Source organism: Dysgonomonas sp. 37-18, from assembly GCF_001899125.1.
Lineage (GTDB): Bacteria > Bacteroidota > Bacteroidia > Bacteroidales > Dysgonomonadaceae > Dysgonomonas.
Genome location: NZ_MKVC01000036.1, coordinates 1 through 57,671, shown reverse-complemented (window position 1 = coordinate 57,671; position 57,671 = coordinate 1). Strand labels below are relative to the sequence as shown.

The window sequence follows — 57,671 nt, the reverse complement described above, 5'->3', positions numbered from 1 at the left end:
TGTTTACAAGCCAAGCTATGACACACAAGAAGATGTATTCAAAGGTATTCTAAACGAATTGAAAGAGGCAGATCAGTTCTTTGCGAACGGAACAAACTTCGATGGAGACCCAACTCCGTATAATGGAGATCCTGCTAAATGGCGCAGAGCATCAAATGCACTCGCACTAAAAGTCTTGATAACATTGAGCCAAAAAGAGAATGTGGCATCTTTGGAAGTAAAGAAACGTTTTGCTGAAATCGTTAATAGTGGCAACCTACTGGAAGCCTCAACAGGATTTTTCGGGCTTAATTATTCAAGTCTAAATAGACACCCACTATCAAGTACCAATGATTTGTTTACCAGTAAAACAATTGTAAGTTCTTTACTCGTCGACAATTTGAAATCTTTGGGAGACAGAAGATTATTCTACTTTGCAGAACCTGCAGGAGCAGTTATCGCTGCAGGTAAAACAGAATCGGACGAAGAAGCCTATATCGGTGTTGATGTTTCAATGGATTATTCTGCAATGAATGCAGGTCATAGCGCCAATAAATATTCGCTATTAAACAAGCGTTACTTAAAAGAAGATGCTAGTGAACCACGCATGGTATTAACTTATGCCGAGCAACAACTAATCATTGCAGAAGCAAGAGTAAGAGGCTGGATAACAACTGGTGATGCAAAATCTTATTACGAAAGCGGTGTAAAATCTGCTCTTGCCTCTATTATGGCTACTAAGGCTGAATATGCGCACGGTAAAGCCATTACTCAGAGTTATATTGACAATTACTTCACTGGTGACGCAGAATTCAAAGGCTCTACCAACGAGCAATTGAAACAGATATGGATGCAACGCTACATTCTTAACTTTATGCAAGAAGCTCAAAGTAGTTTCTTTGAATACAGACGTAATAACTATCCTGACTTCCCTATCAACCCTGAAACAAGTTTGAATGAGAATAATAAAAACGGATTACCTATGCGTTGGTTGTATCCAAGTTCAGAAACAAATTACAATCGTGATAATTTAAAAATAGCACTGGATAAACAGTACGAAGGCTATGACGAAATCAATAAATTGATGTGGTTGCTTAAATAACATGCAATTGTTATAAACTTTATCAATTATCCAGCTTGTTTTTGTATCTTCATCTATAATTATTATGTGCTCTATGGTTTTCTTATAGTTATCAAACGAGACTAAAGAAGATTGTGATAAAGGAAACCATAGAGATACATATATTCGCTAAAAAAAAGATTTAGTACGACGAGTAAAAAATCTTATAGTGGAGAAAGGAAGTATAACTAAAAAATTAAAGAAATGAATCATTATATCCAAAAAGGAATAATCTTAATCGCCTTAATTTTATTTATTTTACCCAAATCGTTATCCTCTCAAAGCGGTGACTGGAAATTAGTATGGTCTGATGAGTTTGAATATAGAGGTCTACCTGACTCTACAAAATGGAGTTTCGATACACATGGAAACTCATATGGCTGGGGAAACAACGAGTTACAATGGTATACCGACAGAAATATAAACAATGCTCGTGTATGTAACGGTGTATTAAGAATCACTGCCGTGAAAGAAGAGTCTAATGGTAAACAATATACTTCTGCAAGACTAAGGACAAAAGGGAAAGGAGATTGGCTATACGGAAAGGTAGAAGTAAGTGCAAAACTACCGACAGGTAAAGGTAGTTGGCCTGCAATATGGATGTTGCCTACAGAGAGTAAATACGGTGGTTGGCCCAGATGTGGTGAAATAGACATTATGGAACATGTAGGTTTTTCACCAGACAGTGTGTTTTCTACAGTTCATACCGAAACATATAACCATACGAAAGGTACACAGGTAGGAAAATCAATTCACGCTCCGCTAGTTACGGATAGGTTTCATGTTTATACTATGGAATGGAACGAGCATCAGATCAGATCGTATATCGATGGTATTCATTATTTTACATTCAACAAACAAGAGGGAATAGACGCATGGCCTTTCGATCAACCATTTCACTTATTGCTTAACCTTGCCATAGGCGGAGGATTAGGTGGTATAAAAGGTGTAGACAATACGTTGTTTCCGCATTACTTCGATATTGATTATGTACGTATTTATCAGAAAGAATAGTGACTCCTTCTACAAATAAGAATATAAGATATGCGTAGTTATATAGAGTCTGAGTTTGAGGAAATATTCAACACATATTATGAACCAGTATGTTATTTCCTAAATCTTTATACTAAAGATGAGCATGTTATCAAAGATATTGCCCAAGATGTATTTTGTAGCTTATGGGTAAATAGAGAATTGCTGCAAATAGATGATATAAAAGCATACCTTTATACCGCTGCCCGTAACCGTATATTAAACTATTTTAGAGATATAAAACTTCACGAAGAGTTGCTCGCCAAATGGATATCTGAAGAAAAAGAACTGGATGAAGCATACGATTGCGTAGACAGGACTGAATTTGAAAAAAGTATAGAAACAGCCATTGAAAGTCTAACTCCAAAATGCAAAACTGTATTTAAACTCAGTCGCTATAGCCGTATGAGCTACACTCAAATTGCAGAGCAAGAAGGTATATCCCAAAAGATGGTGGAAAAACATATTTCGGTAGCCCTGAAGAAGATAAAAGCGCATATACTCAAATCCATGTTCCTCTGGATTATCTTTTTCTCTTATGTGGAAAAAAACACTTAATAGGTATTAGACTGTGTATAAATATTAAAGTCTATTTTATTTCGAAAGTAATAAAAACTCCTTTGTGGTCAGTCGGCCAAACATCCTTGAATGGTTTAATAACCCGATCTTTTGTTTTATCCTCATTTCTCTTTCCCCTTACTATATAGCCTTTTGGTCCAAATAACGCTGCTCTTTTTACCGTCAACCGTTTATCTGGATAATAGTATACAAAATCAATACGTTCTCGCTCATCTGCATCTGGAGTCCAAGTAATAGCATTCGGGACAACATCTTTATTGTTAGCCGGAAATGTAAATCCCGGGTATTTTACTACATCGGGATATGTCTCTCGGTATGCATCTTTAAATCCATTCTCATATAATAAAGACGATACACCCCAATTTACCACGCATCCATTATGATCGAATAAATTAGCTGTTCCAGCTTGCCAATCGAGATGAGACGGTTCGTTGAAATCTCCGGCATAAATAACTAATCCACCTTTGCTCATTTCGGTTTTAGCATCATTTATAAAGTCTTGAGCAGACTCTATACGTCCCGAAAGGTTACATACTTTCAATATTGTAGCCACATCAGTAATAGGCGAGTTTAATTTATTCCAGTCTTTACTGCCATCGTTATAACCTCTCGGGTAGTAGCAAGTGTAGTATCTATACTCGGAATGGGCGGGATAAACCGCAACACGTTTACCGTCTACATTCAGCACAGCCTTAAACTGCCATTTGTTGATCCGCTGCTGTTCTACAATCGGATATTTGCTTATAATAGCTCTACCATCTATACGCGCACTATAATAATTAAGCCCTTGTTTTTTTAACGCGTCTATCAATTGAGGCATAACGGGATCATCTTCCTCCCCTTTATACAATTCACAGAATGTGGCGACATCGGGTTTCAATCCTGCTATCTGATCTATTAGTCCCTGAACCGCATTGGGCACTTTGGTACATTCTACCCAAATATTAAGCTGTAACAGAGTAAGCTCGATTGTTTTCCTTTTTTCTTCTTTACCGGTATCAGGTTTAATTGATTTTGAACAATAAGTATTCGATAAGAAAAAAAAGGGCAATAAAGAGATTAATAGCATTTTACATATTGAAGAGAACTTCTTATACATAGTAGTATTCTTTAATTAGAAATAAAAAGATAGTACCATCATGAATCATTATCAAATAACAATTATTCCGGTACTATCTTTTGCAATAAATATTAAGGCTTTATTTCAATCTTCATTAAAAGGCTAGAGCGAGGTTGATCTAACGTAATCTCGAAGCCTTTGGCAAGCTCACTTCCCTTTTTCACAAGGACAGCTCCTGTATCTTTATTTGTTAATGTATATTCTCTATCCAACTTTAACCCTTGCAACTTTACCTGATAAGTTTGGTCGGGAGAATTAGCTCTACGAAATCCAACGATATAACCGCTGTCATCGGACGGGCGATATAATTGGTATACCATCCATATATTATCGGCTGTAATATCCACATCACCCGATCCACTTAATGGATAATAATCTTCATAAAAGTAAGGACGTACTTCGTTAAACTCAGCCTGTTTGTTGCGCATATCAACTACATTGTAGTTTCCTTCTGTTACTTTCCAGTTATAAATAACAGATGTTCCCAATCCTGAGCGGAAGGTATAGGAGTCAGCCTGCTGAATACCTGTACCATGTAGAGGTAAATAGAGTTCGAGTCCGTAAGTATGACATTGAGATCCGTTAGGTTCGCCATAATTATAGTCTGTACGCCACAATGCGGCACTTCTGGATATACTTTCCAAGTCGATACGACGTCCGCCACTTGCACAATTATCAATTATTGTATTCGGAAACCTATTCAATAAATATTCCCAGAATTTATAAAGACCCTCGATGTAGCGTATCTCGCAAATACCACGTCGTCCTTCCTCATCATTATTATACCAGAAGCCGGCCGGTTCGATATTAAAATCCTGACGATAATAATCTATTCCGTTCGTTTCCATAAAATCACCTATAAATTTTCCAAGCCATTTACAAGCTTCCGCATTTCCCAAATTGAAAAGTACAGCATCATGATCACCATCTTTCTGCCATTCTTCTTGCTTCACTGATCCTTTTGCATCGAGCATCCATTGCGGGTATTGATTCGCCCAATCCGAATTCTTCATCACACGTTCGGGTTCAAACCATACCATAAATTTAGCCCCTTGTTTGTGTACCTCATCCGCTATAGGGCGAAATCCACGAGGAAATCTTTCAGGATCGATAGTCCAGTTACCGACAGTGTTAGCCCAGTTTTTTTTACCGGCAACATCTGCAGCTTTAATATACCACCCTGCATCAAGCCAGAAAACATCAGGTACCAGTTTATATTGTGCATAGCGCTTGATAAGAGCAATAGCATAATCCTCTGTCATGCATGTATATTCATTACATGGAGCAGGATCTCCGTAATTGAAGCTGGTAGATACGGGATATACCGTAGGCTTACCATTCTGTTTGCATGTATAATGTTCGAGAACAAGTCGCCGGAAGGCGTTGTGTCCTACAAAGCGGTTCTCACCGTTCCAAAACAATAAGCATACTTTTGGTGTGCGGATACTCTCTTTTGGATAAAGGTATGTTTTAAGATTTACCATACCCGATTTCAGATTTGTACTCTTGCTCGTCTCTGCCTTTACTTTGGCAAACCATGTTCCAGTCCATCCTATGGCTGCCAATACGCCTCCCTGCCCTTTGGGTGCTTGCATATTAAAGAACGGAAAAGCATTCTGAGAAGAACGCCCTCCGTATGGCTCCATATACAGGCTGTCGTGAGGCTGCATCACTTTTAGCCTTTGATGAAAGTCTTCTTTTGACACATGGCTACCATCCGCATAATGCATTTTCAAGGCTCCGCCCTCTTTATATGTGAATGTAATATCAGAGGCATTCACCGATGAGATCTCGGGAGTATTCTTATTTCCTGTATTCACAAAACGAAGCACCCATTCTACGGCGTTATAAGCATTGAAGCCTTTTACTTCGCATTCTACAGTGAGTCCCGACACCGGGTCTTTGTAAGAATAGATACGCTTAATAACGGAAGGGTCACTTTCCGCAATATTTTTCACACTATAGCTCCAATTCTTAATGAATGTGCCCGAATGTTTTCCGCCATATACAAACGAAAATGGAGGAGTAACTCCCTTTCTGAAATTAGCGGAAATCCATTTGCCGATATCATTTTTATTACCTGTTATTTGTACCGTCGACTGCCCTGCGACAGACAAAGATCCCAATAACAGTAGGATTAGATAAACTATGTTTTTTTTCATTATATATTTTTATCAATTTATTGATTATCAAAACATCATTGATAAAAGGTGACAAAAGTAACACCTTTTTACACTTTTTATTTCTGTCACTTTTTCTATACTATCAGTTAAAAGCTATTCTAGTATTATTATAGATAAAGTATTCTGCTTTTCATATATCTGCCCTACTCCACTGCCTTATATTTTATCAGCAGCGATTGATTTGGCTTATCCAAAGTCAAGACAAATCTATCGGCAAGCTCTCTTCCCGATATAATAATGGATTCGTTTTTATCCAGATCTGTTACTTTATATTTCTTTTCGGGTTTGATGCCGGAGAGTTTCACTTCAATAGTGTTTTTCTCTCAAGCCTTTCGACGGAAAGCAACTATAACCCCGCTGTTATCAGAAGGTCGGTTGAGTTGATATGCCAACCAGATATTATCGAGAGTTGTATCGTCTATCCCCGTTAATGGATAATAATCCTCGTAGTAATAAGGGCGAATATCTTGAAATTCATTTAATCGGGCTTGCATTTCATATATCGAAAAACTTTTGTCTGTTATTTTCCAGTTGCAGGTCAAACAGGTGCTCATGCTTGAACGGAACGCATACGGGTCGGTCTGTAAAATTCCGGTACCATGCAGAGTAAGGAAAAAGTTCAATCCATAAGTATGACATTGATAGCCATCAGGATCATCGTAATGATAGTAATCGCTTCGCCATAGAGGTGCACTCCTAGGAATAGTTTCCATATCGATCCGTTTTCCTCCACTGGCACAATTATCTATAAACAAATTAGGGAAACGCTTGAGCAGATAGTCCCAAAACTTATACAAATTTTCGATGTGGCGTATTTCTTTCATCCCTACTCGTCCTTCTTCTTCGTTCGCAGCCCAATAAATATCGGGATGCATATTAAAATCCTGACGATAATGATCTACTCCGTTTTCTTCTATCATGTCTCCGATATATTTACACAGCCAGTCGCAAGCGTCAGTGTTTCCGAGATCAAACATGAGATAGGTATCATCGTTATGTTCCGGGATATCCAGCATCCATTCGGGGTGCTCTACAGCCCATTGTGTACCTCTGATTACTCGTTCGGGTTCGAACCACACCATAAATTTTGCTCCTAGCTTATGCGCTTCTTCCGAGATCGGCTTTAATCCACGAGGAAATCGTGTTGTATCTACCGTCCAGTTACCAACTGTGTTAGCCCAACTTTTACCCTTTTCCCAGTCTGCAGCTCCGGTATTCCATCCGGCATCTAACCAGAATACTTCAGGCATAATGTTGAATTGCTTGTAACGTTTCATCATCGCAACTGCGTATTCTTCAGTCAAACCCGAATACTCAGTATAAGGAGCAGGGTCTTTATAATTGAAGCCTGTAGCTAATGGATAAGGAGCATTTTTTCCATTTATTTTATGTGTCTTATGATTCAGCACAAAGCGACGAAACTGATTGTGTCCCTCCATTCGGTCGTCGCCGTTCCAGTACATTAGTGTAATGCTTGGCGTGCGTATACTTTCTTTTCCATACAAGTAGAGATCCATCGTTTTCATTCCCGACTCTATGGATATTCTTTTTTGATTTTTACAGCTGATATCTGCATACCAGCTACCACTCCACCCGATGCCCACAAAAACACCTTGGGATGAAGCTGATTCGATATTGAATATTGGCAGATAATCGCCTTCGGATGAACGCCCGTTTATTGGCTCCATCAATTTACTTTCACCGGGCTTTAACGTAAGCGTACGAGGATGAAAGTCGTATTTGGATATATGATTACCATCTGCATAATGTAGATTAAAATTGCCTTCGACAGGATAATCCATCTCCATATCTATGGCTTTTACCTGTTTCAGATTTTTCGAATTGGCAGCAGCCATATTTGTGAAATGAATCGTCCATTCCAAAGCCTTGAAAGCCGGATATCCTTTTATTTCACATTCAACTTTCAGCCCTGTCTCGGCTTCGGTATAAGTAGCAAGATATCTGACAACTCCCGATTCTTCTGTCTTTTGTTTCTCAATAGTATGTTTCCATTTGCGAATAAATTCTTTTGAAGAAACACCACCGTATACAAACGAAAACGGAGGAGTTTTACCTTTGGCAAATAGTGTTGATATCTGATTTTCTACATTTACCGGTGTTTTGGTCATCTTAGTAACAGTTTGCCCGCGAGAACTCATTGTCGCACAGATGAAAATAAGAAACGTGATGATTGCTTTACTGCAAATATTTTTTATCATAGAACTTTTATTTTATTACAAGAAATCTGCAATGCTTTAATATAGGTTTCAATGTTTTTATTTACTTGTTTTTCTGACAATGCTTATTAGCCACAATAAGTAGCACCATATAGCAGCGATGAGAACAATGGCAGATATCTGCGTCTTGAAAATATCGGTAACAACGCCAAGCACAGGAGGCAGTATAGCACCACCCGAAACTCCGACAATCAGCAGAGCCGATATTTCGTTTGCTTTCTCAGGAATGCGTTTTAATGCCAACGAAAATATGATAGAAAATAAATTGGCATAACCTAAACCAAATATTGCAACACAAGCCAGCGTTATCCAAACATTCGTATTGAAGCACAGTAAAAGCAGTCCTACTAATCCTATCCACACACTGTAGGTAAAAAACTTCGACTCGGAGCTCTTCATCAACAATATACCCCCTAAGAATGCTCCCACGGTACGAGACAGAAAATATACACTGTTGCCCATACCTGCATCTTCTACTGAAAGCCCGGCCTTTTCCATCAATAACTTAGGAAATGTCATGTTCATTCCTACATCAACACCCACTAACACCAATATTCCGATAAAAAAGGCTACAATATACTTATCCTTGAAAAGTTCAAGAGTATTTTTAATTGAAATATTAGAATCGTCATTTCGCTTATCTTCGATCTTGGTTAAGCTCAACCAAATAAAAGCAAGAAGAGAAAGAGCCGCATATATCGGAAATATCATTCTCCATCCCAGTGTAGTACCGACTACCGACGCTGCGAGAATAGGTCCTACAAAGGAGCTTATCGCTTTCACAAATTGACCTAAAGTAAGAGTGCCTGTTAGTTTGCCCGAGCCTACTACGTCTGCCACGAGCGGGTTGAGCGATACTTGTAGCAATGTATTGCCAATCCCTATCAGCCCAAACATAATTAGAACAGTGGTGAAGTCATAGGTTGCCAGAGGCAAGCACATAGCTAATACATGGAATCCAAAACTAATTAACACTGTTTTTTTTCGGCCTATCTTATTCATCAGCATCCCCGTGGGGATAGATAAGATAAGAAACCACAAAAAACAGGATAGTGATACCAGATTTACCATGGAATCGGTAAGATGACTAAAGTCATTTTTTACGTAATTAGTAGAAATCCCTATGATATCTACAAATCCCATGATGAAAAAGCCAAACATCACTGATAATATCTTTATGGCGGAAGTATTATTTTTCATCCTTTACAAATTCGTTTGATTAAAGCTACCCCGAACCCTAATCCGGGATAGCTTACTGTGTTTAATAATCCTGTTTAGTTGACCGTTTTTAATAACTCTCCATAGTTGCCCGTAGCCGCATTTGTCCAGTTATAGTACTCTACACGAACACCTGCATCAATTGCTTTCTGAATCGGGTTTACACCTGAGTTCCAAACACTACTCCACCCTCCGTTTTCTGCGGTTTCTACTTTCAGCGTCCGTGATTTAGATGTATCGGCTGTAAAGTCGAATGCCAACTTATCACCACTTTGTCCCCATGTAGACCAAGCATAACCATTACGTAGATCAAGATACTCTATCGGACATCCTGTAGCAATGAAACGAATATTATAGTTACTAAGTAATGAAATACCCCGCATGTCAATATATTTCAATGAAGTATTGTTAATTAGATCTATATCTCTCAACCATGGTTGATCCTTCGTTTTGAAAGAAGTTAGTCCTGCATTTTTCGCTGATATCGTTGTTAGATTGTACCAGCCTGTCATATCAATCTCACTTATGTTATTGTTATCACATACCAGATACCAAACATCATCGAAGTATTTCAAACCATCTAAAGATGTAATATTTTTGTCCGAAAGATCGAGCTTATTAGCCAGATTGGTTGGTAACTTAGCATTTCTGGCTTCACTGATTATGATGTCATTCCCACTGAAAGCCTGAGGACAATAACCTTTCATTATGGCACGCAGATTTGCATCCGGCATGGATGCTGTACCTGCATTAGTCCAATTAATTTTATCAAATACAACTTCTTTGTCAAGACCTATTGTAGTTACCTTCACTCCCGAAAGACCTGCTGTTCTTACAGCACTCGATCTGTTGAACATATCCATGTGCCAGAACCAGATATTGCTCACTAGTAACTGACATTCCTGATTTGTATCGAAGTCGAACTTGAAATTATCGAACGAACCAAAACACATGCAGTTGCTGATATCTAATTTACGGAATTTGATATTATCCAATACAATGTTTAGTAATGCCGGACATTTGCTCAAGTCTAGTTCTGTGAGAGGATTATTGCCCATGTATAAAGTTTGCAATGTTTTAGACTGTATATTCATACTTGTAATATTGCTACTCCATGCAAAGATGCTGACAATACCATCCATTCCCACTAGTTCAATGTTGCCAAGATTATTATCTGTAGCCCAAAGAGTTTTCAATTTAGGGAATTTCTCTAAACCACTCAAATTAGTAATTCCTTTACCCGAAATATTCAACGTTCCATTTTCGAATTCGAAATCGGCTGCTACAGAAAGCTTCAAACTATCCTGAGCATCAAATAGCTGAGGCCCGATTACTTTAAGTGTATTACGCAAATTTATATCTGCGACCCATCCCTTAGGTAACCATTGCTGCATACTACCCAGTGATATCTCTTTGTCGCCTCTGACAAGAACTAAGGAATAGCCACTCTCTTTTGCATTGAGAGGAAACAAGAATGAGAGATAAGAAGATGTAACCTCTTTTATTTCAACATCTATATCAAAAGAACCGTCCAGAGGTTTCAGTAACGGACGTAAATGCAGGTGGTCGGTAGACTGAAAACCCCGTCCTTCTATTTTAACTTCCGTTCCTTGGATACCTTCTTCATATTTAGGTATAACAACGCCGGATATACCAAATGATAAATCATACTCAGTCACATCATCGCAACTCCAGAAGCAAGTTAGCGAAACCAATAATATTAATAATTTAAACTTATTCATTTTATTAGGCTTTAATTACTGTTTATTTTTGAACTAATATTAAGACACTAGAGCGCGCAATACTAAGCGAAGTTTTATCCTTAATATTTATAGTTTCTGTAGATTGAATGAGATTATCCCCGGTAGGAAGATTTCCTTCTACATATTTGTAAACCTCATATTCTCCATTTGCCTGAGACTTGTCATTGATAATTTCTACAGGTTTATTGTGCTCCGAGCCATTTGCAAAAATGTAAACCCATTTATTATTTTCATTCAGAATGGCTGTTCCGGCAACAAGATTTTCGTTTAAATCTAATGGAAATACTTCTGCATTTTTTTTGATGAAACGAGTCAACAGACTATATGCATAGTAATGAGGTCTGACCTCATAGTCTTCCTTTATTGCATTATAAATTTCCGGATCAGGCTCATATGCTTTTTTTACATATTTCCATAGGCCGAGCTGTTGCATTTCCGAATAACTTCCATTTCTGCTATAGTATTGATCTATCAACGACCAGTAACTTACACCTGCAGCACCTCCGTTAAGTAAGTTGATAGCAATACGAGTCAGGAGGACTCCTCGTTCGTACTTATCGATATCTAACTGACGTGAAGAACCCGAAGTTTGATTAGATCCAAACTCCCCTACAAAGTGTTTCTTCCCGCTCGATAGAGTCACATTATTTTTTTCCCAATTAACGATATCGGCATTCGAAGTAGTGTATCCAAACTTATAAGTATGAGTATTCAGTAAATTTGTTTCTGCTTGTAGAGCTTCTGCACATGATTTTAAATAGTTAGGGCTACCATCTGTATTGTCAGATAGATTGAACTCTACTTTATCCCTAAGTCCCATTGCCTTAAATTTTGCATCCAAAGCCTTTACCATAGGTGCATACTGATCGGGATGGCTGTCAGGCTCTCCTTGCCACATCGTTCTGCCGTAATTGGGGGTATGGCTATCAGGCTCGTTGAATGGAGTTACTGCTTTTACACATGTAAAACCTTTCGTTTCGATCAGATATTTGACTAATACCGAGAAGTTTTCGGCAAATTCTTCATACTTATCCGTTCCGCATACCCACGGAGCATTCGGTCTGCTATCGCAAAGAAAATGCTTCCCTGTTGGTGTTCCTGCTATCAAATCCATGTTTACAGGACATCCCCATAGCACAAGTGTTACTTCTCCATTATTTTCCTGTATTAATTCCAGTACTTTATATAATGATTGCATTTCCTGCGAATCGAAAGTAAACTTGCTCATATCCGCAACATTCGGGTCATCATTATCATTTAGCGGTTCCCACCAATGCGGTTGTACCATTACCCGGAAATTTTGGATACCCATTTTCTTTACACGCTCTTTTACAATGTTCCAATCTTCAGCCTTAGATCCGTCTTCTGGACGGGTTAAGTTTTGTGAGAAGAAATGAGGATCTAGTTCGACTCCTATCCCTACCAATTTCACACCTGTAGATTCTTTTACCTGAGTGGGGTAAAAATTGGATGGAATACGGTTATAACCTTCATCTATATTGGAACAGGCACTAGAAATAGTCATCATGCTAAAAAGAAGCACAATAACAAATATTTGTTTGAAATATTTCAGTGTTTTCATTGATTAACTTTTTTATAAAATCCAATTATTCAAAACCTAGTTGTTTTTCTATCGCTTGAATCAAAATATGTATTACTTGAATATGTATCTCTTGCACCCGGTCGGAAAAATCAACTTTCGGTGCAGCAATTACAATATCACTCAATGCAGAGAGACGATTATCGCCGGTAGAGGTTAGTGCTAAAACTTTCATTTTTTTTAGATGAGCACTTTCAACTGCCTTCACTATATTGCTAGAGTTACCACTTGTACTGATAGCCAATAATACATCCCCTTCGCATCCCACACCTTCAACATAGCGGGAATATATTTCGTCGAACGAAAAGTCATTTCCAACACATGTTATGTATGCCGGATCATTTATTGAAATGGCTGGTAAAGACGTTCTGTTTTTACGATAGCGTCCCGTCAATTCTTCTGCAAAATGCGTAGCATCGCAAAGAGATCCTCCATTACCACAGCTAATAATTTTATACCCCTTCTTCAATGAATCGGAGAGTAATATCGCAGCCCGTTCAATAACTTCTATTGTTTCAGGATTGCTCCAAAAACTATCGACCTCCTTTAATATTGCTTGCGAGCTTTCTCTTATCAAATTTTTCATAATATCGTTTTTAATCGATTAGATTGGCAGCTATAGAAAGAGCAGCATAATCTCCAATATTTTCGCCAAGAGCCGCAGGAACTATCTTGCAAACATCTCTTGCTCCTTCCAGAGCTTCTTTCGATACCTGATCCAAGACATAAGGTTCCATCATATCCTTGTTGCGGGCATATATACTGCCTATAGCGATAAGCTCCGGATTTAGAATATCGATTAGCATAGCAAGACCTTTCCCTAAATAAGTAGCTGATGTTTCGTACACCTTCAGGGCAAGTTTGTCTCCTGCTCCGGCAGCTTCTGCAATGAGCTTCGCATTTATATTTTCCATATCATCGAGAGATGGGCACCATGAAACATGGCCTCCTTTTTTTATCTCTTCTGCAGCTAAACTACGAGCCAATTGAGCTATTCCGCCACCACTGGCATATCCTTCAAAAGAGCCTTCTTTTCCGTACCCTATCGGTCCGTCATCTGTTAAACGAATATGCCCAACTTCTCCGGCATTGTCGTTCGTTCCCGAATATAAAGAACCATTAAGAATTATTCCCGCACCAAGTCCTGTTCCACATGTCAGAAAAATCATATTTTGAGTTCCCCTCCCGGCACCGAACTTCCACTCGGCTAATGCACACGCATTGGCGTCATTCTGTAATCCGGCTCTTACACCAAGCTCTTCCTCAATGATTTTCACGATAGGTATATTATCCCAGCCCGGCAAATTAGGTGGGGACATTACTGTTCCCGACTTACTGTCGAGCGGTCCGCCACAGCTAATACCTACAGCACGGACTGTTTGAGCGGTAAGATTGAAGCGTGCCATCATTCTTTTTGCTTCACTCATTATATTTCTGATCGTTTCTTCAACTGTAGTAGTCTCTATTTTTGTTTTATCAACTATCTGCAAATCAGAGCCTATTCTTTTTCCGTAAACGATGGCACATTTAGTGCCCCCTATATCAATTCCTAATAAATTATCTTTCATATTCCTATTTAATACTAGGATACAATCCTGTCTTTTTTAATAACTTTTTATATTCCTGCAAATTGAAAGGAGCTTCTCCATATAAATAATGATTGCTATATTCTTTTTGCCCCACTTTATATTTGATGAGAAGTACCCCTTGCCCTTTTTGCAGAGGTAATGAAGCTATCTTGTTCATACCATTTGCCGAAACCTCGAAATTTCCTTTGTATATTTCTTTATTAGATGCCATGTCAGACACAATCACCTGTCCCTTTTGCAGATTACGGGTGTCATTGGCAACAATCAAAGGATAGCCATTATCTACAGGATCATTTATGAGTACACAAAGGTCTGTTTGTGCATTTTTAATGAAATAATACGCCATTTTCTTTGAGTTGTAGTAATCTACGATAGCATCCGAAATTATTGGCCAGCCATCACGAAGATTCCACCACACTATTCCTGTTTTAGGACTAAATTTCTGCCCACGCCACAACTCTACAAAAAACTTCATAGCCTCGGCCTGCACTGCCTGTGATGCAAAAACAAAATCGTCAAGTTTGGTTGGTATTTCGCCAAAAAGCAAATTCACCTGATTCAACATTAGATTGTTGCGATCGAAAGTTTTTCCTTGAGAAGTGAACCGACGTGTCGACTTTGTAACCCACTCATCGTTCCATTCTTTGTCTTTAGTCCAAGGGTAAACACCTTCCTTAGTCATCATTTTGTTTAGACTTTCGACATTCGGACATCCATGATACCCTATTTCGCTAACAAAACAACAGGCTGCCTTTGTATAATATGGTTCTTTATAGTATCCTCGTGGCCCCCAGAGATGATTCTCGGGTAATAATTCGTCACCACCGCCATGTTCCCATACTGCTTGACTGTAATATGGAGAACTTGGTATATAAGGTCGTGTGGGATCAAATTCATAGAGTACTCTAGCAATAACTTCACGAGTTATCACATCCTTATTTGGATTGATATTCAGTGGTTGCAGCGTCCAACGCATAGCCAAATCGTTCTCATTATTGCCCGACCAGAGAATCAAAGAAGCATGATTTCGAAACTTAAGCACAACAGACGTAACCTCTTCTTCAATCATCCTTGCAAAATCATCACGCTGTGGATAGAATGTACACCCCATACCGAAATCTTGCCATACAAGAATTCCATTTTGATCACAAAGATCAAAAAAGTCGGTATCTTCATATACATTGCCACCCCAACAGCGAATCATGTTGCAATTGATGTCTACGGCCATATCAATCATCGTATTCAAGTGAGATTTATCTCTGCTATGCAATGCATCCATTGGTACCCAGTTAGTGCCATGAATAAAGATCGGTTCATTATTAACGATGAATCGAAATTGTCCGGGTTTTCCGGGAAGATTTATATCATCCATATCCAGCTTTACAGTGCGAACCCCAATTTTACAATTGTTGACATCCAGCTCTTTTCCATCCGAATCTATCAATTGCACACTTGCATCGTAGAGCACAGCTTCACCGTAGCCCCTAGGCCACCAGAAATCAACATTCTTAAGTTCGAATATATGACGAAAAGCCGGAGTGCTTACAATCTGCGAATTCTGATATACGATTTTCCCTTTACGGCGAAGGGTAAATTGAGCCTTCACTTTGTCAAACTTATCAAAGGGGATAACCATCTGTACATCTGTAAAAATACGTGCAGTATGAGCCGTTGTATCGATGTTGATGGTCATCCAATTTACATCTTTGAGACGAGTAGGATTGAGTACCCGAAGTTCAACATCTCTCCACAATCCGGCACTGACCAAACGCGGCATAATATCCCATCCATACATGTGCGGAGCCTTTCGAATATAAACAGCCTCCTCTGCCGGAAAATTACCAATACTAATCGTACCAAGTGTATGTTTCTGAGCTTCCATAACAGCCGAACGGATAATTACTTGCAAAGTATTTTCTCCTCTTTTCAGAAAATCTGTCACGTCATATTTATGCTCGATTAACATATTTGCAGCCTCTCCCACTTTCTCTCCGTTGAGCCAGATATCAGCAAGACAATCTATTCCTCCAAAAAACAATTCGACCCGTTGACCTTCTTGGACTAATGGAGCTTCGAATGTTTTTGTGTAACACCATTGATAGTTTTCATACTTTCGTAATGTATTCACATTACTACCTATCATAGGGTCGGGGATCAAGCACGCAGCCATCAAGTCTAATTCAACATTTCCGGGAACAGAAGCGTCTATTTTTTCCACTTGCATATCATTGATAGCTTGTGGAGTAACAACCGGCTTAGAAGGCTGTTTCCAGTACGAGAGCTGCCATTTCCCATTCAAAGAAATATTCCCGGACAAGGCCGTTATATTTCCCAGAAATAGGGCTGAAGTCAATAAGATTAATAATCGATATTTAATTATAGTCATAATTCTTCTCTTTCTTATTCACCCGGTTGCAACATAGCATCATTGGTATTCCAACCCGGTGTTTGAGTCAAGACTCCATTAGACAATGTTATTTCGGCTTCCGGAATAGGTAAGAATCCTCCGGTTTCGGCTCGGAATTTTATCTTATAGGTAGCATTCTGGCTATTATTCTTCAAGGTTATACCGTTCATTCCGTTAACAGTAGATTCAGCATCTCCCCATCTTAATACGTCGAGCCATCTTATACCTTCGAATGCTAGTTCGTATTTACGCTCATTCTTGATATTTTCCAATGTTGCCGGAACTGATGGTAGATCTACACGTTTACGTACCCGATCCATATATTCTTGAGCTTTAGAACCACCTAACTCCGCACCCATTAAAAGGAGGTCAGCAAAACGGATAAGCACTATATCCTGAGTGCTATTAAACTGAGGATCATTTGGCATATTCCATAAGATAGAACTGTATGATACAATATTTCCTTTGTCGTCATACACATTCACCGGCATATATTTCTTTGACCAATAACCCGTTTCATTCCATTGGTAAGCTTGCCCCCATTTATATTTTGAGGTAGAACCTTCGCCTTCGTGTGTTGCATCAGACACATCGAGAACCGAACCGCGTTTGCGTAGATCATTATTAGGCCATTCGTTATAGAATTTACTGTTGACAGGTCCTTTTCCCCAACCAGACCCGAAAGGCAATAAATCCTGATTACCTCTGAATCCGAAGTGCAAGTTTACAGTATTTCTACGATCATAGTTATTTCCTTGGGCAGCAGTGGAACATTTGATAGCAAACATGGTTTCGTTATTATCTCCATTTTCCCCTATCCATTTTAAATTGTTATCCGCTGCGTACTTGTAATCAGATTTTGTTTTTCCTGACATTACAATCGAATATGGCCACAAGTTTCTGAAGTCAGGAATCAAATCATGTCCACTGTTAGCTATACAGTCGTCAACCCATGCTACCACCTGCTCTTTTGTAATATCACCCATTTGGGCTTGCTTATAATAATCAGTATAGAATAAAAATATACGAGCCATTAAAGCCTGGGCAGCCCAACGTGTAGCCAATCCATTCTCACTTTTAGGAATATTCTGAAATTTAGTGGCGGGTAATATTTCAATTGCTCGCTTCAGATCGGCACCCATTTGTGCATATACATCCTCTGCCGAAGCACGAGGAAGGTTTACAGGTTCGGGAGTAGTAATCAGCTGTACGGGTCCAAACATAGAACACAGACGGAAATAGGTAAAAGCGCGTAAAAAAAGTACCTGACCCTCTATTTTGTTTCTTGACTCGGTAGTTGGCCACTTTATATTATCCAAAGAACCAAGCAGTAAGTTTGCCCGATAAACCGAACGCCATGTACATTCCCATAGATCGGTGTACATCGTTCTTGATGTAAGCTTGAACAAATCGATAGCATGAGCAGTGAGGTCGTCTTTCCCTCCACCTCCCAGCATATCATCTGCCATGAGGTTGAGAACAATAAAAGAATGTTCTGTTTCGCCCCCACCCACACGTGATCCAAAAGCATTATATACACCCATAAGAGACGTATATGCTTCTTCAGGAGTTTGAGGGTAATTTGATGAATCTTTCTGCGTTAATTGATCTGTATCCAAAAAATCGGAACAACTAACTGTAAAAACAGAAATTAATATTATAATTATCTTTTTCATTTTGCCTTAGATTTTTAAAATTTGAGATTAAGACCAAATAAGAATGTACGGGAGTTTGGATAAAATCCATAATCTATACCACTCATCCATCCTGTAGGCCCTGCTCCAATTTCGGGATCAAGCCCTTTGTATTTTGTCCAAGTAATTAGATTCTGTCCGGTAATATAAAGACGTACTTGAGAAAAGATATTTTGTTTCTTTAGCAAGGTTGCAAAATCATAACCAATAGTAAGGTCATTCAAGCGGATATAGTCACCATCTTGCAAGTATAGGTCGGAAACAATGTTGGTATAAGACGATTGTCCTAGTCTTGGCCATTTGTTAGATGTGCCTTCTCCGTGCCAACGATCCATCGGATCATGTTGTCCTCCGTATATCTGGTTACCATATACACCCGAGAACGAAGCGCGGAAATCAAAACCTCTCCATGCCCCACCGAATGAGAATGAAAATATTCCATCAGGGTTAGGGTCACCAATAAATACACGGTCTTGCTCGTTGATTTCACCATCGTCGTTCTGATTTACATATTTGATGTCGCCCGGTACTGCATTTGGCATAACGAGTTCTCCTTTCGAATTGCGATAAGCATCTATCTCATCCTGATTTTGGAATACGCCATCGGTTTTCAATCCCCAGAAGTAACCGATAGGATATCCTACCTGCGCTCTGTAAAACTCGGGACTCCATGTTCCTACAGTTCGAGCACTACCATGAATAATTCCTTCCTGGTTAGCGATACGAGTCACCCTGTTTTTATTATAAGCCCAGTTGACATTTATATCATAGCTGAAATCGCTTATCTGATCTCTCCATACTACAGCCAGTTCCACACCGGTATTTCTGATATCTCCTCCGTTTATATCGGGAGCATTAGCTCCGTATGAACCAAGAACTGGTGCTGCTACAAGCCAATCTTTGGTTGTTTTGCGATACCAGTCGAAGTTGAATGATAATCTGTTCTTGAGCAATAAAGCATCAAAACCCACATTTAACTGCTCTGAGGTTTCCCAAGTTATATTCGTATTGGGCAGATTAATCGGGTATGAAGCAATTGTATAACTGTTTTTATCTACTCCCGGATAATAATAGCTATATTCTACACTTGAATAATCTCCTGAGTTCTGACCTCCGACACGCATTTTTGCGAGATACTGGAATGGTGAAATCGCCTGATTTCCGTTCTGTCCCCAACTTGCTCTCAGTTTAAACATATTGAGATGACTCTTAAAAGATTCCATAAAGGACTCATTACTAATAACCCACCCGGCCGAAACAGAAGGGAAGAATCCCCAACGTTTTCCCGGAGCGAAGTTTGACGAGCCATCCGAACGCGCAATAAGAGATAACATATAGGTTTCTTTGAAGTCGTAATTGACACGACCAAAATATGAAAGTAATGCTGATCGACTCCATGGTGAGCCACCTAAGCGAGTGGATGTTTCACTCACTTTTGGAGTATTAATAAGGTAAGCATATTTAAACCCTTCGAAAATAGAATTGGTATTGAAACCCGAAATACTTGAACCTAAACCACCTTTTTCTGCACTCGTACCAGCCAACACATCAAAGTTATGCTTGTTTTCGTCTAATGAGAATTTATAATTCAACGTATTTTCGAATGTCAAACGACTAAATCCTAATGAAATATCCTGACTTACTTTTGTTTCTTGGCTTGTATATTCAGGTGCCAGATTATATTTAGGTATATAAGCCCTGCTTTCTTCGGCATCCATTGTTAATCCAAAATTTGAGCGAAATACTAAATTTTTAATAGGCTCGATTGTTATGAATGCATTTGTATTTAATTGGTAATTCTTTTTGTTGTTATTACTGTTATAGACAAGATATGCAATAGGATTGGGCGCATATGGAGCATACGCTATCGGCCCATGATAATCTCCATTGTCATCATATATAGGCATAAACGGGCTTCCCCCCATTATCATGCCCAATGCACCAAGTCCTTCGGTAGACCTTCCGCTTAAAGAACCATCTTTATTGGCATATATAAAATTGATTGTCTCCCCCATGCGTACAATGTCACGTCCTTTTGCCGAAAAGATCGTTTGATCGGCATTGAGACGAAAAGTATATCTATCTTGCTTCGTTTGAACGGGTTTCCCCAGAGTGCCTTCCTGAGATGAATAAGAAAAGCTGGTAAAATAAGATGATTTTTTGCTCCCTCCGGAAATGGTAACCGAATGGTTTTGTGTGGGTGCATTTTTATTCTTTATTTCTTTGTACCAATTTGTACCTTTCCATTCTCCTGAAAGAACTTTATCCCAATTAGGAACCATCTGAGAAAAATTAATTCCATATCCGTAAGTGTTTTTTGAGTATTCGTCATCCAACATCGCCTGTGTTGTTGCATCAACGTACCATTTGTAATCAGGTGCATTTGAAATCCCTATATATGTATCGTAAGCAACACGTACTTTATCTTCTCCTTCTCCACGATGTGTTGTTATCAGCACCACGCCGTTTGCAGCACGAGCTCCATAGATTGCAGCAGATGCAGCATCTTTTAATACATCTATAGATTTGATATCTGCAGGATTTATATTCGATATATTCCCGGGTACACCATCCACAATGTAAAGTGGATCTGCATTGCCGATTGTACCCATCCCTCGAATATAGACCTTGTATGATGATCCGGGTTCTCCTGATGTCTTTGTAATTTGCATACCCGGAGACATACTTTGCAAAGCAGTCAGTGGATTTGGAGTATGCAACTCCTTTATTCTGTTTCCGTCAACTTGTAATGTAGCACCTGTTACAAGTTTTTTCTTCTGTGTGGCATATCCGATAACAACGACTTCATCCAATAGCGAAGCGTTTTCTTCTATAATTATTTTATATTCTTTTTCAGTTCCTATCTGAATCGTCTTCGGTTTAAAACCCACGTAAGATACAACTAGCGTTGAACCGGGTTGTGCGGCAATAGTAAACAATCCATCAAGGTCTGTAACTGTACCAACCTTCGTCGTATTGTTCATTATTGTTGCACCAATAATTGGCTCTCCTTTCTGGTCAAAAACGGATCCTTTTATATTGCCATCTGTCAGTATGTTTTGAGCATGTACAATATTTATGAATAAAAGGGACATAAACATTATCAAAAATATCTTTTGATAATAATTAAGTTTGTTTTTCATTGATAAAGATTATTTAATTTATTTTCAGTGATGTAATTTGCCTTTAATATTTATGCATTTACAATGCTTATTCTGTCATGGTCGTTCCTCCTTTCATTGATTTATTTTAGGTTGTATTTAAAAGTTGAATTTATGCTTTCCTCCTTCAATAGAAATCGCCTTATCTCCTACTAGAACAGTAGCAGTTGTATTGATTGGAATTTCGACATCTAATTGAATGCTACCTCCTACCCGCTTCCATTCAGATCGTATAAGTCCTTTTACGGAGTTGTAATCCCCTTTCACCCAATCCAGACCTTCTACAAAATGAGGTTGTATGAGAATATGCTTGAACCCGGCATTGTTAGGATCAAAGTTTATACCGGCTAAAACATTATACATCCATGCATTGATATCACCCAAAAACATGTGATTGATAGAAGCATCTCTGAATTCGGGAGACAAAGTCCATGTTTCGGGCATTGTATTAAAACCTTTCTTTATCCATGCACCCCACGAAGGTTCATCTTCTTTAGATGCCATTTGATAAGCCATATCTGCATAGCCATATTTCGACAGCATTCTCAGTACTGTCTTGCTTCCCAATACTCCGAAATCGAGGTATCCGTTATTTTCTTTTACTAACCGATATAAATTGTCGGCTACTTTTTGTTCCATTCCTTCGGGAACAATTCCTAAATAAAGTGCTATGGCCAATGATGTTTGCGATCCGTTAGCATATATATTTTTTCGGTAGTCAAAGTATTTATTATTAATCAAATCCTTAAGGCTTTTTGCTTTTGCTTTATAAACTGACCCATCGTAACCTAGTATTTCAGAAAATTTAGCCATATAAAGATTATCCAGATAATAATAGCACGAAGTAGTATATTCGGTAGGCGTTTGAGTTTTGTAAGGTACCCAGTCTCCTATACCATAGGTTACACAGCCGTCAGTATCTTCTCTGGTTGCCAAATATGCAAGATATCTCTCGCATGTGCTATATATTCTGTTTATACTTTGTTTGTCTCCGTAGTAATCGTACAGAGCCATTGGGACAATAAACATCGCAGCATCCCATACAGGACCAATCCAGTCATCATATCCCCAACCCGAGCTTGGTATAATTCCGGAAATACGACCTTCTGAATTCTGGTTGTCAACCATATCTTCGATCCATTTTTCATAGAATCGGATACCATCGAAATTTAGTAATCCCAAATCCATTGTAATATGGGCATCCGCTGTCCATCCATTTTTTTCTCGTTGAGGACAATCGGTAGGTATACTCATCACATTCGATAAATATGACCGGTTTGCAGCCTTCCATATCTGATTCAGCAGGTCATTAGAACAGCTGAAATGACCTACTTCTTTTAAATCAGAATGAAAATTAAGTGCTGTTACATTTGTTTCATCAAGTTTTATCGGACGGCTTGAACGGATTTCTACATATTGGAATCCTTTGTATGAAAATCTAGGTGTAAAGACACACTCCTTGCCATCAAGGATAAGTACATCTGTTTGGAAAGCCAATCCCGGAAGAGGCTTATAATAGATGTCGAGATTTCGCATCTCTAATCGCCCATTTGGCTTCAGTAATTCACCATATTGTATCTCTACTCTTGTATTTTTCTCTCCCTTTATTCTTAGTTCACATCCACCTGTCATATTCACACCAAAATCATAGACAAAAACAGTATCGCCAAAAGACTTTAGTGATATCGGGTTTATATTTTTTATTTTCCTTATTACGGGCTCTGTTTCTGCAACCAGACGGTTAGACGGAGCATTCATTATTTTTGCATTAGCCCACATAGAGTCGTCAAAGGCTGGTTTATCCCATCCTTCAATTTCTTTATTCGCATCGTAAGTGTCCCCACTGTAAATATTGTTTTGCACATAAGAGCTCGACGAAGAAACTTTCCATGTGGAGTCTGATATTATAATATCCTTCGTATTATCTTTATAAGTGATATGTAATTCGCTGATCATAGAAGCGCGGTTGCGCCAACGGGCTTTTTCGAAGCTCCACGTTGCCACAGGTGCAAATGCATTGTAAAACCCATTTCCTAAGATAGATGTTATAACATTTTTACCGGATTGTACCAATGACGTTGCATCATAAATGTTATACAAATTCCGTTTATCATAATGGGTGTAGCCCGGAGCCAGAAAGGCGGAAGAATCAACAGACTTCCCATTAATAGAAACGTCATAATATCCGGCGGCGCTAATATATAACCTAGCCTTCGCTATTTGTTTACTACTATTTATTTCAAAAGATTTACGTAGCATGGGTGCTCTAGGACTGTCTATAGCCTCATTGTCTGATATCCATTTTCCTTGCCAGGCTGAAGGTTGCATAAAAGCTGTTTCGAAATGACTGACAGGTGATACAATCTTCTGCTTTTTATTATTGTCCCATACTATAACTTGCCAATAATATGTAGTGTGCGGTTCAAGCACACAACTGGAATCAGGGGTAATGAACATTTCGTTGGTAGAGATTATTCCCGAACGCCATATACCATTAGAAGTCTTTTCTGAAAGAGCTTCCTTATTACTTGAAAGTAGAAGTTGAACGCTTCCTTGTATAAAGTCATGTCCTGAAATTGCTTCATAATTCCATGTAAATCGAGGAGAAACAGCATCAATTCCAATAGGATTGTGCATATACTCACATCTTAAGTTGTTAATCTTGACTTTCTTTGTTTCACAAGATTGTGCTAGAATAATAAAGAGACTTGTCAATAATAAAATGGTTATGGTTAATCTATATTTATGCATGGTGATTATTATTTTATCACGAATAACTTTAACGGTTTAGTAAAATATTCAAAAAAATAGAAGAAGTTTTCGGTAAAGCTGTTTGCAAAAGTAGAAACTACATATTAACAAACTATTACATACGTATAAAATTATGGTTTCATTATATTTTCATGTATATTAATTTGGTTATTCCGTATTGATTAATCCAATAAGTTTATATTTAAATATCGTTTTTTTCATTATAATCATGCCTGCGCCTCTATCTTAAGAAAGGGAATTTGTTATTTAAATTAATCCAGGCATATAACAAAACCTCATTTAAAGATACTTAAACACAACTTAAACGGTTAAACAATACAAATTTAATTCTTATTTTAAAAACCACAATAAAAAGTTCAAATATCTTTCATAATTAACCATTGTTAAAAAATGGAACATTTAGAATACAGACATCAGAACAATACATAAATATATTATTAACAACAAATTAAAATTAATAAATAGAATCTAATATACATTAAACGAGGAAAAGAATAAGAGCGAAGATTCTTATATAAGATAAAAATAAAGTATTATTATTTTAACGAGAAAGTAAAATAATATACATTTGTAGAAATATAAATAGTATATTATATTTGAATGATAAAAAGGAATTGGTATCCTTATATATACTTTTAGAGACATAAACAGGTATTTATATGTATAGATGAAGCTAAATAATACTAAAACAATTATCTGTAGATATTCGAACCTAATCAGAGTTAAGATAATGTAGATGTAGTTGGCAATAATACTAAACCTACTATTGCACATATAAATATCTAATATACTTATATATCATTCAGATCAATTAAATATTTAACCGTTAAATATAGTAAATTACCAATTTGTGTATTATATATGAAAACAAGGGTTTCACTTAAAGATATTGCAGAAAAATTAAACTTGTCTAAAACCACAGTATCATGGGTACTGAACGGACAAGCAGAGAAAAAAGGTATAAGTAAAAATACACAAGAGATTGTACTGAATTGTGCAAAAGAATTGAACTATCAGCCAAATTTAATAGCTCGAAGTCTTAATATTGGGCAGACCAAAACCATTGGGCTTATCCTGCCTTCCATATCCGATTATTTTTATTCCTCAATAGCCAGAGAAATAGAAAATCAAGCCAATATGCATGGATATTCACTGATGATAGCAAGTTCCGAATCGGACTTCAATAAAGAAGATCTTGTAATACAGATGTTCAAATCGAAAGGTGTGGATGGTATAATTATAGCACCGACAAAGCGATCGAAAGTTGAAATAGAGCGGCTTATATCTGAAAAATTTCCTTTAGTAACATTCGACCGTTATTTTCCTGAACTGCAAACAAGTTATATAATTATCGACAACAAGGAAAGTAGCTACAAATTAACAAAACATCTCATAGGTATGGGGTGCAAAAACATTGCACTTATTACTACAAACTCTCATCTTACTACAATGGGTGAAAGAAATGAGGGTTATAAACAAGCATTGTCAGATTCTGGTATCAAATTTAATCCAGCGCTTGTGGGAAATATAGAATATGAAGATTATGATAATAAAATTGTAAAAGTACTAGATAATATATTTGAAAAAGTACCTGATGTAGATGGATTCTTCTTCACCACACATATTCTAGCAGTAGAAGCCTTCCTTTATTTTGATAACAAAGGAATTGACTTTAATCGACAATTTCAACTGGCATGTATACATGGCGTATCTTTATTCAAAATTTTAGCACCAAAAATTAATATTGCAAAAATGCCCGTTGCAGATATAGGTAAAAATGCTGTAGATATTTTACTCGGAGAGATTCAGGAAAAAAGCAAACAAGCTGGTGAAAAAGGACAATATAGAGTTATTTTACCATGTACTCTTTATTTAAATAATTAAGAGTACAACATAAATATAAACAGGATTAAAAAATAGTCTTGTTTTAACCTATATCTACTAAAAGATTGAATCTTGGATTCCTAACAAGACCTATCCTTAAACACAAACTACGTAAATAATAAAACAAAAACAACAGGATATACTACAATATTCTCCCTGTCTGCATTCATTTCAATAGATATAAAATAAAGATTCGAAGTTTTATTTTCCATCCTTTTTGAAAATAGATCAAATTAGACATAAGAACTCTTAATACATGTTTTAAAACATATCAAAAATAAGTGTATATTTTTACACTTATTATTAACATTGTACTCATAAGTGTACAGTGAACACTTATGATTTAAATAAGCTTTTAAACCATATATAATATCATGCTAGAATCATTAAAAAAAGAGGTGTTCGATGCTAATCTGGATCTGGTAAAACATGGATTAGTCATATTCACATGGGGAAATGTTAGTGCTATCGATAGAGAAAAAAATCTGGTAATAATCAAACCTTCAGGAGTATCATATGAAAAGATGAAAGCTGAAGATATGGTTGTACTCGATTTAGATGGAAAAATTGTAGAGGGGCAATTGAAACCCTCATCCGACACTGCAACTCATATAGCTTTATATAAAGCTTTTCCAAATATAGGGGGAATTGTACATACCCATTCTACTTACGCCACATCTTGGGCTCAGGCAGGCCGTGATATACCTAATATCGGCACTACTCATGCCGATTACTTTAAAAATGAGATACCATGTACAAGACAAATGACAAAAGAAGAGATTGAAGGCAAGTATGAACTCGAAACAGGCAATGTAATAATCGAGCGTTTTGCAGCGCTAAATCCGGATTATACACCGGGAGTTCTTGTCAATAATCATGGTCCTTTCTCGTGGGGAAAAGATGCGCATAATGCTGTTCACAATGCAGTAGTATTGGAACAAGTCGCTAAAATGGCTTATTTGGCATATAGCATCAACCCACAACTAAAGATGAATGATGAGCTTATAAAAAAACACTTTTTCAGAAAACATGGTCCTGATGCATATTACGGACAATAAAAGTATTACACACGTTTAAATATTATACCATGAAAAAAGTTATTCTTTCCATACTATTTCTAAGCGGTGTCGCTGTTATTTCAGTAGCCCAAAATAAATTGGTTATTAATGCCGATCAGGGGAAAGATGTTATCAGCAAACATGTTTATGGACATTTTTCTGAACATCTCGGACATTGTATTTACGGAGGCTATTGGGTAGGTGAGGACTCCTCCATTCCCAACACGCGTGGTATCCGCAACGATGTGGTAAAAGCTTTACGCGATATCAAAATTCCTAATTTGCGTTGGCCCGGAGGCTGTTTTGCCGACGAATATCATTGGATGGATGGGATTGGCCCTCGCGATAAACGTCCTAAAATGGTGAATACTCATTGGGGAGGAGTTGTCGAAGATAACAGTTTTGGCACGCACGAATTTCTCGATCTCTGCGAACAGTTGAACTGTGAGCCCTATATCTGTGGAAACGTAGGGAGTGGCACAGTGGAAGAAATGTCTAAATGGGTAGAATACATTACTTTCGATGGAGAAAGCCCAATGGCAAACCTGCGTCGTCAAAATGGTCGCGAGAAACCTTGGAAAGTATCTTTCTGGGGAATTGGAAACGAAAACTGGGGCTGCGGAGGTAATATGACTGCCGAATTTTATGCAGATCAGTACAAACGTTATTCCACTTATTGCCGAAACTATGGCGACAACAAACTCTATCTTATTGCCGGAGGCGCTAACTCAGACGACTATAATTGGACAGAGACTTTGATGAAAAATGCAGCACGTCAAATGCAGGGATTGTCTTTGCACCATTATACAATTCCTAAGAATTGGGAAGACAAAGGTTCCGCTACACAATTCGACGAAGCGGAATACTATGTGACTATAGAAAAAACGCTCCAAATGAATAATTTGTTAAAAAGACATTCAAACATTATGGACCGATACGATCCGCAAAAAAGAGTCGCCCTTATCCCCGACGAGTGGGGTACTTGGTATAACGTAGAATCTGGAACCAATCCCGGATTTCTCTACCAACAAAACACGATGCGCGACGCGATTATTGCTGCTATCAATTTGAATATATTCAATAGCTATTGCGATCGGGTAAAAATGACTAACATAGCGCAAACAATAAATGTATTACAAGCTGTAATATTAACCGACAAGGAAAAGATGTTGTTGACTCCTACTTATTGGGTCTATTATCTTTATAAAGTTCATCAAGATGCAACTTTGCTTCCTATTTCACTATCTTCTGCTAAATACGAGCTGAATGGGAAAAAAATTGATGCCATCAGTGTATCAGCATCAAAAGACGCTTCAGGAAAAGTTCATATTACATTGGTAAATATAGACCCCAACAAAGAACAAAGTATAGAAGCTGATTTGCGGGGAATAGAAGTTAAAAACGTTTCGGGACAAGTATTGACATCAGGCAAAATAAATGACTACAATTCCTTCGACACTCCCGATGTTGTTTCTGTGAAAGCATTTACAGGAGCGAAATTATCAAAAGACAAAATATCGATAACATTACCATCCAAATCGGTTGTAATGTTGGAACTTAATTAATAATTCATTAACAATAAATAATATCATGGATTTTAAAGATTTAGAAATTTGGTTTGTTACAGGAGCGCAATTACTATATGGAGGCGATGCTGTAGTTGCTGTGGATTCACACTCTACTCAAATGGTAAAAAGTTTGAACGACTCAGGCAAACTACCTATCAAAGTTGTTTATAAAGGAACTGTCAATTCATCTAAAGAAATAGCAAAGGCTTTTTCTGATGCCAATTCTGACAATAAATGTATTGGAGTAATAACATGGATGCACACTTTTTCTCCTGCAAAAATGTGGATACAGGGATTAAAGAATTACAAGAAACCTCTACTACATTTTCACACCCAATTCAACAAAGAAATTCCTTGGAATGAAATCGATATGGATTTCATGAATCTAAATCAGTCAGCACATGGCGACCGTGAATTTGGGCATATGGTAAGCCGTATGCGCAAAAACAGAAAAGTAATTGTCGGACATTGGTCTGATGAAAAGGTACAGGCTAAACTAGCTTCTTGGATGCGTGTATGTGCAGGATGGGCAGATGCTCAGGATATGCTTATCATTCGTTTCGGAGACAATATGAACAACGTCGCTGTAACAGATGGAGATAAGGTAGAAGCCGAAATGCGTTTGGGTTATCATGTCGACAATGCTCCTATCGCAACATTAGTTCCGTATATAGAAGCCGTAAAAGAAACTGAAATAGATGCATTAATTACTGAATACGAAAAAGTATATGACTTTGCTGCTGATTGCAAAAAAGGAGGAGAAAAACATCAATTTGTACGTGATGCAGCAGCTCAGGAAATAGGGCTTCGTCGTTTTCTTCAAGAAAAGGGAGCGAAGGGGTTCACGACCAGCTTTAATGAACTTGAAGGCATGAAACAATTGATGGGATTTGCATCTCAACGCCTCATGGCGGAAGGCTACGGATTCGGAGCCGAAGGCGACTGGAAAACGGCTGCCCTTGTCCGTACAATGTGGGTAATGGGAAAAGGATTGCCCGGCGGTCAATCGTTCCTTGAAGACTATACGCTCAATTTCGATGGAGAGAACAGTACTATTCTGCAATCGCATATGTTGGAAATCAATCCGGATATAACCGGAACAAAACCTCGCATCGAAGTTCATTTCCTTGGTATTGGCGATGCTCGCACTTGTTCGCGCCTCGTATTTCAAGCACACAAGGGTGAAGGTGTTGCAGCTACAATTGTAGACATGGGCAATCGCTTCCGTATGATTGTAAATGAAGTAGTAGTAGAAGAACCAAAACCACTACCTAAATTGCCTGTCGCATGTGCATTGTGGAAGCCAATGCCTAACCTAGAAATTGGTGCCGCTGCATGGATATTGGCAGGTGGGACTCATCACTCAAGCTTCTCATATTCTGTCACTACCGAAATGCTGGAAGACTATGCAGATATAGCTGGTATAGAACTGGTGACTATAGACAAGAATACAACCATAAATAACTTTAAGTTTGAGTTGAAAGTAAATGAAGTATACTACTTATTAAATACAGCGTTAAGCTGAGTTAGATTGTTTCAAGTATGGGGAGTAGTGATATTCCCTATACTTATTTTATTATTAAAAAGTTAACTACCTTATGAAAGGAACATATACTATAGTTACCAACTATAATGGAATGTGAATTTCATACTATTTATGAAAAATAAAATATATGAAATATACAATAGGGCTTGATTACGGTTCTGACTCTTGCCGAGCAGTAATCATAGAAGCTGAAACAGGAAAGGAAATTGCATCATCAGTCAAATATTATAAAAGATGGATACAGGGGAAATACTGTGATCCTCAAAAAAACCAATACAGACAACACCCTCTCGATTATATAGAAGCTTTAGAAGAATCCGTAAAGGAGGCTCTGAGTAAGTCTCCGGCAGGTACAGCAGAGCAAGTAGTAGGCATGTCATTTGATACTACAGGCTCTACTCCTGCCCTGATTGATAAAGACGGACAAGTGTTAGCATTACGACCTGATTTTGCAGAAAATCCAAATGCAATGTTTGTCCTTTGGAAAGATCATACAGCGATCAAAGAAGCAGCTAAAATAAATGAGGTAGCCAAACGCTGGCCTATCGACTATACTGCCTATGTAGGTGGTATATACTCCAGCGAATGGGTTTGGGCAAAAGTGGCACATGTTCTGAAAGAAGATAAAGCCGTAGCCGGAGAAGCTTACAGTTGGATAGAGCATTGTGATTGGATGCCCGCTCTAATTACAGGCACAACAAAGCCATCAGATATAGTAAGAGGACGTTGTGCTGCAGGACACAAAGCCATGTGGCTGAAAGAATGGGATGGCTTGCCAACAGAAGATTTTCTTGTAGAAATAGCACCCGAACTGAAAGGGTATAGAGAAAGACTATTTCACGATACATACACAAGCGAAGTTAAAGTAGGAAACCTAACAGAAGAATGGGCTGGCAGGCTTGGATTAACAACAAATGTAGCTGTTGGTGCAGGAGCGTTTGACTGTCATATGGGAGCTGTAGGTGCCGAAATAGAACCGAAGGCATTTGTTCGTGTTATCGGAACCTCTACTTGCGATATAATGATTGCTCCATATGAAGATATGCACGGAAAGTTAATTCCTGGTATTTGCGGACAAGTAGATGGGTCTGTTATTCCGGGAATGGTAGGTCTAGAAGCCGGACAATCTGGTTTTGGTGATATTTATGCATGGTTTAAATCTGTGTTGGCTTGGCCTTTGGAGAATATACTAAAAGAGTCTGCACTAATAGATCAGGAAACAAAGCAAAAACTAATAGACGAAACTCTTGACAAGATAATCCCTACCCTATCCAAAGAAGCTGAAAAAATTCCCGTATCAGAAAGTTCTATTTTAGCAATCGATTGGATGAACGGACGTCGTACGCCTGATGCCAATCAAATGGTAAAAGGAACAATAACAGGATTAAACTTAGCCAGTTCTGCTCCTCTAATTTTCAAAGCGTTGGTAGAGGCCACAGCTTTTGGGTCGAAAGCAATTGTAGATCGCTTTCTCGAAAACGGAATTGAAATCAATAGCGTAATTGGTATAGGGGGTATCTCCCTGAAATCGCCATTGGTTATGCAAACATTGGCAGACGTATTGGCAATGCCTATAAAAGTTGCTAAATCAGAACAGGCATGCGCCTTTGGTGCAGCAATGTTTGCTTCTGTTGCAGCTGGAGTCCATCCTGACATTAAAGCTGCTCAGAAAGCAATGGGACAAGGATTTGTACACGAATACAAACCTAATATGGAGAAACATGAGGTATATATGCATATATATGCAAAATATCAAAAACTAGGAAAATTTACTGAAACAGAATTATTCTCTTAAACATAATATCATACTATGAACTGGAATTCACACGAATTTATTTGGCTCGACTGGGTGATTATTGCAGTTGGGATACTGGCAGTAACATGGGCTGTCTGGCGTTCGATACAAAAAGACAAACGCCTGCAACAAGGTGCCAGTAGCGAAGACTATCTGTTCGGAAAAGGCGAACCATGGTACATAATAGGTGCTGCCATCTTTGCAGCAAACATCGGATCGGAGCATCTTGTAGGACTTGCCGGAACAGGTGCTAAAGCCGGAGTGGGTATGGCACACTGGGAGATGCAAGGCTGGATGATACTTATTCTAGGTTGGTTATTCGTACCATTCTATCAACTGATGAACAACAAGATGGGCAAAATCATTACAATGCCCGACTTCCTAAAATACCGTTATACACCTGCTACAGGTTCTTGGTTGTCTATCATCACACTTATAGCCTACGTACTTACCAAAGTGAGTGTAACCGCATTTACAGGAGGTATCTTTATGGAAAGCCTTCTAGGTCTGCCTTTCTGGTATGGGGCAATCGGCTTGATAGTACTAACGGGTATTTTTACTGTTTTCGGTGGTATGAAAGGAGTTATGACTCTATCTGCAATCCAAACACCGATACTTATTATAGGTTCATTCCTTGTGCTTTTCCTAGGATTATCTGCTCTTGGAGGAGGTAGCATCCCTGAGGGTTGGACAGCGATGATCGACTATGCAAAAACATTGAATGTAGGAGAAGATGGTGTTGCATACGGTACAAACCACATGTTTCACTTTAATACCGGAGATCCGTTATATGATGATTATCCCGGCTTTTGGGTATTTATCGGAGCTTCAATAATAGGTTTCTGGTATTGGTGCACCGACCAGCATATCGTTCAACGTGTACTTGGACAACGCAAGGGCGAAGACAACGATGTAGTGATGAAACGTGCGCGTAGAGGTACTATTGCTGCGGGTTATTTCAAATTGTTGCCTGTGTTCATGTTCCTAATACCGGGTATGGTAGCAGCGGCATTGGCTGCACGTCCCGATAGCGGATTTACATTGGATGATCCGGATACTGCGTTCGGTTCAATGGTTAAATTTGTATTGCCTGCAGGTGTGAAGGGAATTGTTACCATAGGTTTTATATCAGCTTTAATTGCTTCTTTGGCTGCATTCTTCAATTCTTGCGCAACATTGTTTACGGAAGACTTCTATAAACCTATGTTCAAAAATAAGAGTGAATCTACTTATGTTTTGGTAGGTCGTATTGCGACAATTGTAGTCGTTATCCTCGGTATTGTTTGGATACCTGTTATGATGAGCCTTGGTAGTCTTTACGACTATCTGCAAGGTATTCAATCATTACTCGCTCCTGCTATGGTAGCCGTATTTGCTCTTGGTATCTTTTCTAAAAGAATTACACCTAAGGCCGGAGAAGCTGGTATGATAGTAGGATTCGCCATTGGGATGGTACGCTTATTAACCAATATATTTACCAACACCGGTAAGGATGCAATGAGCGGCTGGTATTGGGAATATACAAGTTGGTTCTGGCAAACAAACTGGCTTATTTTTGAAATATGGCTACTAGTATTCATTATGTTGCTAATGGTAGTAGTGTCGTTCTTCACTCCGAAGCCAACAGCCCAACAGATAGATGCTATCACTTTCTCTAGCGATTACAAGAAACTTATTAGCAAGAGTTGGAATAAATGGGATGTTATCGCATCACTGGGAGTTGTAATTCTTTGTGTTGCATTTTACATATACTTTTGGTAAAACAATAACATACTTATATATAAATTTTTAACAACAGAATACTTTTATAAAGGAATAAAGCAAGAGGCTGTCTTATTGGACAGCCTCTTCTGTGTTTATGCAACTTTCTTTAATTATATTTATAAACAGACAAAGAGAACAATCATAAACAATTAAATATAAAAACTTTACAAAAAAGCTTTTATAAAAAGCTAAAAGCAGTTTCTTATACACAAGAGAACTAATCTTATTTAACCTAATAAAGATACAAAAGATACCTCATCTCCTACCCCTCTATATCTATCACAATATTGTGAAAAGATATGCATACATCTGCTCTGCCTATAAATGAAACTTCTAAGATCATTTGATAGTAAAGAGAAACAGCGAAATCCTTATACAAAGATTTCGCTGTCTCCTCAAAAAAGTACGAATCACCTAAAAGCCTATATGATATTATCTCATATCATTAAAAAACATTAGATTATTATTTACCAATCAAACCTTCTGCAAATCCAGCATAAACGGGCTTACGGTTATAGTTCAAGCTCCATAGCCCAATAGGCTGCCCTTTTCTCCAGCCGCTGTCGTCAGGACTGTCTGTCGGACTCCAATGAGTAATTCCATATTGTTGACTCACAGGAATAATTTCAAAGTATTTTTTCACAATAAACTTATAATACTCAGACATCAATAGCTGTTGCTCGAAAGTAAGGTTTGCTGTCTTAATTTCATTACCATTCTCATCTACTATACCCATATCCAACTCAGATATTTTTATGAGTTTTCCTGAAGCTTTTAATAGTTCAAACATCTTCACGACATGGTCTTCTTTGCTCTTTTGTGTTGCAGAGTTTAGATAATAAGAGACATGCATTTGAGTACCGATACCATCAATCTTAGTTCCGTCTTTCTCCCAACGTTCAATCCAATTTATCAAACTCTTCAGTTTCATGTTATCATCCCAGTCTGATTCCAGATTATAGTCGTTGATGAACAACTTCATATCTTCAGGTCCATATTTGCGGGTAAGTTGGATAGCTGTACGCACATAGTCATCACCCAAGTAATCTTGCCAATAGAAATTATTCTTAGCGTCTTCTGCCGATACATTATTTACAGATTGTAAATCATACCAACCATCGCCATCTTTATCAGCACCGGCCAGAGGCTCATTCACTACATCCCATGCTTTCACATATCCGCCACAAGCTTCCATCATACCTTTTACCCAATTTTCCATCGCATTGGTCAAAACTTCTTTCTTTTCTTCCGGAGTCAAAGGAATGGTATTGCCTGATTCTTCTATCTCAAATACGATATCATCAAAATAGAATGTAGTTGCCAGCTTGTTTTTTGCAAGATTAAAAGCTATAGTACTCATTCCTTCTTGTGATGAATTGATAGAACCTGAATTAGTATATTCCTGCCATTCTGTAGTTACATCAGGACTGCCCACCATAGCGTAATGCAAATAACCGCCCGGCTCTTTATGCGCCTGAGAATCAATACTAACATTTCTACTAGCCTTGACCTTCATACTGAAACGATATTTTTCACCTTCCTTAAATACGTGAGGAACCTTTACAAAGAATTGTGTGTCCCAATCCTGAGTAGCATTATCGCCTGACTGAACAATAATTGCCCGTCCCGTACCACCGGCACCTGTACCTGCAGCGCTAAATGTAGCCGCTTTAGGGCCATTAGATACTTCAGTAGCATAGAAACAGGATACATCATTGTCTTCACAATTACTATTGCTTACAAGATTTTTCCACCAACTAGCTGGACCTGCTGCAAGCGCTTCAATATTGAAGGAATAGGAATGCCAGCTTGGTTTTCCCCAGTTTGATAAATCTTTACTGTCAAAGGCGCCATTATTGATTACATTATCCGTAGAATTAGCTGCTGTCAAAGTAATATCGTCAAAATACAAATCGCCACCAAATTTACCAAAACAGAACTGAAGTTTGTTAAACGCATGACTTGGTGTAAACTGAATAGTAACATTACTCCATTCTTTACTTGCCGCAAGAGATAAACCATAAAGAACATTACTGCCATCTGTAGGCCAGAAGTCAACAGTAGCCGCGGCAGATGCCTTAATTCTCATGCTTAATGTATATGTCACACCAACCGTTAATGGACTTGCCGGTTCGTAATAAATTTGCCAATCCCATGTATTAGCCTTAGCTTCGGTTGTATTTATATGCAAGCAATTATTTGCATCGTTAGGGTCGACTTCAATCTCCTTATCAGCAATCAAATTATTCAGATATTTATTATTTTGTTGAGAATGCCACAATATTGTATGTCCATAAATACTAAGACCTGCACCTTTAGCAGCATCAACAAATTTTACTACCTGAGAAAAATCCATTGAACCATCGTCTTTTACAATCGAACCATATTTCATCGCATTACCCGCTGTTAATTCATCGAAATTGGAACAGGCAAGACTATAAACCATGTCTCTCTTCAAAAAATCGCTAACAGTAATGCCCGATCCTAATTTGAAATTTGGATTAGCCTTGCGGTCTACATACGATTTCAGAACATCATATTCATTCAGATATTCATATTTCTCGAGATCTGCCGGCTTATCAACATTAAAGTTGCTATCAAAATTATCGACACAAGAGACCATTGCCATCATAGCGACAATAATCAACAAGAATTTATTATAATACTTCATCATACTCATCTTTAGTAAAATTAAAAATGATTAGTTTTATAAGTTGGAACAAACAATTCAGAATCGATCCCTCGGGTTTGTACCACCAAAGTATCTTTAGTCACATATTGCTTTGATCCGAAGTTTATATTGTACTCCAAATACATAGCATTACGGTCTTTATTACCCCAACTATTTTTCTCTCCGTTTTTTACAAATTTACCTGAGCCACTAGCGGTATAGCCTTGCGTATCGGTAGAGATAGTACACTCATTATTATCATTAAAAGTTAGGAGTAAATCACATGTAAGAGTTTGTACACCTCCTAAACCATCAGAAACAGTAGTTTTAACCGGAAACTTAGTCACCTTTAAACTTGCAGTCGTTAAACTACAAAGTTCGTCATTTTCTACATGTGGTTTACGACGTACATTCGTTGCAGTTGCACCATTCTCGGTTACAAGATCTACTCCTCTGCGCAGATATTTTGCATGCCACGGATTGATAAATTTCAGTGCATATAAGACATAGTCTTGAGGCTGAATATCCCACGCTTCTGAATAAGTACGAGGTGCGTTCTGTATCAAGTGACGACCGCTCAAAATACTGTCTGCATTTTGTACTTTAGTCATTAATAATGGAATTACATACGTTTTTTTCAAAGCGTCGGGATCGGAAAAGAATGCATCTTGCAATTGGACTCCTACCGATCCTTGAATCTTCTTATCAAGAATAATCTTACTACCCGCTAAAGTGTAGTAATTGGATGGCATAGCTTGAACCGGACTACCGTCTTCGAAGAATAAGTTATCACATAATCCATTATCGACGGCAATATCTATGCTGATATTCTTTTGGTTTTTATATACACCTCCCATTGTTGCGTATATTTCGCAACGATGCTCATTATCTAAAGTCGTATCATAAGTATCATCTCCCAATACGATTGTACGCACGGGATATTGATAGGCAAAATAAACAGTTGTTCCGCCTTCATAGTTTGGGAATTCAACACCTTGATTTTCGCATGATGTCATTGATGCAATCAAAATTCCGGCAAACAATACAGGCAATAATTTGAATCGTTTCATATTTTTCAATATTTAGATATTTTTTGATTATTCATTTACCAGCCTTGATTCTGCTGTAGGTTGCTCCATTTTATAGTTTCACTATAAGGCACAGGTCCATGATACATATAATCTTTGTAGCTTCTTGCTTCTACAGGAATTACCTTATATACCAAAGCTCCATCGACTTTATCTATCTGTATACCTTTAGCACCCTCATTCAGGTTGGCTTTCCAGCGACGCAAATCCCAAAAACGTCGGTTTTCGAAACAAAGTTCAATACGACGTTCATTACGTATCAACTCTCGCATTTTATCTTTATCGTTTTTAATACTTTCAAGATAAGCATCTCCTCCATTAGTACCTACACCTGCACGGGCACGGATAGCCTTGATTACGTCGTAAGCGCTGTATGAATGTCCGTTGCCATTAGTTGGCCCCCAAGCTTCATTTGCTGCCTCAGCATAAGCTAAGAATATTTCAGTAAATCGTATGCGTACAGGATAATGGTATTGTGCCGTATTATATGTCGGATCTGGATTACAATCGTCACGCAATAGTTTTCTCAAATAATAGCCGGTACGTGTAGATGTGCTTTCTTTATTTAATGCATCTTCATTTGTACCGTATGTTCCGGTAACAATTTTCTTCGAATTTGTACCATACGTAGTTTCATTATACAATACATAAGCTGTCAAACGCGGATCTCTGTTGGTATACGGATCATTTGAAGAATATCCACTTGCAGGATCAGATATTGGATATCCGCTTGCCATAGGAAAAGCATCTACTAGATTTTGAGTTGGATTTATACGTCCACTTCCATAAAGCGATGGTGGATAATTACTCTTCTCTTGCGAAAGCCCCATTGCATAATCTTCGGTGCTATTATCTTTGTCCCCTCTCCATAGAATCTCTTTAGGAACAGCTCCTGATCCCAATGAGTTGATTTCAGTTTTGTTCATATACCATGTCCATCCTGTTGGATCTATTCCGCCTAAACCATTGATACGATCTAGTACGATAGCTGCGTTATCAGCAGCATTAGCCCATGTTACGGTTGTACCCGTGTTATATGCAGGACTTGCTGCAAGCAAAGCTGCCTGTGCCCTAATAGCTTCTGCGATACGAGCAGTAAGGCGACCTCGTATATGAGTACCATTTACGCGATTATAATCACTGGCATTGGTTACACCGATTGCTTTATATTTAGCAGGAATATTTGCATCACTGATATCATTATAATCAAGAGGTAAGTATTCGGTTGCTTTTTCTACATCACTAAATATTTGATCTATACAAGCCTGAAATGTATCTCTTGGAACATTGAAATCTGTACTCATATTATCTACAGTAGTTATATTAGGTATTCCCAATAGTTTTCCATCCTCAGTCCAACCACCATGAGCCATCAAGAGATAGTACATATTTAAAGCACGCAATCCATACGCTTCGCCTTTAAGGCGATCGCAATACATGATATGTACATTCGGATCTTTTGCCCATGCCACTTTGTCGGCATTTTCTAAAAAGATGTTGAGATATTGAATAGCAGCTCTACAGTTCTGCCACTTAGACATCGGGTCGTTACTAGCTGTCCACGATCCTGTTGCCATACTTAAATAGCTACTAGCTTTATCGTTAGTCACTGCATCATCTGTCGCAATGTCTGTTTCAGATTTAGTCTGATAGGGAAGCATGGAATAAGCGTATCCTAATATCCCTTGTGCATATCCCGGTTCATTATACATATCATCTAACTCTCTATTGTTCTCTAAAGCAGGAGAAAACAGATCATCACAGGATGTTAAGAAGAGCAAGATAATGACCAGAAATTTTGTTATATTATTTATTGCTTTCATACTGTTGTTATTTATTAAAATGCAGCTTTTATACCTATATTATAAAATCTGGTTTGTGGAGAACTACCTACATTCATTTCCATATGTTTGCGTTCCTTCGATATAGTAAGCAGATTAGCGCCACTTACATATGCGGAAAGTTCGCGGATGAAACTATTTTTCAACAGCTGCTTAGGTAAGTCGTATGTAACCTGTATCTTAGCCAGATCAAAGCGGTTAGTTTTATACATCCAGAAGTCTGAAGTACGGAAATTATTGCTTCCACTTTCAGTAGTTAAACGAGGGTAAGTCGCGGTTGCCTTTGTTTCCTCTGTCCATCGGTCACGAACTACTGCAGAGTATTTACCATCTCCATGAATCCAATAATAAGAACTATTTTTCAAACTATTCGCCCCAAAGCTACCTGTTCCTAAAGCAAAGAATGTAAAATCTGACCATTTAAGTGTCATGTTTATACCCAAAGTAAACGGCGCACCATACCAACCGCCTTTACCTAGATATATAACATCTTGATCATCGATGACTCCGTCGCCATTTTGATCTACATATTTAATATCGCCTGGTTTTACTGTTCCTCCAAATTTTTGTTCCGGAGAATTAGTTATCTCATCGCTACTCTCAAACAGGCCGTCACTTTGTAAACCCCAAATACCATCAATCGGCTTACCTGTTCTATTTTGATAGCTAAATTCATTTATCTCGCTACGCTTGGTTGCTTTAGTATCGTAATAAGTACCAGCTACACCTAATGAGAAGTCTACCTCTTCGATTTTCTTGTTGAAGTTAACATTGAAATCAAATCCTGTACGCTTATTATTATTATAGTTCATATATGGAACAAATGACGCTTCGGGATAAGCTGTAGACAAATAATTAGGGAAAAGCGAACTTGGTGTTATTATATTACCTTCCATAGAGTTTATAAAGAATGACAGATCTGCAGTTATCATTTTCTTCCACAAAGAGGTTCTTAGATTCGCTGATATTTCTTTGCGTTTAATAAATGTAAGATCATCATTATTTCCACGGAGAGACATTGTATATTTCTCTAAACTACCGTCATACCAACTCCAACCGTACGCTTGAGACCAAGCTGACTTGTACATATAATAATTTTGAATATCAATATCTTGATGTAAGATACTACCTGAAACACTCAACATTAAATCATCTATAATAGAAGATCCCGATAGGAAGTTTTCATTGCTCATTCTCCAACCTAATGTAAGAGATGGAGAAAATGCATTACGCTGCCCTTCGGCTAACTTTGCTGAGTGTATTACGGCTCCCCCAAAATCGGCATAATATTTCTTTTGATAATTATAGCCTACTTGTAATGCCAAGTTTGCATTAGAAGTTTTGTGATATTCAGACGATAAGGTTTGCTGGTAGCCCGAAGCTATTAGCATAGCCGACAAGTTATGACCATCTGCAAAAGTATTTACGTAATCGAATTGACCCGAGAATGCCATAGTTTGATTATCAGCACTCTCACTAATATTCTGTACACCAGACTTCTTATCATTGTTATATTTTGTTAGACCTACAATAACATCCTTTCCGTTAAAGTTACCCCAAGTTGGAGCATATACCGAATATGTGTTGTCAAAAGACGTTGTATAACCTGTAGCATAATCCACTGCAAATTTGGTATGAAACGAAAGCCCTTTCAAGAAGCCTTCCAAATCAATATCAACTCCGGTATCAAATTGAAAATGACGGCTTGTATATTTGCTACTTCCGGCAGCAAATATATCTGCAAATGCATTCTTTTGATCAATCTGAGATCCTCCTAGAAAATATTTACCATCAATGATATTATTGGTATTATTAACCAAATCCCAAGCAGCTAAAGCATTCTGATCAATCATATCTAATGAAATCAACGGCGCTACACGATTGGGACGAAATGTTGATGCAGCATTCCAATAATCTCCTTTTGCATTTTTAGCGTCATAGAAAGTTGCATTCGCATTAATATATGCACTAATAGCATTACTAATCATAACATCCACATTACCACGCACATTTAGACGATTGATACTATTATCCTTCGCTTCACCGATCTTAAACAAGTCATCTTGATGATAATAACCTACATTACTATAAAAATGAGCACGTTTACTTCCGCCTGTAATTTCTGCTGTAACTTCTGAACGATTAGATACTTTCTTCAAAAACTCAGAAGAATAAAAATCTACATTCGGATAACGATACGGATTTAAGCCCGAAGCAGAATGATAAATGTCATTATCGTTATATAAAGCCGATAGCCCATCATTAGCGCGAGCTTCATTATAAAGAGTCATATATTCAGCAGATCCTAGATATTCAGGATAGCTTTTAGATATATGAAAACCCGTGTTAGCTCTTACGCTTATCCTAAGATCTTCGGTCTTACCTCTTTTGGTCGTTATATATATAACACCTTTTGCTGCGCGGCTACCATAAAGGACAACAGCCTGCGCTCCTTTTAGAAATGTTATTTGATCAATTTCGCTAGGCAAAACATTGTTGGCTACACGGGGAATTCCATCAACCAACACTAAATATCCTGCATTGTCGGCATCCATACCCCACAGCGAATTTCCATTCCACCCCCCGATATAGGCCTGCATATTATCTAAACTATATGTGTTATAGTTCTTTTTTGACAGTTCCTCTACATTAACAACAGATACACCACCCAACAAGTCGCTTTGCGCTACTTTTCGAAAAGCAATCTGTACAAGCGATTCTTTATCACTTTTGAGTGTGTCCGCCTCATTTTGGTCAAATGTTTGAGCTTTAGTTGCAAATGGGCAGAAGACAAACATGGCACACAAAATGAATATTGATTGTATATATTTCATCTTTTATTCGTTTAAATTACACATTCATTTACTCTATTTGGATTTACCAGCCCGGATTTTGCCCGAATTCAGGATATAGATATACATCATTGTCAGGAAGAGGGAACCAATAATGTTTGGTACCAAATACTCGTGTAAGAATAACTTCTTCTTTGAATTCTGATACCCTTGCATCTTTTGGGTCGTTATTCTTGAAAAAGTCATTGTTTTCTACACGCTTAAATTCCTGTGATGTTTTTACTGTATACGGATATTCTGTTAGTAATAACCAACGTTGCAAATCATTGAAACGGAATCCTTCAAATGAAAGTTCTACGGCACGCTCTCTACGAATTTCGTCTATAAATTTATTTTTACTTGCTGTATAAGAGCTGCCTACATGTCCTGCTTTTACACGATCTCTCACTGTATTGATCGCACCTTCTGCCGTTTTTGAGAAATTAGAAGATTTACCACTAGCACCACCAAATGCAGCACATGATTCGGCATACATCAAATAAATATCAGATAAACGCATATATGGCAAATAGCAGTGATAGTTTCCTCCCCAGTCATATGTTCTATCATACTCGTTGCAGGTATGAGGTACCAGCTTTTGGATAAAATATCCTGTACGGCTAGCATTAGCTACGGGTCTCATTGCACCTCCTGTATAAAGACTACAATAACGCAGATATTCCATATCCGCAGGCATAGTACTATTTACATATTTGAATCCATCAAATACAATATCATGATAGAAGCGAGGATCTCTATTTTTGAATGGGTAATTAGGATCAAAGCCTGAAGCTGGATCATTTAGAGGAAGTCCATTATCCATACCATACATATTAACATAGTTTGCTGTTGGTTGGTGAATCACGTTATCATGAGCAACCAAACCGCCAACTTTAGGACCAAATACCTTCGCAGTATTCCAGTTACTGGCATTGAAGTCTGGAGATGGCCCCCTGAAAATTGCTTCAACAGATCCCGGTTGTAACCAGTTTTGACGAGTGGTGTAAAAAATATCCGAGTAGCTAGATGTAGAACCTTCAGCTCTCTCATGATTATAAATATCTTTGTAGTTGAACTGAGCTAATGCATATTGAGTTTGATTACCTTCTACAAGACTTAGTAGTTCACCAAAGGCTTCAGCAGCTTTTTTACAGTATGCCTCATCATAGTCATAAGTTTGACTTCCACCTACTTTAGGACCGTTTTTCATCAATGGGCTACCTGCCCAAAGATAATTTTTACCCAAATAACCTAATGCCATTATTTTATTAATACGCAATTGGTTTTTGCCCACTGTATTTTTCCCTACTGTTGTGTTATCCCAGTCGATAGGAAGTAGATCGGCAGCTTGCCTAAAATCAGCAGCAACTTTATCTGCACATTCCTGATAACTCAATCGAGGAAGAGTCAATGTTCCGGTAGCATCTAATACATGGTCTACATAAGGTAACCCACCAAAGAATGTCATGAGTTCAAAATGCCACCATGCACGAAAGAAATATAGTTGCCCTGCAATCAGATTTTTTTCCTCAGCTGTGGCTGTTGTTAACTTGTCCAGATTAGCCAATCCTTCATTTGCTTTACTTATGCAATACCATGCATGAGGCCATAATGAATGTCGTTTAGGAGATCCGTCTCCGGTAGCTGTAGAACTACTATTACTGTTATATAACCAATCACCTGCGCTTCTCCATGCGCGGTAGTTTCCAAGGTCTACTTGGTGAGTCATACGACCATCAGCCTCGGGGTTGAAGATTTCATCGTCACCCCAATTCCAGGAAGGAGCCCAATTACACTTCTGTTTGTCAGGTATGCAATTGTAAATCTCTTCTATGTAGCCCTGAAAATTCATGAAGTTCTTAAAGGCATCATCTCCTGATATAGTAGAATCAGGTTCTTTATCCAAATAATCTTCACAAGAAGCTAAACTAGTTCCTAATATTAAGAACAGGATACAACTCTTTAGAAAAGTTTTATATATATTTTTCATCATCTTTAATCTTATAATGAGAATTTAATACCTAAATTGTAACGTCTTACAGTAGGATAAGCACCTAAATAACCTGCACCGGATAAATTTGCTTCACGGTCGTCAGGCATTCTTGTCCACAACCAGAGATTATTTCCGTTCAGATATATTTTCATATTTTTCACACCTAATTTCTTAATCCAGCCATCAGTAAATGTGTAAGCAACCTCAGCATTCTTCAAACGGATATATGATCCGTCATATAAAAACTGAGTACTGGTATTATAGCTCGGACTAGAAGACCATCGTGGCACTACAACATCGGCAGATGTATTATCTTTCGACCACCATGTTCCGATATCGTATACAGTGTTTAGTTTATTACCGAAGCTTGTTAATGATACATCTCGGGTTACATTTGTCACACCATAGAACTGAACGAAAGCACTAAATCCTTTCCATTCGAAGCCAATAGTAGCATTGAATGTATTCTGAGGTGTACCAGAATATCCGTAAGGAACTAAGTCTTTATTGTCAATAACCCCATCTCCATTGAAGTCTATTATGTTATAATCGCCGGGTAATTTTTGCGAATCGTTAGTGTCATGTCGAGTACTTCCATATAATTGGTCGTAGGTATTGACATATCCTGCATCAACGTAAGATGTATATTGTCCAATGCTATATCCGGCAGCTTTCTGATAAGCAGGTCTTAACGCCTGGTCATCTTTTTCTAATATTTTATTTTTAGAGTGTGTCATGTTGAAATTACCCCAAAGTCTCATGTCATTAGAGAGTCGTTTATTTATACGTAATTCCAATTCATAACCATTTGTACGAACTCTACCAATATTCGCTGTAGGAGGCATAGCTCCTAAATACGACGGAGTAGAACGTTGATCACCCCATACCAAGATATCTCTACGGTCATCTCTAAAAACATCTACGCTACCAATAAATAATCCGTCCAAGAATGAATAGTCTGCTCCTACATTTATCTTTCTTACGGTTTCCCATTTCACATTTTCATTTCCAAGTGCTGATTTTCTGTACCATGTATAAGGACTATTTCCATGATTTAAATCCATTGCTGTAACCCCTCCATAAGCCCACTGGGTCATATAAAGCCAACGTCGGGCTGAATCGAATTTGTCACCACCAAGATTATCATCTCCAATTTCTCCGTATGAAGCTCTGATCTTAAGCATATCTAGGAATTTTAATCCTTTCATAAAATTCTCATTGCTTAACATCCATCCTATTGCTCCGGAATTAAAGAATGCAAAACGATTTTCTTTACTGAATTTATCAGAGCCATTATAAGCACCGTTGTATTCTATAAAGTATTTGTCTGCGTAATCATAAGTAGCACGGAAAGCCCAGTCTTCACGGAAAATAGGCATTACACTACCTCTCGCCTCTTCTTGACGGCTGAAAACCCCCATGGCTGTTATGCTATGCGCATCAAATTTACGAGCCCAATTCAATTGTGCCTGATAGTATAAATTACGTAATGTTGCTCCATTATTTACAGATCCTCCTGATGTAGCCCAGTTAACACCTTGCATCCAGTCGAACTTATTATTACCATCAAAATTTTGTCTATAAGTTACTTGACCTGTTTCCGGATCTATCCATTTTCCCTGAGCCGAATTATTTAAATCATTTATTCCTCTTTCGAATTCAACAAAAGTATTATCCCAAGAAACAACTCCTCTAGCAGACAATCCTTTTGTTATAAAGCCCAAGTCTTGCTCTAAAGTAAAGTCTGTATTGATACGAGTTGTTGTTGTCTGCATTGTACCTCCCAAAGAAAGAACGGCAGCCGAGTTACTCACATTCGAAATATTTGGATAGAATCCCCATGAGCCGTCCGAATATTGGGGAAGGAAAACATCCGGTGCAATATTATAGGCTCCAGACCATTGTTGAGCAACAGCCCATGTGGAGTTATCGGTTTGTCCCCAAGGTGTTTTCTTGATAGCATTAGAACCCGCTAGATTAACCTTAAACAAAGTTGTCTTTGTTATTTGAAAATCCAGATTACTACGAACATTTAGCCTGTCGAATCCATATCCGGCATTATAATTACGTCCATTATCATAAACGCGGAAAAGGTCTCCTTCATGCACAAAGTCGGCAGAAGCAAAGTATTTTACAACTTTTGTTCCTCCCGATACATTAATATTTGCATTATAAGACATTGCTGTCTTCTTGAATAGAGCATCCTGCCAATCTACATTCGGATAGCGTTCTCGTTGCTCTATAGTAGTCTGGTTCCGATAATTGTTGATGAATGCTTGTGGTCGTATATAGGCCCAAGAATCAGGCGTTAGAGCTAATTCATGCTCAATAGCCCTGTTACGAGCCATTAATGCATCATAAGAATCCAATTTGTTAGGTAATTTAGACGGAGCTTTTAGTGTTGCGTTAAAACCAACATCTATCTTTGCGCTTCCGTCACTACCTCTTTTGGTGGTAACCAGAATAACACCATTCGCACCTTTAACTCCATAAACAGCTGTAGCAGAAGCATCTTTCAGAACAGATACGCTTTCTACCGAACTAATATCTACGGAACTCATTGGACGTTCGATACCATCGACTAATACTAGAGGATCGCTATTGTTCCACGAACTAGCTCCTCGAATTACAATCTTTGGTTCCTCTTCTCCGGGCATCCCTGTACTCTGAGTAGTAATTACACCCGGCAAATTACCGGTAAGAGCAGCTCCAATATCGGAAATACCAGCGGCACGCTCTAAAACTTTACCTGTAGTTTGTGTGATTGCTCCTACAACACTGGCCTTCTTCTGTTGACCATAACCTACCACAACCACTTCACTTAAAATCTCTTCATTTTCGGACATAACCACTCTTACATTCTGTTTGCCTTGTATGTTTATGTCCTGTGTTGTCATGCCTACATAAGTAGCTACGATGGTCTTTGTTCCGGTTGGAACAGTTAATGAAAAATTTCCATCAAAATCTGTTACAGTTCCTACTGATGTATTGCCCTTTAAAGTAATATTAACTCCTGTAAGAGGCTCATCATTTTTGTCTACGACATTTCCCGTAATAACAGTTCCTTTCTGCGCATATGCTGCAAAGCAAATAAATAGCAGGAGTAAACTTACGCAGGGAATTTTCCAAGCTCGTTTTGTTTTATTATTCATTACTATTAGTTTAATATGATTAACAATTTTAATTTATCATAATATGATCGATTCTTAATATCAATCTAATAGGATTATAAAAGTCAGCTGTCATCAATATTAGTTTTCATGGATTAAAAATTAAATAATAAGTTAATGCCTATTATTAAAAAATACATTTGCATACTCTCTTCGAGAATTTGTCAAATCAGCATTTAGGTCTAGGAGATTATTGATCATAGAAAACATAACATAGAGTATTGTCTAGCTACATTTTCTTCAGTTTATTGGTATTTTTTCACAAAAGAGTTTTTTATCATATGGTATTACAATTTAAGGTTATTTTAAGTGTATTATTTACAATTATTATCTCAGACAGTATTTTTTATCACCACAGTTTTGGTTATCGTTTTCTGTTTTTCTAATAGTATTTGCTGCAGTAAAATGCCTGGAGAGATGGTATTAAATTTTTCAGGTAACTATCGACGTAGTGAATAATCGACTCCAAATGGAATGTTAGTTCTCCACTACGCCGAAAAAAGTTTATATGCAAATAAGCAAAAGCTTATGGTTGAAAATCATTTGAAGATGTTGAATATAAACCAATCAATGCTCCAGTAAACCCACCGGCAACATCTGTGGAAAGAATATCACCGGAAACAGTTCCTCCAACATTTATGAATACCTGATTATCAATAGAGTAGTTAAATCTATAATTATCTTCGTCTGCTTCAACCTGCAATTTTATTGGTTTGCTTACATCAATTTTTTCACTAGCAACAAGGGTAGACTTATTCTTATCTGTTCTGACAAGCAAGATATAAGAGTCGCTTCCTTTTTGTGTAATACCAAATACATAGTTAAATGATTCTTTTTGATAACAAACGATTCCGGCTAAATCAGTTTCAGAGGCAGGTACATAGTTCATGTTCACTGTTGTTGAAAATGTTTTATGCTGTTGTCTATGAAACAAAGCTGAAATAGGCTTACGATCTTTGATATTTGTCTGGAATGGCTTAATCTGTAAACCCTCTTTCGTAATATTCACAAAATCTTCACGAGGACCTCTTACTGCTATCCATCTATGATCTAAACTCTTGCTTGAAAAATCGTCATTAAAAGTAAAGTTTCCATTAGGGAAGAAACCATTCATTCCTGTTTGATTTTGTACACCTTCCGGCATTTTCAACTTAGGCGATAGAGGAATAAGCCCATTCTCGAAAACAGGGAATTCTCCACTCCAGTCTACAGGTAATATAAATGTTTCTCTACCCGAATTTACTCTTTGTTTATTATTAGGACGAATTGCTAAAAACACGCCGTAATACTTACCATCAGGAGCTTGTACTAAATCGGCATGTCCAGCCCAATCTACTTTATCTTTTCTATCTTTTGCAAAATATCTTTGAGTCAATATAGGATTATTAGCAGCCGGCTTAAATGGTCCGCGTGGATTTTCGCTAACAAAAATCACTTCACTATGCCAATCACCAGTACCTCCTTCTGCACACATCAAAAAATAGCGACCATCTTTTTTATATATATGAGGGCCTTCTATCCATATAGGTCTTTTTGTAATATCCACCCCCCCATCTACTATTATTTTATCTGTACCAGGAATAACTCTATCGTTTTCTACATCATATTCCCATTGTTTAATAACCCTGTGGCCAGAATACAATTCTTTGCCATGATCGGGAGCATCATTATGTACTAAATAAGCTTTACCGTCATCATCAAAGAATAAAGCCGGGTCAATTCCATTAAACTCTAGACGGATCGGGTCACCCCATCCTTGTCGAGGATCTTTAGTTTTAACAACTATATTACCCAAACCTCCTCCAATATGAGTTGTGATCATATAAAAGGTATCATTATGAGGATTGTATGCAATGTCGGGAGCATATACTCCTGCACTCATTTCTATATCTTGTACTTTTAGTTGAGTTGGTCTTTCTAATACATTTCCTATTTGTGTCCAATTAACTAAATCTTTACTATGAAAGATTGGGACTCCCGGAAAAAAAGCAAAAGATGAGTTGACCAAATAATAGTCATCTCCTTTACGAGTAATACTCGGATCGGGATAACACCCTTGCAAAATCGGTGTATAAAATTCATTGCTTTTTAAAGGGTTTTCGTTATAAACCTTATCATTCCCTTGATAAATAAATTTGGAAAAAGTAGGAACCCCTTTTTGAAGTTTTTTGTTTGCCTTAGTCTGACTGCTCAAACTAAAAGGACTAAATAAGAGTATACCTGTAATAATAGCAATTACATTTTTTTTCATGATATGAATTAAGTTATTATATGGTTTTACGCTTTAGCGATAACATTACAAAGCTATATATCTAAAAAAATTAAAGGATAAAAACTTGTTTCTTTTACAATCGCACAAGTAATTACAACCCTACGGATTGTTGCATTTTCAATCTTCTATGTTGCACACCACATTTCCTTTCACTAAAAAGAATCTCTTTATCAGATAGAAAGCGAGTAATTGGCTTTTTTATATTATTTATAATCGATTGCATAAAAACAGAGTCATCGTCCCTCGTATATCAAGCAACTAATTAAGTGTACCTTCAATCGTTTTAATTTTACCGTTGCTGTCATATTCCAGTTCTACCACCTTAAGGCTACGCAACCATGTTTTCCCTCCAGATGGTACACAGTCATGGTAAAATAAATACCATTTCCCTTTGAATTCGGCAATTGCATGATGAGTAGTCCAGCCGATAACCGGAGTAAGAATTACTCCTTGATACACAAAAGGACCGTACGGATTATCTCCGGTAGCATAACACAATAAATGTGTATCACCAGTGGAGTATGAAAAGTAATATTTACCATTGTATTTATGCAACCATGATGCTTCAAAAAAACGTTTCTCTGTATCTCCTGCCGTTAATGGGTCTCCGTTCTCATCTAGGATTAGAACATTGCGAGGCTCTTCTGAAAATCCAAGCATGTCAGCACTCAATTTTACAACTTTAGGACATAGAGCTAAATCTTTTTCTTCGGGTAGAACGGCACATTCTAGAGCTTTGTTGTTGCGATAACGTTGAAGCTGTCCACCCCATAATCCACCAAAATACATATAGTATTCGCCATTTTCTTCCCAAATAGCAGGATCGATACTATAACTTCCCTTTATTGGATTTTCCTCTGGAGTGAATGGCCCTTCGGGCTTATCGCTAATAGCTACACCTATACGAAAAATATCATTTTGATCCTTTAGTGGAAAATACATATAATATTTGCCATCTTTACAGGCTACATCACAATCCCACAATTGACGACCAGCCCAAGGGATATCAGCTGTATCTAACACAACACCATGATCTGTAAGGACACCATTTTCGATATCATCCGTAGAAAACACATGATAATCCTTCATATTGAAGTGATCGCCATTATCATTTTCTTCGATTCCACTTTCCCAATCGTGTGAAGGATATATATACAATCTCCCGTTAAAAACATGAACAGCTGGATCTGCCATGTAAGCATCAGGAACTAAATATTTAGACGTTTTCATATTTCCGCTATTTCGAAGTTGATATTGTTTTTTATTTTCTTCTAGACATTGCCTCATCTATAATACTCTGAACAACAGGTTTAGCTTTATAATTCCTATCAAATAACAAAGGATAATCTGTACGTCCTCTCATTGGAAAATTATTTTTCCACGAATCGCCATCCGTAACACCCCACATAGTTACCCTACTTACTTTATCAGAATTATCCAGAAAAAGTGTAAAGTATTCCAACATCCGCTTACTCCAAACATCTGAAACAGAATCGGGCAAAGCTTCAACATAAGGATTCATCTCCTTCCTATAAGCTTCTGTATCCGATATATTAGCTCCCACATTAAAGCGAGGAGAAGGCAATGCACTCAATTCAAACTCTGTAATCATAACTTTCACACCCAATGCTGTATAGGCATCTATCGCAGCTTTATAATCAGCTAATGTCGGGGAATCTAATCCCACATGACCTTGCATACCAACACCATCGATACGAATACCTTTTTCTTTTAAAGTTTTAACTAGATTCACAATTGCATCGCGCTTCTCATTAAGCCATTCATTATAGTCGTTGTAATAAAGCTCTGCATCGGGATCAGCTTCATGAGCATATTGAAATGCTAACGGAATGAATTCTTCACCTAATATCTCATAGAATTTACTTTTGCGAAACTCTCCATTATCTAATATCGCTTCGTTAACAACGTCCCAGCCTTTTATGCGTCCTTTATAACGGTTTACAATTGTTGTTATATGATTTTTCATCCTTTCTTTTAATACTTCAGGCGAAACGTCTTTTCCTTTATCATCAGTAAAGAACCACGACGGAACCTGAGAATGCCAGATCAGGCAATGGCCTGTAACAAACAGGTGGTTCTGCTCACCTAATTCAACAAACTTATCCGCATCATCAAAAAAGAACTCTCCTTCTTTGGGCTGCATATACATGCTTTTCATACAATTTTCTGCTACAATGGCAGCAAACTGATCTTTTACAATTTTTAACGAAGCTGTATCGCGACCTTGTATCTGATTTAGATTTAAAGCCGTTCCGATATAAAACTTTCCATCTAACGCGTTTTTTAAAGATGGATTTTTGTCATCACTTGTCGATTTAGCCTGAACACAGCAGAGCAATAAAAGCATCAAGCTAAAACTAAGAATAGGTGTTAATAATTTCATGATAATGATTTTTCTATATTATATATTTATTAATTTCATTTTTAGAGCGACATTATTTCTCATCCAAATACCGTTCTTCGATTTCCACATTAATCTTGTTTATCACATTATCTTCCAGTTCATATTTAGATTTATCCCTGTCGATTTTATAAATTAAACTATAAGCACAAGCCATACCAGTATCTTTATTGATTTTGATTTATGCCCCCCTATCTTCACACGTCTAAGGCTAAGGACTTTCTGCATTGTAAAATTAAACCATTAACAAAAGAGAGGTAACTATTATTGATACAGCTTACGCTATCATATGTTCCGCAACAACTCTAAGATGTTTCACTTTATATCTATATTGTTTCTTCAGATTCTTGAAAGCATACAAAGAGATTTCTTGTGCTTCTTTTTCATAAAAAAGCTTGACCTCAAAAAACAGATTATTATATCTAAAAAGTCAATGCTAGCATAAATACCATACATTTGCACTTATAATCGAATTGATTCATGTGTAGATTTAGCGAAAATTATACTAATATTTGAAATTTAAAGAAACGTGCATGCAATTATACCACCATTAATATATGTGCTACCAAAGCAGAAGAAACCGATATAATCCACCTAAACAAAGATATAAAGCACTCCTTACGTTTCACAAACGATAGCTTATGTTGCACATGGAACAAAATATGTTTATTTTGTTCCCTTTTTCATTGTTTAATTCTTTATTTTTGTTTCACATTCTAATACCGAAAATCTAAAATACATGAGCAAACGCCTTTTTTTGTTTATTGCCCTTTCGTGCGTCTCCATTAGCTTAAGCTTAGCTCAACAGGAACGCTTTTATGGATTAGGGAAATTATCGAGCAACCTAATCACCCGAATAACTCAAGATTCCTCAGGATTTATTTGGATAGCTACCCAGAACGGATTAAATAAGTTTGATGGATGGAATTTCACTCATTATTTTTACAATGACAAAGACTCCACATCCTTATCTGGTAATTATATCGAAACTTTTTTCACTGATGACTCCGGCTCTCTCTGGATCGGTGCCAATAGAGGATTAGAATATTACAATCCTTACAAAGACTCTTTCATTCATGTCAAATTCCCCGATAATACACATCCATCAGTCAGAGGAATTATACAACTGCATAGCGGAGAAATCTGGATTGTAACAGGAGGCTATGGCGTATACTCTATTAATAAACAAACAATGACAGCAACTTCTCTCACAGATATAAACAAACTATTGGTAATCCCTTATTCTAACCATATTTTTGAAGATCGGGCACACCAAATATGGATAGTATTATCAGAAAGCCGTATGGCATGTATTTCTCCAGACAAAAAAAGCGTAAAAACTTATGATTTACCTATCGACCCTCAATATAAGGTCTATGGAATAACAGAAGACCACATGGGAAGAATGTTTGTTGCAACAAGCTCTTGTGTTTTTTTATGGGATATAATCCGTCAAGACTTTATGCGTATCAAAAATGATGAACCAAATGTAAATATACGAGGTATCGCTTGTCTTAAAGACGGAATGGTATACGTCAACACTGTAGGGCAAGGACTGAAATATATAGATACCAATACGATGACCTTGGTTACGCCTTCCAAACTTAAAAATGGATATGACAATCCTATAAAAGAACGTATTACAACTTTTTTTGAAGACAATAAAGGGAACTTATGGTTTGGATGCAATCAAAAAGGATTATTAATGGGCTTAAATGAGCCTACTCAGTTCGATTTTTGGTATTTTAAAGAAAATGGAGAAACAGGATCTATTACTTCATTATATGAAGACCGTGAAAATGAATTATGGCTAGGAACGGACAATGGTAAACTCAATAAGATAAACAACAGAGGGAAGATTTTAGAGTCTTATAATATTCAAAAAGATGTTTCTACCATATATGAGGATATCAACGGAACATTTTGGATTGGAAGCTACCAAGGAGGTGTTTATACTTTTGATAAAAAAAGTGGGAGGAGTGCTAAATATCCATCCTTCGAAGGAAAATCTGTTGTTGCTATAGCTGAAGATAAAAAAAAAAATGTATATATATCCGTACTTGGAGAAGGTTTCATTCGGTATAATATTGAAACAAAAAAATGGATATTGATATCTGATAAAACCCGTTTAGCAAATGATCAAGTTTTATCTAACAACTGGATTAATGATATCTTGTGCGACTCCGATGGGCTTATTTGGCTTGCACATAGTATAGGTGTAGACTGTTACGATCCGAATAAGAATATCTTTCTACACTATAGCGATGATACATCTCTTTCTTCTATGATTTGCACCACTCTAATGGAGGACAAGAAAAAAAATATTTGGATTGGGACAAATAATGGATTATACAGATATGACAAAAAAAGCAAAAAAATAGAACACTATGGGATGGAAGAAGGTTTGCCGAACAACATTATATGCGGACTAGGCACTGATGCTACGGGAAACAACATTTGGGGAAGTACACTCAACGGAATATTCCAATTAAATATAGAAACCGGACGTATCGCATGCTACTACACAGGGAATGGACTTGTTGATAGAGAATTCTCGAAGAATATTTTCTTACAAGATAAGATGGGATATTTATATTTCGGTGGGTTATATGGAGTAACCAAATTCCTCCCGGATTCAATTAAGGCTCTAAGTTTAGACTTTCAACCCAAACTAACTCATTTATACATAAATAATGTATCAGTTAGTGCTGATAAGATAATAAAAGGCAAACCGATATCCGAAACTAGACTGTTTGATGCCTCAGAGATAAACCTATCCTATAACGAAAAGTCTTTTTCTCTGGAATTTTCTACAATGAATTATCATAATCCGGAGAATGTTATTTTTGAATATCGCCTACTGGGAATGAATGAAGAATGGATATCTACATTTCCGGGAGAGAATCGTATAACATATAACTTTTTATCTCCAGGGAATTACACCTTAGAAGTAAGAGCTTTCGAGAACAATGCTTATTCTTCTATCAAGACTCTAAACATAAAAATTTCACCACCTTGGTACAGTACTACTTGGGCAACATCCTTATATGTATTACTTTTTATCGGAATATTAACAGGTATTGTCTATACATGGCAGAAACGTCAACAAAGACGTAGAGAAGAACAAAATAATGAAGATAAACTAAAATTCTTCATTAATATTGCACATGAGATACGATCACCTACCACATTAATTATAAGTCCATTATCTGAATTACTAAAAACCGAATATGATGAAAAAACAAAAAAGTTATTAGAAACAATACAGCGTAACGCACATCGCATAATGAGCCTTATAAACCAGCTTTTGGATATTAGAAAGATAGACAAAGGACAGATGAAGATTGCATGTCAGGAAACGGATATGGTCGGATTTATAAAAGACCTAACACTTGTATTTGATTACCAAGCAAATAAGCGAGATATAAAGTTCTCTTTCGAATCAACAGAAGATCGTGTGCCGGTATGGATTGACAGAAATAACTTCGATAAGGTATTGATGAACTTGCTCATAAACGCATTCAAATATACGAAGGACGGAGGAGAGATTAAAATATCCCTTACAACTATTAAATCCGGAAATGCAGGAAAGTATGCTGAAATTAATATCATTGATTCGGGATTAGGATTAAACGAGAAAGAGGTTGAACGCATTTTCGAACGATTTTATCAAACAGAGCCATACAATCCATTAGGATTCGGCATAGGGCTGAATTTATGCAAACTATTAGTTGAGCTTCACCATGGAACTATAAAAGCTTCTAATAGGAAGGATATACAGGGTAGCTGTTTTACTGTTCGCATTCCTATAGGGAATGAACACTTCACAAAAGAAGATATTGTTCAGCAAAGCGAAACAATCCGCTTTGCATTAGAAACACCTATTTGTTGGGAAGAAAAAGATCATCCAACAGTAGCAATAAAAAATAAAAAAAGACAACGGATATTGGTTGTAGATGATGATGAAGGACTACAAGAATATATACAAAGAGAATTAAGTGCGAGTTATAAAGTCGTTACTGCAAATAATGGCAACGAAGCCTTGCAAATATTACTACAAGAACGCATCGACTTGGTCATATCAGACGTAGCAATGCCCGAGATGGATGGTTTCACTCTACTCAAGAAAATTAGAAGCAATGAGAATATAAGTCATATCCCGGTGATCCTCTTAACATCTCAGGTTGAAGCGGATAGTCGCATGATGGGCTGGAATGTAGGTGCCGATGGCTTTATGGATAAACCGTTTCTGATGGAAGAACTGCTCTTCCTTTGTAATAATCTGATATCAAACAGATCTTTATTGAAAGGTAAATTTGTAGGGGTAAAAGAGCTGGAAGAGAAAGTGACTCCTTTAGATATTAAATCGAATGACGATTTATTTATAGAACGACTGATGACTCTTATTAATAAAAATATAGACAATTCTAAATTCAGCATCGAGGCTCTATCTAAAGATGTTGGTATCAGCCGTACACAACTACATCGAAAACTTAAAGAAATAACAGGGATAACTACCAGCGACTTTATTCGAAATGTACGTTTAAAACAAGCTGCAAAATTGTTAGTTGAGAAAAAAGTAAACATATCACAAGTCGCTTATGCTACAGGTTTTTCGAACCCTACCATTTTTGCAGTTGCATTTAAGAAATTCTATGGATGTACCCCTACAGAGTATGCAGAGAGGGGAGAAAGTTAAGATGCAACATAAAAGAACGAATATGCGACATAATAGCAGTCCAAAGCACTATATACGATTGTAAAAGGAATGGATTCTGTAATTATTATTTTTAATGTTTCGTAAATTTGAAATATGATTATTGAGAAAAAACAATTATTGAAAACAAGAAAGCTTCACTGATGAAAATGACAGTTTATATCTAAAAAGCCCTAGTTTTACAAATATAATTTCTCTGATTAAACTTCGAAACATCAAAATATTTAACAATGAGTTCTATTGATTTATTAAACAAAAGTGCAGACAATATTCGTATACTGTCGGCTTCAATGGTTGAAAAAGCGAAGTCAGGTCACCCGGGGGGAGCAATGGGTGGAGCGGACTTCATCAATGTTTTATTCACTGAATTTCTCGTTTACGATCCGCAAAACCCGACATGGGAAGGTCGTGACCGTTTTTTCCTCGACCCAGGACACATGTCGCCTATGCTTTACAGCACATTGTGCCTGACTGGAAAATTCACACTCGAAGACTTACAACAATTCCGCCAATGGGGAAGCGTTACTCCAGGACACCCCGAGAGAGACATCAACCGCGGAATAGAAAATACATCAGGACCACTGGGGCAGGGACATA

The 57,671-nt window shown here is 37.5% G+C and carries 31 protein-coding genes and 2 pseudogenes (1 of these 33 running past the window's edge); 11 read left to right on the top strand and 22 right to left on the bottom strand.

Going from position 1 to position 57,671, the window contains the following annotated elements; all coding sequences use genetic code 11:
- From BGO84_RS13875 to BGO84_RS13865, 3 genes are all read left to right on the top strand, one after another.
- A protein-coding gene (locus BGO84_RS13875; protein WP_291030036.1) for a SusD/RagB family nutrient-binding outer membrane lipoprotein crosses the window boundary here: on the top strand, positions 1-1,081 show its 3' portion. Its footprint begins 449 nt before the window's first position; only the last 1,081 of its 1,530 coding nucleotides appear in the window; its start codon lies beyond the left edge, outside the window; its stop codon occupies positions 1,079-1,081.
- Positions 1,082-1,303: 222 nt separating this feature from the next.
- Positions 1,304-2,113, top strand: coding sequence for a glycoside hydrolase family 16 protein (locus BGO84_RS13870; protein ID WP_283687022.1), 810 nt, complete (start codon positions 1,304-1,306; stop codon positions 2,111-2,113).
- Between the two features lie 30 nt (positions 2,114-2,143).
- The gene (locus tag BGO84_RS13865; RefSeq protein ID WP_291030034.1) at positions 2,144-2,689 is read left to right on the top strand and encodes an RNA polymerase sigma-70 factor; all 546 of its coding nucleotides are present in this window, start codon (positions 2,144-2,146) and stop codon (positions 2,687-2,689) included.
- Positions 2,690-2,720: 31 nt separating this feature from the next.
- On the opposite strand, the gene BGO84_RS13860 is transcribed toward BGO84_RS13865, so the two are convergent.
- The 12 genes and pseudogenes from BGO84_RS13860 to BGO84_RS13800 form a co-directional block, all read right to left on the bottom strand.
- A complete protein-coding gene (locus tag BGO84_RS13860; protein WP_291030032.1) occupies positions 2,721-3,809 on the bottom strand; it encodes an endonuclease/exonuclease/phosphatase family protein in 1,089 nt (362 codons plus the stop codon).
- Positions 3,810-3,901: 92 nt separating this feature from the next.
- Complete coding sequence (locus BGO84_RS13855) at positions 3,902-5,992, bottom strand: glycoside hydrolase family 36 protein (protein WP_291030030.1); 2,091 nt, start codon at positions 5,990-5,992, stop codon at positions 3,902-3,904.
- 164 nt (positions 5,993-6,156) lie between these two features.
- A pseudogene (locus BGO84_RS13845) lies at positions 6,157-8,232 on the bottom strand (glycoside hydrolase family 36 protein).
- Between the two features lie 57 nt (positions 8,233-8,289).
- Positions 8,290-9,411: an MFS transporter gene (locus tag BGO84_RS13840; RefSeq protein ID WP_291030067.1), complete on the bottom strand. Its 1,122-nt coding sequence runs from the start codon at positions 9,409-9,411 to the stop codon at positions 8,290-8,292.
- A gap of 113 nt (positions 9,412-9,524) precedes the next feature.
- A complete protein-coding gene (locus BGO84_RS13835; protein ID WP_291030024.1) occupies positions 9,525-11,210 on the bottom strand; it encodes a hypothetical protein in 1,686 nt (561 codons plus the stop codon).
- A gap of 22 nt (positions 11,211-11,232) precedes the next feature.
- Complete coding sequence (locus BGO84_RS13830; protein ID WP_291030022.1) at positions 11,233-12,813, bottom strand: hypothetical protein; 1,581 nt, start codon at positions 12,811-12,813, stop codon at positions 11,233-11,235.
- Positions 12,814-12,838: 25 nt separating this feature from the next.
- Entirely contained in the window at positions 12,839-13,417 is a 579-nt protein-coding gene (locus tag BGO84_RS13825; RefSeq protein WP_291030020.1) for an SIS domain-containing protein, read from the bottom strand.
- A 10-nt stretch (positions 13,418-13,427) separates the two neighbouring features.
- On the bottom strand, positions 13,428-14,399 hold the full coding sequence (locus tag BGO84_RS13820; RefSeq protein WP_291030018.1) for an ROK family protein: 972 nt from the start codon (positions 14,397-14,399) through the stop codon (positions 13,428-13,430).
- Between the two features lie 4 nt (positions 14,400-14,403).
- The gene (locus BGO84_RS13815; RefSeq protein ID WP_291030016.1) at positions 14,404-16,806 is read right to left on the bottom strand and encodes a sugar-binding domain-containing protein; all 2,403 of its coding nucleotides are present in this window, start codon (positions 16,804-16,806) and stop codon (positions 14,404-14,406) included.
- Between the two features lie 14 nt (positions 16,807-16,820).
- Positions 16,821-18,503 (bottom strand): RagB/SusD family nutrient uptake outer membrane protein, encoded by a 1,683-nt coding sequence (locus tag BGO84_RS13810; RefSeq protein WP_291030014.1) that lies wholly within the window; start codon positions 18,501-18,503, stop codon positions 16,821-16,823.
- Between the two features lie 14 nt (positions 18,504-18,517).
- The gene (locus BGO84_RS13805; RefSeq protein WP_291030012.1) at positions 18,518-21,664 is read right to left on the bottom strand and encodes a TonB-dependent receptor; all 3,147 of its coding nucleotides are present in this window, start codon (positions 21,662-21,664) and stop codon (positions 18,518-18,520) included.
- Positions 21,665-21,781: 117 nt separating this feature from the next.
- Positions 21,782-24,433, bottom strand: coding sequence for an alpha-L-rhamnosidase (locus BGO84_RS13800; protein ID WP_291030010.1), 2,652 nt, complete (start codon positions 24,431-24,433; stop codon positions 21,782-21,784).
- Positions 24,434-25,315: 882 nt separating this feature from the next.
- Here BGO84_RS13800 and BGO84_RS13795 point away from each other — a divergent pair.
- The 6 genes from BGO84_RS13795 (at position 25,316) to BGO84_RS13770 (ending at position 34,066) form a co-directional block, all read left to right on the top strand.
- Positions 25,316-26,338 (top strand): LacI family DNA-binding transcriptional regulator, encoded by a 1,023-nt coding sequence (locus BGO84_RS13795; RefSeq protein WP_291030008.1) that lies wholly within the window; start codon positions 25,316-25,318, stop codon positions 26,336-26,338.
- A 374-nt stretch (positions 26,339-26,712) separates the two neighbouring features.
- The gene (gene araD, locus BGO84_RS13790; protein WP_291030006.1) at positions 26,713-27,396 is read left to right on the top strand and encodes an L-ribulose-5-phosphate 4-epimerase; all 684 of its coding nucleotides are present in this window, start codon (positions 26,713-26,715) and stop codon (positions 27,394-27,396) included.
- 29 nt (positions 27,397-27,425) lie between these two features.
- A complete protein-coding gene (locus tag BGO84_RS13785; RefSeq protein ID WP_291030004.1) occupies positions 27,426-28,961 on the top strand; it encodes an alpha-N-arabinofuranosidase in 1,536 nt (511 codons plus the stop codon).
- Positions 28,962-28,986: 25 nt separating this feature from the next.
- A complete protein-coding gene (gene araA, locus BGO84_RS13780; RefSeq protein WP_135104269.1) occupies positions 28,987-30,489 on the top strand; it encodes an L-arabinose isomerase in 1,503 nt (500 codons plus the stop codon).
- A gap of 148 nt (positions 30,490-30,637) precedes the next feature.
- Positions 30,638-32,305, top strand: a complete 1,668-nt coding sequence (locus tag BGO84_RS13775) for a ribulokinase (protein WP_291030002.1) — start codon at positions 30,638-30,640, stop codon at positions 32,303-32,305.
- A gap of 15 nt (positions 32,306-32,320) precedes the next feature.
- Entirely contained in the window at positions 32,321-34,066 is a 1,746-nt protein-coding gene (locus tag BGO84_RS13770) for a sodium:solute symporter (protein WP_291030000.1), read from the top strand.
- A 466-nt stretch (positions 34,067-34,532) separates the two neighbouring features.
- Here BGO84_RS13770 and BGO84_RS13765 read toward each other — a convergent pair whose 3' ends face one another.
- From BGO84_RS13765 to BGO84_RS13720, 10 genes are all read right to left on the bottom strand, one after another.
- Entirely contained in the window at positions 34,533-36,740 is a 2,208-nt protein-coding gene (locus BGO84_RS13765; protein ID WP_291030065.1) for an endo-1,4-beta-xylanase, read from the bottom strand.
- Positions 36,741-36,760: 20 nt separating this feature from the next.
- Positions 36,761-37,810 (bottom strand): DUF5627 domain-containing protein, encoded by a 1,050-nt coding sequence (locus BGO84_RS13760; RefSeq protein WP_291029998.1) that lies wholly within the window; start codon positions 37,808-37,810, stop codon positions 36,761-36,763.
- Between the two features lie 35 nt (positions 37,811-37,845).
- A complete protein-coding gene (locus BGO84_RS13755) occupies positions 37,846-39,651 on the bottom strand; it encodes a RagB/SusD family nutrient uptake outer membrane protein (RefSeq protein ID WP_291029996.1) in 1,806 nt (601 codons plus the stop codon).
- Between the two features lie 14 nt (positions 39,652-39,665).
- Positions 39,666-42,503: a SusC/RagA family TonB-linked outer membrane protein gene (locus tag BGO84_RS13750; protein WP_291029994.1), complete on the bottom strand. Its 2,838-nt coding sequence runs from the start codon at positions 42,501-42,503 to the stop codon at positions 39,666-39,668.
- Between the two features lie 43 nt (positions 42,504-42,546).
- On the bottom strand, positions 42,547-44,490 hold the full coding sequence (locus tag BGO84_RS13745; RefSeq protein WP_291030063.1) for a RagB/SusD family nutrient uptake outer membrane protein: 1,944 nt from the start codon (positions 44,488-44,490) through the stop codon (positions 42,547-42,549).
- Positions 44,491-44,501: 11 nt separating this feature from the next.
- Positions 44,502-47,645, bottom strand: a complete 3,144-nt coding sequence (locus BGO84_RS13740; protein ID WP_291029992.1) for a TonB-dependent receptor — start codon at positions 47,643-47,645, stop codon at positions 44,502-44,504.
- A 544-nt stretch (positions 47,646-48,189) separates the two neighbouring features.
- Positions 48,190-49,914: a glycoside hydrolase family 43 protein gene (locus BGO84_RS13735; RefSeq protein ID WP_291029990.1), complete on the bottom strand. Its 1,725-nt coding sequence runs from the start codon at positions 49,912-49,914 to the stop codon at positions 48,190-48,192.
- 279 nt (positions 49,915-50,193) lie between these two features.
- The gene (locus BGO84_RS13730) at positions 50,194-51,165 is read right to left on the bottom strand and encodes a glycoside hydrolase family 43 protein (protein WP_291029988.1); all 972 of its coding nucleotides are present in this window, start codon (positions 51,163-51,165) and stop codon (positions 50,194-50,196) included.
- Positions 51,166-51,196: 31 nt separating this feature from the next.
- Complete coding sequence (locus tag BGO84_RS13725; RefSeq protein WP_291030061.1) at positions 51,197-52,303, bottom strand: endo-1,4-beta-xylanase; 1,107 nt, start codon at positions 52,301-52,303, stop codon at positions 51,197-51,199.
- An 88-nt stretch (positions 52,304-52,391) separates the two neighbouring features.
- Positions 52,392-52,514, bottom strand: coding sequence for a hypothetical protein (locus BGO84_RS13720; RefSeq protein WP_291029986.1), 123 nt, complete (start codon positions 52,512-52,514; stop codon positions 52,392-52,394).
- A gap of 582 nt (positions 52,515-53,096) precedes the next feature.
- On the opposite strand from BGO84_RS13720, the gene BGO84_RS13715 reads away from it, so the two are divergent.
- Both BGO84_RS13715 and BGO84_RS13710 read left to right on the top strand, forming a co-directional pair.
- On the top strand, positions 53,097-57,056 hold the full coding sequence (locus tag BGO84_RS13715; protein WP_291029984.1) for a hybrid sensor histidine kinase/response regulator transcription factor: 3,960 nt from the start codon (positions 53,097-53,099) through the stop codon (positions 57,054-57,056).
- Positions 57,057-57,304: 248 nt separating this feature from the next.
- A pseudogene (locus tag BGO84_RS13710) lies at positions 57,305-57,671 on the top strand (transketolase); the annotation flags it as partial.

Excerpts from the sequence above, each read along its gene's own strand:
- BGO84_RS13800 (WP_291030010.1), bottom strand. The coding sequence starts at position 24,433 with ATGCATAAATATAGATTAACCATAACCATTTTATTATTGACAAGTCTC.
- BGO84_RS13740 (WP_291029992.1), bottom strand. The coding sequence starts at position 47,645 with ATGAATAATAAAACAAAACGAGCTTGGAAAATTCCCTGCGTAAGTTTA.
- BGO84_RS13760 (WP_291029998.1), bottom strand. The coding sequence starts at position 37,810 with ATGAAACGATTCAAATTATTGCCTGTATTGTTTGCCGGAATTTTGATT.
- BGO84_RS13835 (WP_291030024.1), bottom strand. The coding sequence starts at position 11,210 with ATGAATAAGTTTAAATTATTAATATTATTGGTTTCGCTAACTTGCTTC.
- BGO84_RS13715 (WP_291029984.1), top strand. The coding sequence starts at position 53,097 with ATGAGCAAACGCCTTTTTTTGTTTATTGCCCTTTCGTGCGTCTCCATT.
- araA (WP_135104269.1), top strand. The coding sequence starts at position 28,987 with ATGGATTTTAAAGATTTAGAAATTTGGTTTGTTACAGGAGCGCAATTA.
- BGO84_RS13795 (WP_291030008.1), top strand. The coding sequence starts at position 25,316 with ATGAAAACAAGGGTTTCACTTAAAGATATTGCAGAAAAATTAAACTTG.
- BGO84_RS13810 (WP_291030014.1), bottom strand. The coding sequence starts at position 18,503 with ATGAAAAAGATAATTATAATATTAATTTCTGTTTTTACAGTTAGTTGT.
- BGO84_RS13735 (WP_291029990.1), bottom strand. The coding sequence starts at position 49,914 with ATGAAAAAAAATGTAATTGCTATTATTACAGGTATACTCTTATTTAGT.
- BGO84_RS13820 (WP_291030018.1), bottom strand. The coding sequence starts at position 14,399 with ATGAAAGATAATTTATTAGGAATTGATATAGGGGGCACTAAATGTGCC.
- BGO84_RS13770 (WP_291030000.1), top strand. The coding sequence starts at position 32,321 with ATGAACTGGAATTCACACGAATTTATTTGGCTCGACTGGGTGATTATT.
- BGO84_RS13855 (WP_291030030.1), bottom strand. The coding sequence starts at position 5,992 with ATGAAAAAAAACATAGTTTATCTAATCCTACTGTTATTGGGATCTTTG.
- BGO84_RS13765 (WP_291030065.1), bottom strand. The coding sequence starts at position 36,740 with ATGAAGTATTATAATAAATTCTTGTTGATTATTGTCGCTATGATGGCA.
- BGO84_RS13830 (WP_291030022.1), bottom strand. The coding sequence starts at position 12,813 with ATGAAAACACTGAAATATTTCAAACAAATATTTGTTATTGTGCTTCTT.
- BGO84_RS13825 (WP_291030020.1), bottom strand. The coding sequence starts at position 13,417 with ATGAAAAATTTGATAAGAGAAAGCTCGCAAGCAATATTAAAGGAGGTC.
- BGO84_RS13755 (WP_291029996.1), bottom strand. The coding sequence starts at position 39,651 with ATGAAAGCAATAAATAATATAACAAAATTTCTGGTCATTATCTTGCTC.
- BGO84_RS13805 (WP_291030012.1), bottom strand. The coding sequence starts at position 21,664 with ATGAAAAACAAACTTAATTATTATCAAAAGATATTTTTGATAATGTTT.
- BGO84_RS13840 (WP_291030067.1), bottom strand. The coding sequence starts at position 9,411 with ATGTTTGGCTTTTTCATCATGGGATTTGTAGATATCATAGGGATTTCT.
- BGO84_RS13865 (WP_291030034.1), top strand. The coding sequence starts at position 2,144 with ATGCGTAGTTATATAGAGTCTGAGTTTGAGGAAATATTCAACACATAT.
- BGO84_RS13745 (WP_291030063.1), bottom strand. The coding sequence starts at position 44,490 with ATGAAAAATATATATAAAACTTTTCTAAAGAGTTGTATCCTGTTCTTA.
- BGO84_RS13725 (WP_291030061.1), bottom strand. The coding sequence starts at position 52,303 with ATGCTTTTATTGCTCTGCTGTGTTCAGGCTAAATCGACAAGTGATGAC.
- BGO84_RS13785 (WP_291030004.1), top strand. The coding sequence starts at position 27,426 with ATGAAAAAAGTTATTCTTTCCATACTATTTCTAAGCGGTGTCGCTGTT.
- BGO84_RS13815 (WP_291030016.1), bottom strand. The coding sequence starts at position 16,806 with ATGACTATAATTAAATATCGATTATTAATCTTATTGACTTCAGCCCTA.
- BGO84_RS13720 (WP_291029986.1), bottom strand. The coding sequence starts at position 52,514 with ATGGCTTGTGCTTATAGTTTAATTTATAAAATCGACAGGGATAAATCT.
- araD (WP_291030006.1), top strand. The coding sequence starts at position 26,713 with ATGCTAGAATCATTAAAAAAAGAGGTGTTCGATGCTAATCTGGATCTG.
- BGO84_RS13750 (WP_291029994.1), bottom strand. The coding sequence starts at position 42,503 with ATGAAATATATACAATCAATATTCATTTTGTGTGCCATGTTTGTCTTC.
- BGO84_RS13775 (WP_291030002.1), top strand. The coding sequence starts at position 30,638 with ATGAAATATACAATAGGGCTTGATTACGGTTCTGACTCTTGCCGAGCA.
- BGO84_RS13870 (WP_283687022.1), top strand. The coding sequence starts at position 1,304 with ATGAATCATTATATCCAAAAAGGAATAATCTTAATCGCCTTAATTTTA.
- BGO84_RS13730 (WP_291029988.1), bottom strand. The coding sequence starts at position 51,165 with ATGAAAACGTCTAAATATTTAGTTCCTGATGCTTACATGGCAGATCCA.
- BGO84_RS13860 (WP_291030032.1), bottom strand. The coding sequence starts at position 3,809 with ATGTATAAGAAGTTCTCTTCAATATGTAAAATGCTATTAATCTCTTTA.